At 61.6% G+C, this 47,753-nt stretch carries 46 protein-coding genes, 1 tRNA gene and 1 pseudogene; 18 read left to right on the top strand and 30 right to left on the bottom strand.

What is annotated here, in order from left to right; translation table 11 throughout:
• Positions 1-66 precede the first annotated feature (66 nt).
• Positions 67-786, top strand: coding sequence for a transposase (locus tag X756_RS158490; protein WP_280806607.1), 720 nt, complete (start codon positions 67-69; stop codon positions 784-786).
• A gap of 110 nt (positions 787-896) precedes the next feature.
• On the opposite strand, the gene X756_RS158495 is transcribed toward X756_RS158490, so the two are convergent.
• The 8 genes from X756_RS158495 to ureC form a co-directional block, all read right to left on the bottom strand.
• Complete coding sequence (locus X756_RS158495; protein WP_023729019.1) at positions 897-1,664, bottom strand: class II aldolase and adducin N-terminal domain-containing protein; 768 nt, start codon at positions 1,662-1,664, stop codon at positions 897-899.
• Between the two features lie 127 nt (positions 1,665-1,791).
• Positions 1,792-2,424 (bottom strand): urease accessory protein UreG, encoded by a 633-nt coding sequence (gene ureG, locus X756_RS158500; RefSeq protein WP_023671240.1) that lies wholly within the window; start codon positions 2,422-2,424, stop codon positions 1,792-1,794.
• 13 nt (positions 2,425-2,437) lie between these two features.
• On the bottom strand, positions 2,438-2,878 hold the full coding sequence (locus X756_RS158505; RefSeq protein WP_023729018.1) for a DUF3995 domain-containing protein: 441 nt from the start codon (positions 2,876-2,878) through the stop codon (positions 2,438-2,440).
• Positions 2,875-3,546 (bottom strand): urease accessory protein UreF, encoded by a 672-nt coding sequence (locus tag X756_RS158510; protein WP_023729017.1) that lies wholly within the window; start codon positions 3,544-3,546, stop codon positions 2,875-2,877. The genes X756_RS158505 and X756_RS158510 overlap by 4 nt, the downstream gene beginning before the upstream one ends.
• Positions 3,539-4,141, bottom strand: coding sequence for an urease accessory protein UreE (ureE, locus tag X756_RS158515; protein WP_023729016.1), 603 nt, complete (start codon positions 4,139-4,141; stop codon positions 3,539-3,541). The genes X756_RS158510 and ureE overlap by 8 nt, the downstream gene beginning before the upstream one ends.
• Positions 4,138-4,743 carry a glutathione S-transferase family protein gene (locus X756_RS158520; RefSeq protein WP_023729015.1) on the bottom strand — a complete coding sequence of 202 codons (606 nt, stop codon included), beginning with the start codon at positions 4,741-4,743 and terminating at the stop codon, positions 4,138-4,140. Before X756_RS158520 ends, ureE begins: the two co-directional genes overlap by 4 nt.
• 143 nt (positions 4,744-4,886) lie before the next feature.
• On the bottom strand, positions 4,887-5,480 hold the full coding sequence (locus tag X756_RS158525) for a hypothetical protein (RefSeq protein WP_023729014.1): 594 nt from the start codon (positions 5,478-5,480) through the stop codon (positions 4,887-4,889).
• A gap of 92 nt (positions 5,481-5,572) precedes the next feature.
• Complete coding sequence (gene ureC / locus X756_RS158530) at positions 5,573-7,288, bottom strand: urease subunit alpha (protein ID WP_023729013.1); 1,716 nt, start codon at positions 7,286-7,288, stop codon at positions 5,573-5,575.
• A 177-nt stretch (positions 7,289-7,465) separates the two neighbouring features.
• On the opposite strand from ureC, the gene X756_RS158535 reads away from it, so the two are divergent.
• Both X756_RS158535 and X756_RS158540 read left to right on the top strand, forming a co-directional pair.
• Positions 7,466-7,828, top strand: coding sequence for a hypothetical protein (locus tag X756_RS158535; RefSeq protein ID WP_023671233.1), 363 nt, complete (start codon positions 7,466-7,468; stop codon positions 7,826-7,828).
• Between the two features lie 123 nt (positions 7,829-7,951).
• Complete coding sequence (locus X756_RS158540) at positions 7,952-8,449, top strand: hypothetical protein (RefSeq protein ID WP_023689155.1); 498 nt, start codon at positions 7,952-7,954, stop codon at positions 8,447-8,449.
• Positions 8,450-8,475: 26 nt separating this feature from the next.
• Here the strand turns inward: X756_RS158540 and X756_RS158545 are convergent, their stop codons facing one another.
• Genes X756_RS158545 through X756_RS158565 form a run of 5 tightly spaced genes read right to left on the bottom strand, consistent with a single transcriptional unit; the run spans position 8,476 to position 10,832 of the window.
• Positions 8,476-8,781, bottom strand: coding sequence for an urease subunit beta (locus X756_RS158545; RefSeq protein WP_023729012.1), 306 nt, complete (start codon positions 8,779-8,781; stop codon positions 8,476-8,478).
• Positions 8,782-8,789: 8 nt separating this feature from the next.
• Positions 8,790-9,383, bottom strand: a complete 594-nt coding sequence (locus tag X756_RS158550; protein ID WP_023729011.1) for a HupE/UreJ family protein — start codon at positions 9,381-9,383, stop codon at positions 8,790-8,792.
• Between the two features lie 29 nt (positions 9,384-9,412).
• On the bottom strand, positions 9,413-9,667 hold the full coding sequence (locus X756_RS158555) for a DUF1272 domain-containing protein (RefSeq protein WP_023671229.1): 255 nt from the start codon (positions 9,665-9,667) through the stop codon (positions 9,413-9,415).
• A gap of 10 nt (positions 9,668-9,677) precedes the next feature.
• Positions 9,678-9,980 (bottom strand): urease subunit gamma, encoded by a 303-nt coding sequence (locus tag X756_RS158560; RefSeq protein WP_023671228.1) that lies wholly within the window; start codon positions 9,978-9,980, stop codon positions 9,678-9,680.
• Positions 9,981-10,010: 30 nt separating this feature from the next.
• Positions 10,011-10,832 (bottom strand): urease accessory protein UreD, encoded by an 822-nt coding sequence (locus tag X756_RS158565; protein ID WP_081726189.1) that lies wholly within the window; start codon positions 10,830-10,832, stop codon positions 10,011-10,013.
• Between the two features lie 235 nt (positions 10,833-11,067).
• Between X756_RS158565 and X756_RS158570 the strand changes: the two genes are divergently transcribed.
• The 3 genes from X756_RS158570 to X756_RS158580 all read left to right on the top strand — a co-directional run bounded on the left by X756_RS158570 (position 11,068) and on the right by X756_RS158580 (position 13,393).
• A complete protein-coding gene (locus tag X756_RS158570; protein ID WP_023671226.1) occupies positions 11,068-11,322 on the top strand; it encodes an acyl carrier protein in 255 nt (84 codons plus the stop codon).
• A gap of 5 nt (positions 11,323-11,327) precedes the next feature.
• On the top strand, positions 11,328-12,536 hold the full coding sequence (locus tag X756_RS158575; RefSeq protein WP_023671225.1) for a beta-ketoacyl-[acyl-carrier-protein] synthase family protein: 1,209 nt from the start codon (positions 11,328-11,330) through the stop codon (positions 12,534-12,536).
• 152 nt (positions 12,537-12,688) lie between these two features.
• Positions 12,689-13,393, top strand: coding sequence for a glutathione S-transferase N-terminal domain-containing protein (locus X756_RS158580; RefSeq protein WP_023729010.1), 705 nt, complete (start codon positions 12,689-12,691; stop codon positions 13,391-13,393).
• A gap of 25 nt (positions 13,394-13,418) precedes the next feature.
• On the opposite strand, the gene X756_RS158585 is transcribed toward X756_RS158580, so the two are convergent.
• From X756_RS158585 to X756_RS158600, 4 genes are all read right to left on the bottom strand, one after another.
• The gene (locus X756_RS158585; protein WP_023729009.1) at positions 13,419-13,790 is read right to left on the bottom strand and encodes a hypothetical protein; all 372 of its coding nucleotides are present in this window, start codon (positions 13,788-13,790) and stop codon (positions 13,419-13,421) included.
• 85 nt (positions 13,791-13,875) lie between these two features.
• On the bottom strand, positions 13,876-14,496 hold the full coding sequence (locus X756_RS158590; RefSeq protein ID WP_023729008.1) for a nucleoside triphosphate hydrolase: 621 nt from the start codon (positions 14,494-14,496) through the stop codon (positions 13,876-13,878).
• 269 nt (positions 14,497-14,765) lie between these two features.
• Positions 14,766-15,857, bottom strand: a complete 1,092-nt coding sequence (locus tag X756_RS158595) for a hypothetical protein (RefSeq protein ID WP_023729007.1) — start codon at positions 15,855-15,857, stop codon at positions 14,766-14,768.
• A gap of 236 nt (positions 15,858-16,093) precedes the next feature.
• Entirely contained in the window at positions 16,094-17,980 is a 1,887-nt protein-coding gene (locus tag X756_RS158600) for a peptidase C14 (protein WP_023729006.1), read from the bottom strand.
• Positions 17,981-18,246: 266 nt separating this feature from the next.
• On the opposite strand from X756_RS158600, the gene X756_RS158605 reads away from it, so the two are divergent.
• From X756_RS158605 to X756_RS158610, 3 genes and pseudogenes are all read left to right on the top strand, one after another.
• A complete protein-coding gene (locus tag X756_RS158605) occupies positions 18,247-19,215 on the top strand; it encodes a D-alanyl-D-alanine carboxypeptidase family protein (protein ID WP_023711381.1) in 969 nt (322 codons plus the stop codon).
• A 417-nt stretch (positions 19,216-19,632) separates the two neighbouring features.
• Positions 19,633-20,534, top strand: a pseudogene (locus X756_RS01000000165230) (DUF1003 domain-containing protein).
• 162 nt (positions 20,535-20,696) lie between these two features.
• Positions 20,697-20,773: transfer RNA gene (locus X756_RS158610), tRNA-Arg, on the top strand.
• Between the two features lie 740 nt (positions 20,774-21,513).
• Here the strand turns inward: X756_RS158610 and X756_RS158615 are convergent.
• Genes X756_RS158615 through X756_RS158635 form a run of 5 tightly spaced genes read right to left on the bottom strand, consistent with a single transcriptional unit; the run spans position 21,514 to position 25,571 of the window.
• Positions 21,514-22,062, bottom strand: a complete 549-nt coding sequence (locus tag X756_RS158615) for a 3'-5' exonuclease (RefSeq protein ID WP_023729005.1) — start codon at positions 22,060-22,062, stop codon at positions 21,514-21,516.
• Positions 22,059-23,225, bottom strand: coding sequence for a hypothetical protein (locus X756_RS158620; protein ID WP_023729004.1), 1,167 nt, complete (start codon positions 23,223-23,225; stop codon positions 22,059-22,061). The genes X756_RS158615 and X756_RS158620 overlap by 4 nt, the downstream gene beginning before the upstream one ends.
• Before the next feature lie 2 nt (positions 23,226-23,227).
• Positions 23,228-24,124 carry an ATP-binding protein gene (locus tag X756_RS158625; RefSeq protein WP_023729003.1) on the bottom strand — a complete coding sequence of 299 codons (897 nt, stop codon included), beginning with the start codon at positions 24,122-24,124 and terminating at the stop codon, positions 23,228-23,230.
• A complete protein-coding gene (locus X756_RS158630; RefSeq protein WP_023729002.1) occupies positions 24,121-24,621 on the bottom strand; it encodes a hypothetical protein in 501 nt (166 codons plus the stop codon). The genes X756_RS158625 and X756_RS158630 overlap by 4 nt, the downstream gene beginning before the upstream one ends.
• Positions 24,621-25,571 (bottom strand): CBASS oligonucleotide cyclase, encoded by a 951-nt coding sequence (locus X756_RS158635; protein ID WP_023729001.1) that lies wholly within the window; start codon positions 25,569-25,571, stop codon positions 24,621-24,623. Before X756_RS158635 ends, X756_RS158630 begins: the two co-directional genes overlap by 1 nt.
• A 193-nt stretch (positions 25,572-25,764) precedes the next feature.
• On the opposite strand from X756_RS158635, the gene X756_RS158640 reads away from it, so the two are divergent.
• The 6 genes from X756_RS158640 (at position 25,765) to X756_RS158660 (ending at position 31,935) form a co-directional block, all read left to right on the top strand.
• On the top strand, positions 25,765-26,826 hold the full coding sequence (locus X756_RS158640; RefSeq protein ID WP_023729000.1) for an XRE family transcriptional regulator: 1,062 nt from the start codon (positions 25,765-25,767) through the stop codon (positions 26,824-26,826).
• Positions 26,827-26,829: 3 nt separating this feature from the next.
• On the top strand, positions 26,830-27,315 hold the full coding sequence (locus X756_RS158645; protein WP_023728999.1) for a hypothetical protein: 486 nt from the start codon (positions 26,830-26,832) through the stop codon (positions 27,313-27,315).
• Positions 27,316-27,881: 566 nt separating this feature from the next.
• Positions 27,882-29,201: a hypothetical protein gene (locus X756_RS158650; RefSeq protein ID WP_023728998.1), complete on the top strand. Its 1,320-nt coding sequence runs from the start codon at positions 27,882-27,884 to the stop codon at positions 29,199-29,201.
• Between the two features lie 184 nt (positions 29,202-29,385).
• Entirely contained in the window at positions 29,386-30,702 is a 1,317-nt protein-coding gene (locus X756_RS1000000166580; protein WP_156941345.1) for a hypothetical protein, read from the top strand.
• Positions 30,703-31,018: 316 nt separating this feature from the next.
• Positions 31,019-31,294 (top strand): hypothetical protein, encoded by a 276-nt coding sequence (locus tag X756_RS158655; protein WP_031237885.1) that lies wholly within the window; start codon positions 31,019-31,021, stop codon positions 31,292-31,294.
• Positions 31,294-31,935: a Shedu anti-phage system protein SduA domain-containing protein gene (locus X756_RS158660; RefSeq protein ID WP_023728995.1), complete on the top strand. Its 642-nt coding sequence runs from the start codon at positions 31,294-31,296 to the stop codon at positions 31,933-31,935. Before X756_RS158655 ends, X756_RS158660 begins: the two co-directional genes overlap by 1 nt.
• A 393-nt stretch (positions 31,936-32,328) precedes the next feature.
• On the opposite strand, the gene X756_RS158665 is transcribed toward X756_RS158660, so the two are convergent.
• The 5 genes from X756_RS158665 to X756_RS158680 form a co-directional block, all read right to left on the bottom strand.
• Positions 32,329-32,568, bottom strand: a complete 240-nt coding sequence (locus tag X756_RS158665; protein ID WP_210164340.1) for a hypothetical protein — start codon at positions 32,566-32,568, stop codon at positions 32,329-32,331.
• Positions 32,569-32,625: 57 nt separating this feature from the next.
• The gene (locus X756_RS158670; RefSeq protein WP_023728993.1) at positions 32,626-33,237 is read right to left on the bottom strand and encodes a GIY-YIG nuclease family protein; all 612 of its coding nucleotides are present in this window, start codon (positions 33,235-33,237) and stop codon (positions 32,626-32,628) included.
• A gap of 476 nt (positions 33,238-33,713) precedes the next feature.
• Positions 33,714-35,537 carry a hypothetical protein gene (locus tag X756_RS158675; RefSeq protein WP_023728992.1) on the bottom strand — a complete coding sequence of 608 codons (1,824 nt, stop codon included), beginning with the start codon at positions 35,535-35,537 and terminating at the stop codon, positions 33,714-33,716.
• Between the two features lie 245 nt (positions 35,538-35,782).
• Positions 35,783-36,016 carry a hypothetical protein gene (locus tag X756_RS0133690; protein WP_031237882.1) on the bottom strand — a complete coding sequence of 78 codons (234 nt, stop codon included), beginning with the start codon at positions 36,014-36,016 and terminating at the stop codon, positions 35,783-35,785.
• A gap of 15 nt (positions 36,017-36,031) precedes the next feature.
• Positions 36,032-36,856: a hypothetical protein gene (locus tag X756_RS158680; protein ID WP_156941344.1), complete on the bottom strand. Its 825-nt coding sequence runs from the start codon at positions 36,854-36,856 to the stop codon at positions 36,032-36,034.
• A 940-nt stretch (positions 36,857-37,796) separates the two neighbouring features.
• Here X756_RS158680 and X756_RS158685 point away from each other — a divergent pair.
• From X756_RS158685 to X756_RS158695, 3 genes are all read left to right on the top strand, one after another.
• Positions 37,797-38,285: a hypothetical protein gene (locus tag X756_RS158685; RefSeq protein ID WP_245264452.1), complete on the top strand. Its 489-nt coding sequence runs from the start codon at positions 37,797-37,799 to the stop codon at positions 38,283-38,285.
• 627 nt (positions 38,286-38,912) lie between these two features.
• Entirely contained in the window at positions 38,913-39,311 is a 399-nt protein-coding gene (locus X756_RS1000000168630; RefSeq protein WP_156941343.1) for a hypothetical protein, read from the top strand.
• A 231-nt stretch (positions 39,312-39,542) separates the two neighbouring features.
• On the top strand, positions 39,543-39,836 hold the full coding sequence (locus X756_RS158695) for a hypothetical protein (RefSeq protein WP_023728988.1): 294 nt from the start codon (positions 39,543-39,545) through the stop codon (positions 39,834-39,836).
• Positions 39,837-39,932: 96 nt separating this feature from the next.
• Here the strand turns inward: X756_RS158695 and X756_RS158700 are convergent, their stop codons facing one another.
• Genes X756_RS158700 through dpdJ form a run of 3 tightly spaced genes read right to left on the bottom strand, consistent with a single transcriptional unit; the run spans position 39,933 to position 47,136 of the window.
• The gene (locus X756_RS158700; RefSeq protein ID WP_023728987.1) at positions 39,933-42,020 is read right to left on the bottom strand and encodes a hypothetical protein; all 2,088 of its coding nucleotides are present in this window, start codon (positions 42,018-42,020) and stop codon (positions 39,933-39,935) included.
• A complete protein-coding gene (locus X756_RS158705; RefSeq protein WP_023728986.1) occupies positions 42,017-42,562 on the bottom strand; it encodes a hypothetical protein in 546 nt (181 codons plus the stop codon). The genes X756_RS158700 and X756_RS158705 overlap by 4 nt, the downstream gene beginning before the upstream one ends.
• Positions 42,562-47,136, bottom strand: a complete 4,575-nt coding sequence (gene dpdJ / locus X756_RS158710; RefSeq protein ID WP_023728985.1) for a protein DpdJ — start codon at positions 47,134-47,136, stop codon at positions 42,562-42,564. The genes X756_RS158705 and dpdJ overlap by 1 nt, the downstream gene beginning before the upstream one ends.
• Between the last annotated feature and the right edge of the window lie 617 nt (positions 47,137-47,753).

Here is a 47,753-nt window from a genome sequence, read left to right as displayed (position 1 = left end):
CTTGAGCGCGAGCAGTTCGACTTCATCGAGATCACCGATCAGAGCGAGGCCGAGTTGATCGACCGCGTGCCGGTGGTGCCGGGCGAGATCCGCATCGGTGACCGCGCCTATCTGCAGGCCGAGCGGATCGCCAAGGTGATGGCGCAAGGCGGCGATGTTGTTGTGCGCGCGTCGTGGAAAAACGCGCGATGGCTCGACGCCAACGGCAGGGCGTTCGATCTCATCGGCTACCTGGAGAGCTGCCGGGAGGAAGTCTGCGAAACGCCTGCCCGGCTGGCACTCAAGAAGGGCGAGCCTGTGAANGCGGCACAAGAAGCGCGGCGCAAAATCAACAAGGAAGCCAGGGCCAAGGGCAACAAGGTTCAACCGCAGACGCTGATTGCGGCCGGCTTCGTCCTGCTTGTGACCTCGCTTGACCGGGAGGAGTTTCCCGCCGATACGGTCCTCAAGCTCTACCGCATGCGCTGGCGCATCGAACTCGCCTTCAAGCGCCTGAAGAGCCTGATCGGGCTGCGCTCTCCTCCCGCCAANGCCTTGGATCCTTGCACACTTCCTCATCGCGCTTGTGACCGAACCCCTCTCGCAGGAGTTGGGTGTCTCTCCCCCTTGAGCGACGGGCGCCCGCTGCTGTGGCGCGCCACCCGCCAGATCGTCGCCTCTCTGATCGCTACCATCTTTACTCAACCTTCCTTGGCGGCCCTGCGCCAAAATCTCCATGCCTTGCGATATCGCTGGCGCGAACCACCACGAAAGCGCAAATTTCAGTCCATGCCAAAGCTATCTTAGCGCCTATGCCCNGATATCGCTGGCGCGAACCACCACGAAAGCGCAAGTTTCAGTCCATGCCAAAGCTATCTTAGCGCCTATGCCGTGAACGGGGAGAAGGGTGAACTCATTCAGCTGCGGTACACCGGCTCCTCCTCGTCGAGGATCGCCTTCAGCTCGGCCAGGTGACGCTCCGCCTGGCCGGGATAGTCGTCCATTTCGCTGGCGGCCTTTTCGGCAATGGCGTCGGAGAGCGTGCGCAGCGGCCGGCCGGTCCACAGCGCCTTGATGTAGGTCTCGGCGGCGCGTTCGAAATAGAACATGCGGTTGAAGGCGTCGGCAACGGTGTCGCCGATGACCATGACGCCGTGATTGCCCATCACCATCACCTTGACCTTCGGGTCGGTGAGCAGTTGCGAGCAGCGCTCGCCTTCTTCCTCGAAGGCCAGCCCGCCATAATGGGCATCGACGACGTGGCGGTTGAAGAACATGGCCGAGTTCTGGTCGATCGGCGGCAGAGTCGAGTCGGCCAGCGATGCAAGCACGGTGGCATGAATGGAATGCACATGCATGGCGCAGCGCGCATGCGGCACGTTGCGGTGAATGGCGCCGTGCAGACCCCAGGCGGTCGGGTCGGGCGCATTCGGGCCGGACAATGTCTCGGGATCGTTGGCGTCGATCAGCAAAAGGTCGCTCGCCTTGATGCGCGAGAAATGCACATGGTTGGGGTTCATCAGGAATTTGCTGCCGTCCTCGTTGACCGACAGCGAGAAGTGGTTGGCCACGGCTTCATGCATGTTGAGCCGCGCCGTCCAGCGGAAGGCGGCGGCCAGATCGACGCGCTCCTCATAGTAGGGCAGGTTGGTCAGCATTTCCTTTTGCAGGCGGGCGATGCTCATCCGAAAAACCTCCGTTTTTAAGAGAATGCCGCGCTCGGCCGTGGCCAGCAACCGCAAACTGCTGGGTCAGGCTGTCTTCGCATTGTCCGTTGTCCCAAAACCGCTACGCACTTTTGGGCGACATGCATTACGCCGCCGAGCGGGCCGACTGCAGCCCGCCATGTTCGACGATGAAGTCGATGACTTCCTGCAGGCCCTTGCCGCGCGACAGGTCGGTGAAACCGAACGGGCGCTTGCCGCGCATGCGGGCGGCATCGCTCTCCATGACATCGAGGTTGACGTTCACATAGGGCGCCAGATCGCTCTTGTTGATGACCAGGAAATCGGAACGGGTGATCGCCGGCCCGCCCTTCCTGGGGATTTCCTCGCCCTGGCAGACCGAGATGACATAGAGGGTCAGGTCGGCGAGGTCGGGCGAGAAGGTGGCGGCAAGATTGTCGCCGCCGGATTCGATGAAGACGATGTCGAGGTCGGGGAATTTCCTGTTCAGTCCGGCGATCGCCTGCAAATTGATCGAGGCGTCCTCACGGATGGCGGTGTGCGGGCAGCCGCCGGTCTCCACGCCGACGATGCGGTCCTCGGGCAGCGCCTGGAGGCGAGCCAGCATCATGGCGTCTTCCTTGGTGTAGATGTCGTTGGTGACGACGGCGATGGAGAAATCGTCGCGCAGCGCCTTGCAGAGCTTTTCGGTTAGCGTCGTCTTGCCGGAGCCGACGGGACCGCCGATGCCGATACGCAGGGGACCGTTTGCCTGAGTCATACCGAAAACTCCGTCATGCCGAAAACTCCGTGATGGCGAGGATGGCGAAGCTGAGCCCGATCAACAGGCAGAGCGGCGAATAGAAGCTGACATCGAGCCGCGCAAAAGGCTGCTCCGGCGCCAGACGGCGCCACCACGGCGTGAAGCCGGCAACGCCGCGGCCGAGGAAGACCAGCCCTATGAGCAGCGCCGTGGCGGCAAGGCCTTCCCTTGGAAAGGGGGAGGCGAAGACCCCTGTCAGCGCCAGCGGCCACAGGGTCGCGAGGCACAGGCACGCGGCAACGGCGAAACAGGCAAAAGGCATCGGCATCTCGTCGACGCCGCGAAAGCCGACGACGGCGTGGGCGCAGGAGACGCCGTCCCTGCCCGGCCAGATGCCGCCAAGGCCCCAATAGACATGCAGCGCGGTGATCAGCAGCAGGACGGCCGAGAGGGCGAAGGCGAGGACGATCATGAGCGGAACAGCCTGGAATACTGCGTCTCGTGCTTCATCGCCATGATGTCGGAGATGAAGGCGCAGCCGCCGAGATCGTCCAATGTCGAGCCGGCGGCGCGCGCGGCCGTCGACAGCGCCAACGGCTCGAAGCCGGCGAGCAAGGCCATGGCGTCCGTCTGGCCGACGATGCCGAGTCGGATCGCCGCCTGGACGAGGTTGGAGAAGAAGGCCTGCAGGAAGGCCGACATCGCGTCCTGAAGCGCGATGCCGTTGCCGCCGGCAACGGCGCCGACGGCGACACAGTAGGCGCATTCGGCCGGCAGGCGGCCCAACACCGGATTCGCCCACGCCGCTGCCGCTTTCAGGAAGGCGGCGCCTTGCAGCATGGTTTCGGTGTGACGCTCACGCGAGCCGGCCAGCGCTTCGGCGAGATCGGCAATTTCATGGAGATCGCCGCAGTCGCGGGCGCGGCGCCAGGCTTCCGTGAAGAGCACGGCGTCGTTCCAGCCCGAGCCCATCTCGACCAGCGTCTCCAGCCAGAAGGCGAGGCTGGCGGTATCGGCAACCAGCCCGTCTTGCACGGCGCGTTCGAGACCATGGCTGTAGGCAAAGCCGCCGACCGGAAAGGCCGGCGACAGCCACGCCATCAGCCGCAGCAGAGCGATGCCGGATGGCTGGTCAGTCATGATCGTGATGATGCCCGTCATGGGGATGGCTGTGCGAATGCGACTCGCTGTGTGTGTGGGAACGTCCATCATGGGAATGCGCTTCGGCGTGCGCATGCGCATGGCCATGATCGTGGCCATGCGCACCTTGGGCGGAATAGGCGCCGCGCACCGGCTTGAACGGTTCGGAGACTTCGCGCACCGTGGCGCCCAGCCCTTCCAGCATAGCCTTGATGACATGGTCGCGCAGGATCAGGATGCGGCCGGGCTCGATCGCTGCCGCCAGATGGCGGTTGCCGATATGCCAGGCAAGCTCCGTCAAATGCACCGCGTCGCGGGCGCGGATATCATAGACCTCTTCGGGTGCCGCGGTGATCTCGACCTGGCCGCCATCCTCCAGCACCAGCCGGTCGCCATCGTTCAAGGTCACAGGTTCCGGCAGGTCGACCAGCACCTTGCTGCCGTCGGCAAGCTCGATGGCGCGGCGGCGCAAATGACGCTCGTCATGGGGCAGGACGACACGGCCGGATGGGGCCGTGGTTACGGCAGTGCCGGCAGGCACCACCGAGACGGCGCGCGGGAATTTGGTGAAGTCGGTGTTCAGGTTGAGTTTCATCGCATGGCTCCACCGTTAGCCTGGGCTCTCGCACGGGCAGGCCGCGCCAGGACGCGGTCGAAATACGCGTTGACGCGCTCGGATTCGATCGTGAATTTTCCGGCGCGGGCCCAGCCGCCCATGTCGCCCAACAGCACGTCGACGGCGGAAAACCGGTCGCCCAGCGCAAACTCCCGATCCCCCAGCCGGCCGTCGAGCGCCTTGGCCTCCGAGGCGAAATCGTAGGCGGCGGCGGGGCCGACATCGACCCGCACGTCCTTCGGCAGCAGGAAACGGTGGCGCAGCTTGTTCCACAGCGGCGCCTCGAACTCGCTCTGCGCGAAATGCATCCAGGAATCCATCTCGGCGCGTCCGGCAACACCTGGATTGGCGCCCATGCCTTTGTCGGCGTGCTTGTCGGCGAGATAGACGCAGATTGCCGCCGAATCGGTCACCGTCAGTTCGCCATCGATCAGGATCGGCACCTTGCCCGACGGGTTGAGCGCATAGGCTTCGGGCGAGCGCAATTTGACCTCGACGAATTCATAGGGCTGCCCGAGTTCCTCGAGCATCCACAGAACACGGCTGACCCGGGATCCGCGCGATCCTATGGCCTTATACATGGTTGAACCCTCTTTCCCGCGACCCTAAAGCGTTTCACCGCTTCAGGGAAACGGCGAACCGCTCTATCTCTTTGTTCTTGCGCAATTCCGGACGGAAAACCGATCACACTTTTCCTGGAATTGCTCTAGATGATTGCGCTCGCTCAGACGATGGTGTCGAAGAGCCGCAGGATGAACGATACCTGATAGATCAGCGTGCCGGCGACGAAGGCGATGTGGAAACGGCGGTCACGCACCAGTATGGCGGCAATGCACAACACCACGAAAACCGGCGTTCGGAACAGATATTCATTGCCGTAGCGGGCGAAATGCTCGGGACCTTTCAGCAGCGTGTCGACGACATCGAGCAGATAGGTGGCCGCCAGCAGGCCGAAGAACCAGCCACGGCGCGAATAGAAGAAATCCTCGTAGCTGGTGTAGTCGAGCATCGAATCCGGAAACAGCAGCGCGCACAGCAGGAACAGCGTGATGGCGTAGAAGATCAGGAACAGGTACTTGCCGAAAGTCCAGACCTCTATGGTGTAGAGGCCGAACTCCCACCACCAGAAATGCACCAGCAGCAACAGCATGGAGGCGACCCAGCCGAGGTGCACGGGATAGAGCTTGTACTGGCCGGGATGCTGGACGATGCGCGCCACCCCCGACAGCAGGCGAGCGACGCCAAGTCCGATCACCATGCCCATGACGATGCGGATATGCGGGAAGATGTCGTGGGCGGAGGCTATTTCGGTGACCATGACCTGCTACGCGGTTTCTTTGAGCCGCATATTGCGGTGGGACCGACCGGCTCGCAATGGAATTTGCCGGGTCGATCAAATCGCCCCTCGCCTCAAAACAGGAAATACCGCTGCGCCATCGGCAGCACGGTTGCCGGCTCGCAAGTCAAGAGTTCGCCATCGGCGCGAACCTCATAGGTTTCGGGATCGACCTCGATATGCGGCGTGGCGTCGTTGAGGATCATCGAGTGCTTGCCGATGCCGCCGCGGGTATTTTCCACCGCCACGAACTGCTTGTCGACGCCGAGCCTGCCATGCAGGCCGGACTCCAGCGCCGCCTTCGAAACGAAGGTCACCGACGAGTTGGTCCTGGCCTTGCCATAGGCGCCGAACATCGGGCGGTAGTGCATCGGCTGCGGTGTCGGGATAGAGGCGTTTGGGTCGCCCATCGGGGCTGCGGCTATCATGCCGCCGATCAGCACCATTTCCGGTTTGACGCCGAAGAAGGCTGGGTTCCACAGCACCAGATCGGCGCGCTTGCCGACCGCGATCGAACCGATGTCCCTGGACAGGCCATGCGCGATTGCCGGGTTGATGGTGTATTTGGCGATGTAGCGGCGGACGCGGAAATTGTCGTTGTTGCCGGTCTCCTGCGGCAATGACCCGCGCTGGCGCTTCATCTTGTCGGCGGTCTGCCAGGTGCGGATCGCCACCTCGCCGACGCGGCCCATTGCCTGCGAGTCCGACGAGATGATCGAGAAGGCGCCGATGTCATGCAGAATGTCTTCCGCCGCGATGGTCTCCTTGCGGATGCGGCTTTCGGCAAAGGCGATGTCTTCGGGGATCGACGGCGACAGATGATGGCAGACCATCAGCATGTCGAGATGCTCGGCCAGCGTGTTGACGGTGTAGGGCCGGGTCGGGTTGGTCGAGGACGGGATGACGTTGGGCAGGCCGCAAACCTTGATGATGTCAGGCGCATGGCCGCCGCCGGCACCCTCGGTGTGGAAGGCGTGGATGGTGCGGCCCTTGATGGCGGCGACGGTGTTCTCGACGAAGCCGGATTCGTTCAGCGTGTCGGTGTGGATCATCACCTGCACGTCGTAATCGTCGGCAACCGACAGGCAGCAGTCGATGGCCGCCGGCGTCGTGCCCCAGTCCTCGTGCAGCTTCAGCGAGCAGGCGCCGCCCAGCACCATTTCCTCGAGCGCCGCCGGCAGCGAGGCATTGCCCTTGCCGGACAGGCCGATGTTCATCGGGAAAGCGTCGAAGGACTGGATCATGCGCGCCATGTGCCAGGGTCCCGGCGTGCAGGTGGTGGCCAGCGTGCCATGCGCCGGGCCGGTGCCGCCGCCGAGCATGGTGGTGATGCCCGACATCAGCGCTTCGTCGATCTGCTGCGGGCAGATGAAGTGGATGTGCGCGTCGAAGCCGCCGGCGGTCAGGATCTTGCCCTCGCCGGCGATGATCTCGGTACCGGGGCCGATGATGATGGTGACACCGTCCTGCGTGTCGGGATTGCCGGCCTTGCCGATCGCCGCGATGCGGCCGTCCCTGAGACCTATATCGGCCTTGAAGATGCCGGCAGTGGCATCGACCACCAGCGCGTTGGTGATGACCGTGTCGACCGCGCCGCCGGCGCGCGACACCTGGCTCTGGCCCATGCCGTCGCGGATGACCTTGCCGCCGCCGAATTTCACCTCCTCGCCATGGACGGTGAGGTCCTTTTCGACCTCGATAAACAGCTCGGTATCGGCCAGGCGCACTCTGTCGCCGACCGTCGGGCCATACATCTGCGCGTAGGCGGCGCGGGTAATTCTAGCCATCAGTCAATGCTCCCCAAACGAGAGTCCGGCCGCAGCCGAACTCCACATCGTCGCCATCCAATGGTCATGCAATGACCCGCTCGGCGACACCTTCTGATCCCATTTGGCCGTTGAGGTGGCCGTGCCACCCCAAACCGCCCGTTTGCCAAACCCTTGGCCAAATCGATGAAAGGAAAATACATGCGCAAAATCATCGTTCTTGCAGCCGCCGCCACGCTGGCCTCCGCAACCGTAGCCGGCGCCCAGCAGCAGCCCACGCCGCAACCGAAGCCGGCGGCGCCCAGCGCTCAGCCGGCGGCGCCGGCGATCCAGAAGGTCAACATCGTCGATATCAGCGAATTGCCCAAGGCCACCCAGACGCAGGTCAATCAGGTGATCGCCCAGCGTGGCGATGCCGGGCTGCAGAAACTGCGCTCTTCGATCGACGCGACGCCGCAGATCAAGTCGGCGCTCGAAGCCAAGGGGCTCACCTCGGCACAGGTGGTCGCCGCCAGCATGACCACCGATGGCGCGCTGACCCTTGTCACCAAGAAGGCAAGCTGAAAGAAGCGCTTGGCGGGCCGGCACCCGGCCCGCCAGCCCACAGGGAACCTTCGCCCGACAGGAGGCGTTTCGTTCCTTTGGCGCCGAACGGCGTTGCACAGAAAAGTCCACCAGGAGCGAGCAATGCCTGTCTTTGCCGACACCAGATGGCTCCAGAGCCTTGCTGCCTGCACATTTCTCGCAGCTTTCGGCCCGCAAGCCGCGCAAGGTCTTGAAAGCGCTGACGCCGTCAACCGGGCCGACACCGTCAACAGGATCGTCGGCTCCGATGTCCGGCAGGAGGAGGCGCGGACGGAACCACAGACCAACAAGATCATCACCGCGATCGAGCGGACGCGTGAGAACATCGGCGCCGTGCGCAAGACGTCCAAGCTCGATACTGTGGATATCGTCTTCCTCACCGACGCGGCGCGCAGCGAAGGCGGCCCGCCGCCGGCGGTCGAGAGCAAGGTCGAACAGCATCAGGATGACATTGCGGAACTGCGCAAGGAGATCGACGCCAACGCCTTGCTGTTCAACGCCATCGATTCGCGGCGCGTGCTTACGGAAGACGTCCTTGCGGTGGAATTCGACGGCTCGGCAAGAATCGTCATCTACGCGGCGGCCAGGCCGTCGAACTGACCTCAGGGCGCCCGACCCCGTCGATCTCACAGCCTGCCCATGATCTTCTGCTGAAAACCGTAGACCTCGCGTTTTCCTCCGAACGGCACCAGCGTGACGTCCCGCTCTTGTCCCGGTTCGAAGCGCATCGCGGTGCCGGCGGCAATGTCCAGACGCCTGCCGCGCGCTTTGTCGCGATCGAATTTCAACCCCTCATTGGTCTCGAAGAAATGGTAGTGGCTGCCGACCTGGATCGGCCGGTCGCCGCTGTTGGCCACCTTCAGCGTCACCGTCGGCAGCCCCTTGTTGAGCTCGATGTCGCCGCTTGCCGTGATGATTTCGCCGGGAATCATCGTTAGGCTCACAAAACGCCGAAGACCAGGCCGACGGCGACTGCAGCACAAGCGGCGCCAGCGGCGCGGGCAAGCCCGCGAAAGCGCATGCCGAGGCCAAGGCCGGCAGCGATGCCCATGGCATGGAGAAGTGCGGTGGCAACGGCAAAGCCGGCCATATAGTCAAGTCCACCGGCATTTTCCGGCACTTGGGTGCCGTGGGCATGGCCATGGAACAGCGCGAACAGGCCGATGATGGCGACTCCGGCCGAGACCGGCAGATCGACCGCCAACGCCACCAGCAAGCCAAGCGCGACGACGGAGGCAAGGATGCCCGGTTCGACGAAAGGCACCGGCACGTGGAGCATGCCGAGCGCGCCGCCGACCAGCATGACCCCGACAAAGGCCAGCGGCCAGGCCCAGATTGCCTTGCCGCCCTTGAGCGCCGCCCACAGGCCGACGGCTACCATGACAGTCATATGGTCGAGGCCGGACAGCGGATGCGCGAAGCCCGCCGCGAAGGACGAGGTCGTGCCGATGCCGACATGGGCATAGGCGGGCATCGCCGCCGCCAGCAGCAGGATCGCTGCAAGCGTGGTGCGTTTGGTTGAAGCAGAGATCATCGGTCTTCCCTTCGAAGTCACGAAAACAATCACGCAGCCTTGCGCGGGCCGCAGCCCTCGGCCTTGAGCACGCGTTGGGTCGAGGCCGGATATTTCACCAGTTTCTCCACTGGGCGGATCGGGCGTGCGGAAAAATTGCCGCCGCAGTTCGGGCAGACGCCGCCCAGCACATGTTCAGCGCAGTCAGCGCAGAAGGTGCATTCAAAGGTGCAGATCAGCGCGTCCGCCGCTTCCGGCGGCAGGTCCTTGTCGCAGCATTCGCAATTCGGTCGCAGCTCCAGCATCGTTTTCTCCTCACCTGATCGGTTCGTGAACGGTCACCAGCTTGGTGCCGTCGGGAAAGGTCGCCTCGACCTGCACGTCGTGGATCATCTCGGCGATGCCTTCCATCACCTGCGCGCGGGTGATGACATGGGCGCCGGCCTCCATCAGTTCGGCGACCGGGCGGCCGTCGCGGGCGCCCTCGACGACGAAATCGGTGATCAGCGCGATCGCTTCGGGGTGATTGAGCTTGACGCCGCGTTCCAGCCGCTTGCGCGCCACGATCGCCGCCATGGCGATGAGCAGCTTGTCCTTTTCACGCGGCGTCAGGTTCATGCGCTTTCCTGGATTTGGCCTGTATTTGGCTCAGAGTGACCATAATTTGGGCAGACCCGCCCGCCCGTTGAGCAGTTCGACGAGCGGAACCAGCCGCTTGCGCAGCTGATAGCCGTCCTCGGCAAACAGCCTCGCAAGAAGCTTGCCAGATTTTTTGACGCTCCAGGCGCTGGCATCGCCGTCGGCGCCGACGATGTCGCGGGCCGGATCGAGCAAGGCTTCGGCCTGCGGCGAGACCATCAGCAGCGTCGCAGCGGCAATGGCGCCGCCGGCGACCGCCGGGCGGCCAAGTGCCGCCGCGATAGCCGGCCCGATGCGGAAATCCTCGGCATGAACGAGCGCACCATCCTGGCGGACACGCCAACGGTCGTGGAAATGGCCGTGCGCGGCCTCTTCGCCCATGGCGAGGCGGCCGAATATGGTGGCTTCAAGCAGCAATGCCTCGGCGCCTGCGGCAAGCTCGACCTCGAGCGTGCGGGCAAAGGCCGAGCGGTCGAAGACGATGGTTTCCTGGGGCAGCCAGGCGATACGCCCGCCCGCGCCGACGCTGAGCTTCACCCGAACTTCGGCGCGGTCGCTAGCGGCACGATAGATCTTTTCGCAGGCCTGGGTGGTTATCGAGGCGGAGGCACCTGGCCCGACATCGATTTCCCAGCCGAGCCGATCGCCGCCGGTCAGACCGCCGGCGGTGTTGATGAGCACGGCTTCGAGCGGATCGGCCGCAACGGCCGGCATGCGGATTTTGGCCGAGCCGTCCTGATAGAGGCGCAAAAGCCGGGTGCGTCCATCCCTGACGCCGCACGCAAGCCGGGCCGCCCCGGCCGCGCGCTGGGCCGGAAGAGCTGGGATCAAGACATGCTGCAACGTATCCACGGCGCTAACGTTAAGCACTCCCGGCGCTTTGTCGATATGGTGCTTGTTGATATAGCTTGTTGCTTGACAGCGTTTCCGTTTCTATAGAGGGAGCCTCTTTGGAACGGTCATGCTGCGCCTGGCGGGTTTTTGAAGGCGACGGCGATTTCAGTCCAGGCAACAGGGGCGCCAACCAATCGGCACCGCGACGTTATAAAATTGGGGAAGGAATCGAATGGCTGACGAGCTGGCAACGGAAATCATCGCCAAGATCAGGGCACATGCGGAGCCCGGTGGCGAAGAGATCACCACCAATACGGAATTGACCGCGCTTGGCATCCATTCCCTGGAACTGACCGAGATCATCTTCGATCTCGAGGAGCAGTACGGCATCGAGATCGAGATGAACACGGTCGATGCCTGGAGCAATCTCAAGAATGTCGGCGATATGGTTGAGGCTGTTCGCGCGCTGATTGCGAAAAAAGCCTGAGCTGAATGCAAAAGCGCGTCGTCATTACCGGCATCGGCGGCATATGCGGGCTCGGCGCCAATGCGCCTGCAATCTGGAACGAAATGCGGGCCGGCCGATCGGCCATCGGTCAAATCAGCAATCCCGGTTTGCATGATTTGAAGGTCAAGGTCGGCTGCGAAATCAAGACGCTGCCCGACCATGGCATCAGCCACAAGCAGACCGTGTCGATGGACCGCTTCAGCCTTTTGGCGACGATTGCCGCGCGCGAAGCCATGCAGCATGCCGGCCTGACATCGACTGAAGCAACCACCTACCGGATGGGCGCGGTTGTCGGCGTCGGCGTCTGCGGCTGGGAGGCGATCGAGGAGAACTATCGCGCCATCCTGGTCGACGGCAAGAACCGGGCCGGCATCTTCACCGTGCCGAAAGTGATGCCGAGTGCGGCATCCGGCCATGTCAGCATGAATCTCGGCCTGCGCGGGCCGGTGTTCGGCGTCACTTCGGCCTGCTCCTCGTCCAATCACGCCTTTGCCTCGGCGGTCGACCAGATCCGGCTCGGCCGCGCCGATGTCATGGTCGCCGGCGGCACCGACGCGCCGCTGCTTTGGGGCATCCTGAAGGGCTGGGAGGCCCTGCGGGTGCTGGCGCCCGATACCTGCCGGCCGTTCTCGGCCGATCGCCAAGGCCTGTCGCTCGGCGAAGGTGCTGGAATGGCGGTGCTGGAAACGTATGAACACGCCATGGCGCGCGGCGCGACCATTCTGGCCGAATTTGCCGGAGCCGGCCTTTCCGCCGACGCTTCCGATATCGTCGCGCCGACTGTCGAGGGACCGACGGCGGCGATGCGCGCCTGCCTGGCGGACGCCGGGCTCAATCCCGAGGACGTCGACTATCTCAACGCCCACGGCACCGGCACCAAGGCCAACGACCAGATCGAGACGGCGGCAATCAAGCGCGTCTTCGGCGACCATGCCTATAAGCTGTCGGTGTCGTCGACCAAGTCGATGCATGCCCATTGCCTCGGCGCCTCGGGCGGCCTGGAAATGATCGCCTGCGTGATGGCGATCCGCGAAGGCATCGTGCCGCCGACGGCCAATTTCCGGCAGGCCGACCCCGACTGCGATCTCGACATCACGCCGAATGTGGCGCGCGAGCGCAAGGTGCGCGCGGCGATCAGCAACGGTTTTGCCTTCGGCGGCACCAATGCCGTGGTGGCGTTCAAGGCGGTCTGACGGCAAGCGACTGGCCTGAGCGACTGGCCCTGAATGACTGCGAAGACGGTGTGTGAACCTTCGACCGGTTGATCGGCAAAGAAGCCGAGGATAATCCTTCGCAACTCGCCAGACGGCGCGATACCGCGCCAAATTCCCGACCGGAGCTTTCGATGACCGACCTGTCCGCCTTTCCGATCACCAAGCGCTGGCCGGCCAGCCACCCCGACCGCCTGCAGCTCTATTCCGCGACGACGCCGAATGGGGTGAAAGTCTCGATCGCGCTGGAAGAACTCGGCCTCCCCTACGAGGCGCATCTGGTGGATATCGGCAAGGACCAGAGCTGGACGCCGGAATTCCTGTCGCTGAACCCGAACGGCAAGATACCCGCGATCATCGACCCCGACGGGCCGGGCGGCAGGCCATTCGGCCTGTTCGAATCCGGCGCCATCCTGCTCTACCTCACCGACAAGACCGGCAAGCTGATCCCTGCCGATCCGGCGCGGCGCTACGAGACCATCCAATGGGTGTTCTTCCAGATGGCGGCGATCGGGCCGATTTTCGGACAGGTCGGGTTTTTCAACAAATTCGCCGGACGCGAGATCGCCGACAAGCGGCCGCTGGATCGCTACCGCAATGAATCGCGGCGGCTGATCGGGGTGCTGGAGACGCGGCTGAAGGGTCGAACCTGGATCATGGACGACGACTATACGATCGCCGACATTTCGATGCTGGGCTGGGTGCGCAATCTGATCGGCTTCTACGAGGCGCGCGAACTCGTCGGCTTCGACGACTTCCCCACCGTCGCGGGATGGCTGGAGCGCGGGCTGGCGCGGCCCGCGGTGCAACGCGGCCTGACCATCCCCGCCAGGAATTGACCTCGGCCGGCCGAAGCAACCAGGTCTATTTCGCCTTGGCCTTGCTTTTCGAGCCGCCCTTGCCGATGACGGACGCAGCGAGCGACGCGGCGCCCCTGGCTGTCGCCGCCACCGCACCAGCGGCGACATTGGCGGTCGCCTTGACCGTGCGCATGGCCCCGCCGGCCATCGAGCCGCGGCTTGCCGGCTTCTTGGGTTTGGCGGTTTTCGCCGCCACCTTCGCGGTCGCGACCGGTTCTACCTTCTTTGGCACCGCTTTGCCGAAAGCCGGCTTTGCGTCCTTGGACCGCTCGGCGATCGCCGGGCCGGCGCCTGCCTTGGCCTGCGTGGCCTTTGCCTGCCTGGCTTTGGGTTGAGCGGTCTTGCTCTTGGCGGGTGTTTTTGCCTTGGTTGCCATCTGACGGTTCCCTCACGGCGGCACGATTGCCGATGAGAGATAACGAGCTGAAAGTCTTAAGGTTCCCGTTCCGAAGTCCAGCGAACTATGCGGGATCGCCAACAACCAGGTCGGCGGACCTGCGACGGCCGAGCACGCGATCGATGTTGGGCATGTCGTTGGAAACGATCCAGGCGCGGGCGTCTTCGTCGGAGCGGCCATGCTCGTGCCAACGCACCAGAAGGCGGCGCTCGAGTTCGGCACGCGGCACATCGACAAAGATGGTGAAGTCGAACAGCGGCGCCAGCCGCGACCACGGCTGCTCGTCCAGCAGGAGGTAATTGCCTTCGACCAGGATGAACTTGGTCTCGGCGGCAACGATGGAGGCGGCGGCGCGCGACAATTCCATGCTGCGGTCGAACACCGGAATGGCGATGTCTGGCTCGCCCGAACGGATGCGCTTCAACAGCGTCTCGAAGCCGGCGAAGTCGAAAGTCTCCGGCGCGCCCTTTCTTGGCCGCAGGCCGCGCTGGTCGAGCACGATGTCGTCATAGTGGAAGCCGTCCATCGGCACGACTTCAGCCGCGCCCTCCGGCAGCAGATCATGCAGCCCGGCCGAGAGCGTCGACTTGCCGGCGCCGGGCGGGCCGGCAATGGCGACGATGAAGCGTTTCGCCTTGCCGGCGCGCTTGAAGATGGTGGCGGCGAGATGGGCGATTTCGGACATTGGGCGCTTCCAGCTATGCTTTGCATCTTGTCGGCAGTTTGAGGAAATTTCAAACCGCGATTTGGGCAATCTCACGACATCCGCCACGTCAGCGCCGCCCCTCGTCGCCCTGCCGGTGTCCAGCCGATAGATGGGTAACACTTCTCCCCCTATGCGTCCGCCGCAGCGCCAAGCAGATTGGTTGGCGCGGCGGTGCGGCGGACAAGCTCCATGTGCCGTGTGTCGAGGATGCCGGCAGGCAGGTGAGGGGCAGGGCCAGCGTTCGAAAATCAGCCGGGCTGGCCGATCCGCAGGAAATCGCTGTCGAACCTGACATCGCGGGTCGAACCATCGGCTCCGGTGAGACGCATGTGACCTGAGGCTGTCCCGATATCGCGCGGCGGCTCGCCGCTCGTGAGCGGCAGCGTGCCGATGACATGGCGGAAGGAGACTTCGCCGCCGAGGGTAAAAGCGGTCGCGACCCCTTCGCGCTTCAGCCAATTGTCGCCGATCGATGCGGCATGGCCGATGGCGGCGCGGCCGTCCTCGATGCCGAGCACGCCGCGATGGCGGCTGCTCCACGGCGCGTAGTCGCGGCCGCCATTGCTGAACCACAGCATGGTGACCGGCAGCTCCGCCGGGTTCTTCAGCACCAGCACCAGATCCTGTTCGGCCCGGCGCGCCAGCGCCGTCCAGCCCGGACCGTCATGATCGGCTTCGACCAGGGTGATGAAATCCTCGCGCTCATCCTCCATGCGGTAGTCGGTGAGATCGAGCGTGCCGCCGCCAGTGGCTGGAAAGCGCGTCAGATCGGTCGAGCGGGCGGGATAGGAAAGCTTGAAGCGACCGCGGGCCGGATCGGGCTCCAGCGGTGCGTCCAGTGTCCCGGCAAAGCGCTTCGGCGAGAAGGCGAGCCGGCCGCCATCGCGCATCGCCGCCATCGGATGGTGGGCGGCGGAGACCGCGCCGGAACCGCCGGAAAAGACATGCTCCTGATAGAGAAAGGGATGACTGTTGCGGAGCGTGAAGATCTTGTCGACCGTCGCGCCCATCACCGTGCGGCGCAACCGGAAGACGGCCCGCCAGCCGTCGGATGTCGCTTCGCTGGCGGTGACATCCCAGGCGCTGTTGGCCGGCCAGCCATGCAGCGGTGCGGCTTCGATGTCGCTGGCCGAAAACGGTGCGCATAGGAAATCGCCAGACAGCCGCACCGTGCCTTGAGGCAGATCCGGCGGCAGCGTCTCGCCGGCATCGATCCAGGGCGCGCGGTGCAGCGGCTTCAGCTGGCGGCCATCGCTGTCGACCGTCATGTCGGCGATATGGCCGACAGTGAGATCGAGCGTGACCGAAATGCCCTTTGCCTTGATCGTGACCGTATCCATCCGCGCACCTGCTGATTCTGATGGCAGCGAACAAACCCGCTCCGTGACGGATGCGCAAGCACAGCGACCGGCATTTTGCATCAGGGCGATTTTTACCCTCCCCCTTGTGGGGAGGGTCGGCGAGCGCTCGACGCGAAGCGGAGATTGTTCGACGGGGCGGGGGTAGCGCCCTACAAGGACCCCCACCCCGATCCGCTACGCGGATCGACCCTCCCCACAAGGGGAAGGGTGGACGCCTACTGCCGTTTGTACTCCCGGACCGGCGACTTGGTGCCGTCGGTGTAGGTGACCTGCACCGCCATCGATGTCACGTTGTCGGCGACCTTGAAGTAAGGCTGGTAGTCATAAGGAATGGCGTAGGGGTCCTTCTTGTCGCAAGGCGGCAGCTTGATCTCCTTGTCGAGCGCCGTGCCGTTCAGGCTGTAGCGCACCTCCTTGATGCCGCAGCGGAATGACAGCATCTGGGAGAAATAGACCAGGCCGTGATTGCCGCTGGCGTCGAAGGCGATCCACGACGTCCAGAACTGGTCGAGGATCTGTTTGTTGCCCTGTTGCAGCGCCGCGTCCGGATCGAAACTTATGTCGAACGGCCCGGTCTCGCGGCCCCTGAGATCGAGATATTTGACCCCGATGGTGGTGGCCGTGGTGCTGTCGGGCAATTCGAAGCTCGGATTGGGCATCGGCTTGCCGGTGCGCTGGTCGTTCATCGCCATCAGCCCGGTGTCGGTGAACGGACCTGACACACCCATGCGCCAGGAAATGCCGGTCGCGGCCTCGGGCAGCGAGATGGAGATCGTCCAGCCGGCATTGGAGCGCATCGGCGTCAGCGTCGGGGCAAAGCGTGCTGGGTCGAGCACGTCGCCAAGCGCCGTCAGGCGGGTACGGCTGCGGTCGAGCCAGTCGGCGAGCTGCGTCTGGTCGACGAAATATTTGAGCAGCCCGCCTTCCTTTTCATAGGAGACGAACCTGGTCAGCGCCTCGGCCTCGCTGCGCTTGTCGGACAGCGACTGGACGCCGAGGCGATCCTCGGAAAACTCCTGCGCGAGCAGGTAATAGGCCGGTGCGAAATCAGGATTGGCCGCGATGAAGGCGTTGAGCTTGTCGAGACGTTGGGCATCGTCGAACTGCAGGATATGGACCAGCTTGATCGACAGCGCCTTGGCCTTGTCGGCCAGGGCGCCGAACACTTCGCGGGCGCCGGCCTTGCCGTCCTGCACGCGCAGCAGGGTGGCGAACCGTGTGTAGGGATCGACGGCGTCGACGTCGAAACCGGCGAAAGCGAGATAGGAGCGCCGCGCATTCAGCATGTCGCCGGAAAGCTCGTAGACGCGGGCATTGTGATAGAATTCGTCCGGCCGCTTCGGCCCGGCGATCGTCCCGCCCTGCGCGGCCAATGCGGCAAAGCCCTTCGCGATGGTGTCGATCGAGGCGGCGATCTGCTCGGTGGTCGCCTGAAGCTTATCCGCCTGCTCGGCCTGTTTCTGCTGGCCGGCAGCGAGCGTTTCGGTCGTCTGCTTGACCGCCTCTACCGACTTTTGCGTCTGCGCGCCCTGCTCAGCCTGCTGCTGCTGGGTCGACGCAATTTCCTCGGTCTTCTTCGCCACCGCGTCGGTCGATTGCTTGACCTGGTCGACCGCCAGCTTCGTCTCGGTTACCGTTTGCTCGATCCTGGCCACCCTGGCCGAGACGATGCCCATCTGCTGCTGCAACTGGGCGATGGCCGGCACCAGGCCGGCGATCACACCGTTCTGCGAATTGGTCTGCTGCTGCAGGCCATAGACGCCGCCGGCGACGGCGGCAGCGCTGGTGGCAAAGATCAGCGCCGGCAGCGCCTTGGCGGCCAGCACCAGCCGCAGAACGATGGCAATGGCGATGATGGCGGCGGCAACCGAAGCGACCAGCGCGATATAGGCGGCGAACGGCGCCAGCGGATTGAGGNCAATGGCGATGATGGCGGCGGCAACCGAAGCGACCAGCGCGATATAGGCGGCGAACGGCGCCAGCGGATTGAGGATGTCGGAAGCAGCGCCGCCGATGAAAGCGACGCTGCCGGCCCATTTGCCGGTGCGGCTGAGCGAAGCCCTGATAAGAGTTGGCGCAGCCGCGCCGATGTCACCGGTCATTGTCAAATCCCCAAGCAATTGCCGCCTCTATAGCAGCACCGCGACCCCGCAGGCAAAACAGGACAGGAAGCAGGCGATTTCGGGGCGGGTGGGCGGATGTCGAGGTTGCCGTTTCAGCGCCGATGGTTGGCGAAGCCGAAGCGACATCTGATCTCCCCCCTTGCGGGGGAGATTGGCAGCGTCATCGGCAGCTCCGCCGTTAACCAAATGGACGAACACAATGGGTTAGGCTAGGTTCCGGCCCTCTCAGCAACGCCGGACTTGCCTTGCCAAACTTCCATTTCCCCTCCCTCATACAAAAATTCGTCGCGGCCTTGCTGCTGCTCGTCTTCGTTGCCGGCTGCAGCACCACCGCGCCGCCCGACAGCGTGCTGGCGGTGCCGGCGCCACAGGAGAAATATGCCGCCATCGTAATCGATGCCGGCAGTGGCAAGACGCTGTTCGAAGTCAGTTCGAGGGCGCAACGCTATCCGGCGTCGCTGACCAAGATGATGACGCTGTACCTGCTGTTCGAGGCGCTGGAGTCCGGCCGCGTCTCGAAGGAAACGCAGATCCCGGTCTCCGACAATGCCGCCCGGCAGCCGCCGACCAAATTGCGCTTCAAGCGCGGCGAGAGCATCGATGTCGATTCGGCGATCCGGGCGATCGTGGTCAAGTCGGCCAATGACGTGGCGGTGGCGGTGGGCGAATATCTCGGCGGCTCGGAGGACCAGTTCGCCGCCATGATGACGTCCAAGGCGCGCCAGATCGGCATGAGCAGCACCGTCTTCCGCAATGCCTCCGGCCTGCCCGACGATGGCCAGCACACATCGGCGCGCGACATGGCGACGCTCGGCATGGCGCTGCGCGCCCGCTTCCCGCAGCAGTTCCACTATTTCTCCGAAAGCGACTTCATGTTCCGCGGCCGGCTGGTGCGCGGCCACAACGACATGCTCGGCCGGGTGCGCGGCGTCGACGGCATCAAGACCGGCTATATCAGGGCATCCGGTTACAATATCGTCACGTCCTACAATGCCGACGGCCGGCATCTGATCGTGGTGGTGATGGGCGCCGACAGCGCTAGGCAGCGCAACGACCATGTCGAAGCGCTGATCCAGCGCAGTCTGTCGCCCGCCATGGCCGATACGAAGACGCGGCTGATGTTTGCGGGAGATCAGCCGGCCGCGTCGCCCAGCCTGCCGCCGCCTGGTTTGCCGGCGCAGGGGTCGCAGTTGCCTGGTTTACCGCCGCAATAGAACCCGTCGTTGGGTGGGGGAACTCTGAAACGCCGGCGGGACAGCGCCCCCCTCTGGCCTGCCGGCCATCTCCCCCTCAAGTGGGAGATTAGTAGCTTCGGCGTCTCGCCTCTTTTTCGTGTTTGGCAAAGCCATGGCGACATCTGATCTCCCCCCTTGAGGGGGAGATGTCCGGCAGGACAGGGGGGGGTCGTGAAGGATCGCTGCCTCATCTTAACTCTGCAGCAGGCGCAACAGCACTTCGGCGGTCTGGTTGCCGAGCAGCAGGCGAGCGAGGCCCCGGGGGGCTGCGCCGCCACAGGCAACTGCAGCAGGCATTCATCACAAGCGCTTGCACAAGCCCCCAATCTTCACCGCCACAGTGGCTATGGCGTGCCGGCTTGGCGTATCGTGGGCGCGACAGCAGGAGCCGGCATCATGAGCCCAAAACCATCCGAACAGGCCGCCAATGAAAACGACAGCGGCGGCGAGTATTTCGAGGCGCCGACCGACCACGACGCCGAGCTGGTGGCCGACGAGGCGCTGGAAGCGCCCGATGTGCCGGACTCCGAACCCCATGGCCGCCTGAAGCCGAAGCGGAAACCATCGGCGATATCGGGCCGCAAATTCCGCAAGCGCGACCTGGTGCGCATCGACGACCTCAGGCCGAGCCTGGGCGACCGCATCCGCTCCGATCATCCCGACCTGCCGCGCGGCGCCCGCATCAGCCGCGAGGAGCTCGGCCGCTACCGCATGCGCTACATGGAGGAGCTACTGCAGCAGGAGCATGGCGAATTCTCCGAACTCGACCGCCAGGTGGTCGAATCGATCGCCAGGCAGGACACGATCTCGGAAAACTCGGAAGAGGAGTNTCAGACGTGTGCTCTTCCGATCTCCGTGTCTCCGACAACATGGCGGCTTTCGGCGGCAGCTGGTGGTTCCTGATCTCGTTCGGCAGCGTGCTTGCGGTGTGGGTCGGCATCAATTTGATCGCGGGCGTGAGCAGCGCCTTCGACCCCTATCCCTTCATCCTGCTCAACCTGCTGCTCTCCTGCATCGCCGCCATCCAGGCGCCGATCATCATGATGAGCCAGAGACGGACGGAGGCCAAGGACCGCCTGCGCTCCTTCAACGACTACCGGGTGAACCTGAAAGCCGAGCTGGAAGTGCGCCATCTGCACGAAAAGCTCGACTATCTGATCTCGCGCCAATGGACGCGGCTGGCCGAAATGCAGCAGATGCAGCTGGACGCGATGCATGAACTGACCGGCGCGAAGAAGGCGAAGCGGGCGCCGCGCAGGGTGCGCAGGCGGGTGGCGAAGGTGGAGGTGGCGGGGTGAGTCCCGGGCTGAGGCTGCAGGGCGGACGCGAACTTGCCAGGCCGCGCAAGGCGGCTTCGAAAATATCGCCACGCCAATTGCCCGTTGAAGCCCGCGCCGGCTTCCGCTAAGAAGCCGTGGCTGGCCGGCCTATCGGCTGGTTCGTTTTCAGGTTCCCTGAAGGCACCCGTAGCTCAGCTGGATAGAGCGCTGCCCTCCGAAGGCAGAGGTCACAGGTTCGAATCCTGTCGGGTGCGCCATTTTTAACATAAATATCAGACAGTTAGCTGAGCACGATTTTGGCAAATACCCTCGCTCTTTTTGCGCGGAAGCACTGCGGAAGCACAAGAGATCGTACCAATTTCGCCGCAAACCTTCTTGTGGAAAAAATGCCATCGACGTCGGCTCGATGATGACGCGGTGACCGAAGGCCGCCCATTTCGGGGCGAATAGGATGCATCGGCTCATGAGATTGGTGTGGTTGATGATGGTAGCGCTAGAGCGCTACCGCCTTTCCCCACATTTCGGAAACCCTGCGATATTTTCTACGGTGTTGGCCGTGATGGACCTGGCTCGGTGCTGCAAAGACCGGTGGGGTACGGAAAGTCTAACTCGAAGCCGCCGTACGTTTTCCACGACGCGAACGACGGCTTTGCGCCGCATGTCGGACGTAAGGATCGGTCCTGTCACTTCCTGTTAGTCGACATCCCAGGCCCCCCGCCAACGGTCGTGTTTGCGCAGGAGCAGACAGTCATTGCGCGTGCGAGCAACCGATGGGCTCAGCTTCACTTCAGCGGGCCTGGCACCATTCGCCTCCGCCCGATATCGTTAGAGTATCGCGCGGCTCGCCTTTAGCGCATGCTTTTGACCGAGCGGGGATAGGCGTACGTAGGTTAACTGCCGGTGTGTACGAACAGGCGTTAACTTGCCGCAGGCAGCCACGCGGAACCTCACTCTATCTTTTCCGCGGGACTGGTTAGCTTCTGAAGGATTTCCAGAGTCAAGGCTGCCTAAGGCTGAGCACATGCCGAAATAGCCTTGCCTGATGACGGGCGTCGCCAAGCGCATTGTGTCTTTGTTCGGGCGCCTGATTTGCAACAGGAAACATGCTCGACCTAGTTTCGCTCCAGGCGCAACCGGTCGCTCCCATGTAGAGCGCCTTCACATCCAGTGCTCCGATGCCGAACGGGTTGGCCCCGAGGAAATGATGGAAATAGTAGTTCACGAAAGACCAATCAAAGGGAGCGTTGAAGCCCACGAACACGGGACGTCCTTCGGAACCTGTGATCTCGGATATCCAAGTCGAGAATTGCGCCATCGCCTGATCCGGCTCAACGCCCTCCCGTCGCAATATTTCCAGGTCGAAGCCGGTTACCTTCAAGGCATCCGGGTCGAAACGATCATTGATAGGCTTCAGTTCTCGGTAGAACCCACCCCCCTCTATGTCGTCCACCCGGCACGCGCCGATCGAGAGCATGCTGAAATCAGGGGGTATTGGACCTGCGGCCTCGATATCGACCGATATGAAGACCTCTTGCTTTTCGGTCATGAGATCAGCGGCTCCGTATCGACGATGGGCGGGCGCGACTCCACTGACCGCCAGTGCTCGAGCAATCCGCGTCGGCGCTCGTCGGCGCTCCCTGACGTCTTCCAATGATACCCGGAGAAGGTTGTGATGTCGAAAGGAAGCTGACTCCCCGCCTTAGCGGTAACGAGGGTGGGCAGAGTTCGCCCGAGCGCATAGCCGAGTTCGAGGAAGCAATTGGGGCGGGACCCCGTGATGTCGGCGATTACGACTTGGCTGCGATGGAGCTTGCCGAAAATGTCAGCATCAACCCGCGAGTGCTCGACCGCCTGCCTCCCGTCGACGACGACTAGCTTGAAGCCAAGTTCGTCCTCGAACACTGGCTTTACGACGACGTCGAAGAAATCCTGCACGGCGGCATAATCATCGTGGTCGGGATTCAGCAGTCGCACCGCAAAGGCACGCGGACTCTCGAGAGCTTCAAGCAGGTCCACGTAGTCAGCCACCATACTGGCAACGTCCTTTGAAGTGGTGAAGTTGATCCGGTTAATCCAGCCATGGGGATCCATGGTCCCGGTCGTGCGGAAGAGATGCTTGGTGTTGTGACGGCCCAGACCGAACGAAAACACCTTCCGAGCTCCGGTGGCTTCTGCTGAAACGGGCAGGTTCACCGGGACGATATGCTTGCCAACGTCGTGGTAGAGGTTGGTAAGGAACAAGACGCCCTCGGTTCCACCGATGGGAATAAGGATGTCGCCCCAGTGCGCCTGGGCTTCCATCCGCTTGCTCGCCATGTTCCAGAACGACGCGTTGTCCACCTTGACGATATCCGAGCTGCGCAGCCTCTCCCAGAGAGGTCGGTACATTTCCGGAATCTGGTTTTCAGTCTTGTGATGCTGGACGGCGACGACCATGTGCCCCGACACGCCGGCAGGCCGTGAGATGATGTTGGCCTCGATTGTCTCCCAAATCAGCCAGTCAAAACAGATCGGCTGACCGTCAACGTCCCGCACGGGTTGTGCATCGACCGGAACGACGAAGTTGGCCCCCCGCTTGATCAGTTCCTTGACCAGGCCCGCAACGAAGGCCTGTGCATGCTGGACATCCGCGCTCGAGGCCACATCGAGCTCCTTGGCAATGCTGCCCGAGATGTGGATTCGCCGGCCGAAGAGGTTAGATCGGGCCATCGTCACTTGTCCGCCATTACAGGCGACGGCGCCATGCTGCCGGCCACATCGAGTAGCACATCGATCGTCAAGCCTTGCTGCGGAAAGACCTTGGCCAAGGCCGACGGATAAAGGCGTGTCCGGATGTCAGAATAAGTCCAACCCGGCTTTCCCGGACGCTCGCCGGTCATCTCGACGAGGCGGTTGAGCAGGCTCGGCGTTGGATCAAGGCCAGCCAGATCCATGCTGAAAAGCTGGTGACGTGCTATAGGGTCCGGCCGCTTGAACTCTTCGATGATGGCAGCACGCCGCTGCAGCGCCGCATCAAGAACCGACAACCGATTTGTGCAGAGAATCGCGATGATGCGGCCCTGGTACTTGCGTAGGTCGTCGATGTGTTGGATGAGCGTGTTCACCCCGACCTTGTCTTCATGGTGGCTGTGATCCTGACTTCGGCTGGCGGCGAGGGAGTCACCTTCATCGATGATGAGGATGGCACGGCGCTGCTTGCCGACCGTCTTGATCACGTCTTGGAATGCTTGGGAGATGAGCGTACCCATCTCGCCCACCATGCCCGAGCCGCGGACGCGATTGCTGAGCTTGAAGAGGATCGAGTCTTCGGCCTTGGCCTCGCCAACAAGACGGTTGGCAATACACTCGGCGGTAGCGGTCTTGCCGGTTCCGACGTCGCCATAGAAGATGACGAACGGGTACTGTTCCTGGACGAGCGCGGCGAGGTCGAGGCGGCCGTGGTGAAACTTCTTGTTCCAGGCAGGCAGTTCTTGGGTCCTGAGCATCAGCTGAAGCTGGTCATGCACCGCAGCGTAGCGCTGCTCGAAGCCGAGCAGCGTCTTTGCCTTAGCTGTCAGCTCGGCGCTAGGAAGCGGCAGCTGCTGGTCGAAAATGGAGGGTGGGGTCACGACCAGTCTTTCCGATGAAGCCCATAGCCATTGCTTGCATAGTCACGGCTTCCGCTGGACTTGAGGTTGGCGTGGCTGGTGTCGACACTGGAATCGATCCAGTTGCGCTTGAGTTTTTTTTGCATGGCGGCCATCGCTTCGTCGGTAAGCGCCTTGGTGTGAGAAAGCACGATACGGATGCTCCCTCCCAATGTTCTCGGCCAAAGGACCCCGCCAGGCCGGCTGGAAGTGATCTTGCCGGTGTCCTCGTCCACGTCGTATCGCGCGGCGCGAACTTCCCGGCCAAATGCGTCGAGAAGGGTGACGTCGACAGCGGTTAGATACCCTTCCGTGGCGAGCATTTCGATGTCGTGTCCATACTCGGCGGCGGCTTGCTCTGAGAGTGTGCCGCTGCTGTTGGCCATCATCTTGAGGTCGGTCGTCAACTGGCGGACCACATCGCGGATGTCAGCGACGGTATAGCTGGAGGTGTTGGTAGCGGTCTGGGTCGCACTCATCAGGCCGCCTCCTCAGTGGAGAAGCGCGGCCCGAATACCTCTTTCCAGACGTCGTTGTCGTTTTCGGCAGAAGCATAGTGGGCCGCCTCCCATGCCGTATTGGCCGCAGCAACGATCTCTTCGCGCTCCGCCTCGGTGATCCGCGAGGTCACGTTGTTCTGGCTGTTGACCGGATCTAGGATGACGACGGGATCAGAAAACGTGACGTAAGGCCCGGTGTTTTCTGGAAAACGGATTTCCTCCTTCAGACCGGACTGAGCGATGTAGAGCAGGAAATCCCGGAACCGCTTCTCGATGCTGCCGGAGTTGCCATTCACCTCAAACACGTGGGCCATGATGAGCTCAATATGGAAACCCTTCAGCGCCTCGAGTTCCGCGTGCCGGCGCCAGCGCTTGCCGATACGCACAAGAGTGCGGAAATTCTTGTCGGCATCCTTGCGATCGCGGACGAATTTCAGTTGCCCGGGCGGATTGGTTTCCACCTTTGTCCCATCACGAATGTCGAATTGCCAGCCGTAGCCCGGCCGATCGGGGTCCTCGATGATGGGGACCACATCGACTGAAAGCCCGGTTCCTGCAAAGGTGACGGTCGCTGCCTTGCGCTGGATCTCGAAATCTTCGACCGACTTGGTCGGGTAGATGTCGATCAATGCCTTATGGATAGCGTCGACAAGCTGCTCTAGCGTGCTACCGTCGACATTGTCGCCCGACACGTAGATCACGAGGTCGACGTCGACCGGATCCTCATTGGTGCGGCGGAGGATGGTGAACTTGGCAAACGAACCGGCCTTGAGCACTCGGGTGATCTTAATGTCAGTACGGCCCTTGAGCGTCTTGTTCAGTTCGGTGACAAGACGATCGACCTGCGCATGATACTGAGTACGCTTATCGCTAGGCAGGCGAAGCACGTTGTGATCGTAGTTGAGCAGTGCGGTGTTCGTGAGCGGCACGACTGACCTCCATTACCTGACGCCGGTGCTTGGAGGAGGCGAATGGGATGCCGTTCCGAGCGGTTTCCAATTTGGTGACCGAATCGCCACGCTATGAGGAAAGATCGGACTCCTTTGCATTTAGTTCAAGTGTTCGGTTTACATTTTTTGCGAACAGGGCCAGTTTTGTAAACTGCGGCATCAGGAGGCAGGCATGATCGGCAAGAGATTGAAGACCGCTCGCGCAGCACTTTCGCTATCGTTAAGGGAGTTGTCGGCGGTCATGGAGGCGATGGTGAGCCCTCAGGCGATCGGCAAGTATGAACGCGACGAGGACATGCCGAGCTCGCGGGTGCTAGGAGCGCTGGCCGAGGCCCTCCAGACCAGCGTCGACTATTTGCTGAGCGGCGAAATGATGTCGCTGGAGGGCGTCGAGTTTCGCAGACGGACGAAATCGTCCAAGGAGGAGACTTCCATCGAGGCGCGCACCATCCACCTCCTCGAGCGGTACTTGGCGGTTGAGGAATTGCTGAAACTCCGCAGCCTCGATTGGGAAAAACCGCGTGGCGCGCCATTCCCGACCGCGGACGTCAGAGATGCCGAGGATGCGGCCCGATCGGTACGGGAGGATTGGGGACTGGGCATCGACCCCATTCCAAGGCTCGCCGAACTGCTGGAGGAACGTGGGATAAAAGTCCTGTCGCTACCTCTCACCGACATAGACGGCCTGGCAGCGAAGGTCATGCGCAAGGACCGCGAAGCGGCGCGTGTGATCGTCATTAGGCGGGACACCTGGTCTGAGCGTAAGCGGTTCAGCCTCGCACATGAACTCGGCCACATGGTCATGAACCCGACTGCGGGCGTTGATCCGGAAAAAGCAGCACATCGGTTCGCCGGAGCATTCCTCATTCCAGCCGACGCATTGCGTGCCGAAATGGGCAGTCAGCGTTCGTCCATAAGCATTGGCGAACTGGCCGCCTTGAAGCGGAGATATGGTGTGAGCATCCAGGCAATAGCCTATCGGTGCAGGGATTTGGCTATAATCAATGCAGCGACGCTTTCGTCGCTCTATACCGCCTTTACCGAGCGAGGCTGGCGTTCGGCTCCTTTCGAGGAGCCGGAGAGAATTCCATTTGACTACGAAGAGCCGCATCGCTTGGAACGGCTTTGCCTGAGAGCTTTGACCGAAGGCGTGGTCGGACAATCACGTGCCGCCGAGCTTCTGGGTATTTCACTAACCGAACTCGACAGCCGACTAAGCAGTTCGGAAGCATGAACCGTGCTAATTGTAATTGCCGATATCGAGCCAGTGCTCGAACTCAAGAAGGTCGGCTTGGCAGCCGACCTCTTTCGGCTGAAACATGAATTCTGCGCTGTAGACCTAAGCGTCGATCGGAGTTGCCACCCCTCTGAAGTGGCTATCTTGTCTGGATTAGGCCTGACGATCGAGGAACTTGATGGAGCGAAGGTCTCAGAAGCGGTGCGCGTCGTCAGAGAGCATCGCGAATTAGCTGTTCGCGACGCGATGGCGATCATCCTCGCGGAAAGCCGTGGCGCCTCGATACTCAGTGTGAACGAAAGAATTGCGAAAATCGAGCGCGTTGGGTGCCCAGCAATAGTCAGCATGGCCTGGATTTTCGACGCGCTCGAAGAGACTGTGCCACTGCAGAGGATGTTGCCCGCCCTCAAGTTGCTCGTTGGTAGGGGAAACTGCGGGCTGTCCGATGCAGATACTCGCCGGCGACTAAGCAAATTAGACCACTGACGGCTCGTCTTCCGTCGGGACCTACCGATGGCTGAATTGGCGCATTCGATCCAAGCCACGCTAGACGCGAAGGTCGGCTTTCGGGCCTCATAATCCCGAAAGCAGACCTCCGCCTTCGGCCCAACTGCGGTCTTTCGAGAACTGGCGGCGAATGACCGCTACAGCGCGGCTTCACTAGGAGCTAGGGCGCTCTCAGCGGACCAATTTTACAATCGCATACTTAGCTACAACCCCGCCGCCGTTTGCCGTCGACCGTGCCCGAGCTTCAGCCGAATGACTGCTCGTGACGGGTACAGGCATCCTGTTGGTGGCGTCAGTCGTGAAGCATTGAAATTATTGATGAATTTTGTCGGAGAGCGCTACCACAGATGCATGATTTTCTAGTTATTTCAAAACATTTGGTCGCGGAAGAACCCAGCAACGGCCCGAGACGGCGGTCTGGCATTTCGATGCGTCGAATTTGCCTCTGGACGGGCCGCGGCGGCGACAGCTATTTCGTGATGTCGCGGGTCGGCCGTGAGCCGCAGATATCTCGTCGCTGCAGCTGGAGGACAGCAGGAGTCCCAATGACAACCGACGACGTGGTTCCCAGAGCCCCAAGCCTGGAAGCAGTCGAGACTTCGCGAGAAGACCTGTACGAGCAGGTCTGGGCAACACCGATCAACCATCTGGCTGAAAAGTTCGGCGTGTCAGGCTCCTACCTTGCACGTGTTTGTGAGGCGCTCAATGTACCCCGCCCGCCAGTAGGATATTGGCAAAAAAAGGCGGTTGGGAAGGATAAGTCTCGTCCCGAATTGCCCACGGCGCTTCCGGGCGATCAACTGACTTGGTCGAAGGACAAGCCCCTCGCAGTACCTGTCAAGAACCGCGTCAGACGAAAGCCCGATGGCGCGGTCATGACCAAGACCATCAGCTCAGGTCGTCACCCGATGCTGATCGGCGTGGAGGGGCACTTCCGGAAATCGCGTAACGTCGAAGAGGGCGAGTTTCTGAGGCCTTACAAGTACCTTCTGCCCGACATTGTTGCCTCGGAAGACCTCTTGGTTCGTGCGCTCGATGTAGCAAATGAGGTCTACACTGCTTTTGACAAAAAGGGACATCGCGTTCTGTTTGCGCCACCCGGTCAAAGGATGGGTCGTGTCCACATAGAAGAGCGTGAGGTGCCCGAAAAAGACAGAAAGTATGGGCGCTACTCGTCGGGGAGTATCTGGTCGCCACATCGGCCGACCATCACCTACATTGAATCTGTGCCGATCGGCCTTGCCCTTACCGAGATGACCGAACGAACCGTCATGCGCTATGTCGGTGGGAAGTACATCCGCGAGGATAGCAAGGTGATAAAATCCGCCAAATCTTGGCAGCTCGCAAACTCCTGGACGACCGAGCAGGATCTGCCTTGTGGGCGGTTTCGCTTGGTCGCCTATTCCCCCCTTAACGGTGTCGATTGGGTTGAGAGCTGGCAGGAGACTGCGAAGAGTTCGATCAGCGCAATGATCCCGGCGATTGTCCGAAAGCTGGAAAGCGCGAAGGATGAACTTCAGACTTTGATGACCGCCGCTGAGGAGGCGGCAGCGCAGCGACAAAGGGAATGGGAAGAAGCGCACGAACGCTACCTTCGCGAGGAAGATCAACGGCGCGTCAAGCAGGCGATGTCAGAGAGCCAGAAGCAACTTTCAGACATTATGGACAGGTGGGCGGCTGCGATGTCCGTTGAACGCTTCTTCCAGGATGCGGAGCGGCGCATTGAGGATGTGGAGAGCCAGCGACGTGTCCAACTGATGGAACGTCTCGCTCTGGCGAGAACGATGCTTGGTACGATGGATCCCCTGGATTATCTTGAAGGCTGGCTAGCGCCGGAGGAGCGGTATAAGTCGAAATACAGCTAGAACTGAGCGAGGCGAGGTGTTCCAATTATCGCCATTCTCGACACACGGCAGTGAGAACCGTATCGTGGTTGGTATATGGATGAGTCCGGAGAACTGGCGTCCCACAATCTCGCGACATCATTTGGCGGCGGCGATGGAGGGGTTCTGTCGTCTAGCTGGCGATGCACTTGACCTATCGAGTCCAATGAAATTTCTCACTTGGAATGACAAGCACAAACTGCACCACGCCAGCCTCAACGTTCCAGAGAGGGTCGCCACTGGGTTTAGTGGGCAGGGCGCGCTGGCACTTCGCGAATTGGCCAGGGAACTGCGACGCGCCAATCCGACATGGGAAACGGCCGTGACCCTTCATCAGGTGGAGGCGAAACTCGCCTCGGTGCTCAGAACCATCCTCGAGGCTGCGCCGGAGACGGAAACTGGCGTGGCGGCCGCCGGAGTCGCGCAGCGCCTGCTGGATTGGACCGTAGATATTGGCTCAACCCGCCGACACGCTGTCCCTATTGCGTTCCTTCCTCAGCGGGCCACTCGATTTGCGATAGGCCCGGTAGAGTTCGTACATCGTGAGGATTTTGGCCAAGCCGACGTGAAAGTCGGAGCATCCGCCTCAAACGCCAACAGCGCCACCGAACGGCACCAATTTGCAATGGAGCGGATCGACAAGTCGTTAGCTACGCGCGGTGCGCATTGGATTGCGTTGGTAACGGTCAGTAACCGCGAAGCAGACGTTTCCGTCGCCACCGCAAACAACGCTGTCGATATTGCACTGGGGGCGCTGCAGGCGATGGTGGGCACCTCGGGCTTGAACACCATAGGCAGGGTTGGCGGCCGCCTGGCGAACTGGGATTGCTTCGACACCTGGTTTGAAATGGATGGCCAGACGGCGTTCCGAAGAAACGACGATCCGCCTGGCTTCGCGATTGACATCGGCGCCTTTGAGAAGTGGCTTGCCGAAGCCCATCCCGCGCGATCGGCGGCTGGGCAGTGCCTGCATGCCTTCTTGGCAGGTGGCCCATTCCCGCGGCTGAATGAGGCGTGGTGCGAGGCGGCCTATTGGTTTCACGAGGCCATGGCGGAGCATTTGGACACCATGCGAATCGCTCGACTGGAAACCAGCCTCGAAGTCCTCTTGCGGGCTGAGAAATCCTCGGGGAGCGCCAACCGTATCCTGGCGGGTCTCGAAGCCGTGCTCGGAATTGATCCATCCACCAACATTGGAGTCGTCCGGAGTGTGACCATGCGCGAACTCGTGGAGGAAATGGTTCGATCTCGATCGCGCGTCTTGCACGGAACCTGGCCCACGCTAACCTCCGATCTGCCGGGCACGATCCCTGTTAGTGATCTCGCCGCGGTTGTGCGGAGGCTGATTGTGATGTTCGCAATCAAGCTCGAGCAGTACGCCGCGAATGGCGATCACAAGGATGATCTCGCCCCATTCCTGACCTGGGTGCGCGGTCAGGCGACGAAGCGGGCGAGCACTGTCGTTTCTGCCGAAACGAAATAGGGCAACGCTGGCTACTCATGGGGATGGAGATGCTGCGGATCTAGGCGGCCACTCGATCCTCAGTCATGTCACCGTACCATGTCGCCGCTCAATGCCGTCCCGGCGAAGTACCATCCGACGGAAAGGGCGAGCAGCGTGGCGGGGTCATTCAGCTTCCCGATGCACAAACCTTGAAATGAGGTTACTGAAGCAGGCCACAACATTTTCATATCGGTCGGGGCCGCAGTTTGCTATGCGGAATCAGATAAGCGCGGTGGACCGTGTTCGCGGTAGCCACTACATTGCGGCGGTCGATCAAGGACATGGGAGTCGACGGATGACCACGGCACAGCGACAGGAGAACCGCTCTAGCCATAGGCGCGTGCTCGTCAGCAAAACGGCAGCGAACATGATTTCGTCGCTGCACCCGTTCAACAAGACCAAGGCCAACGCCGCTCTAGCGACGATTAAGTCGAGCGTGCTTGACCAGGCAAAGGTCAAGAAAATCGTCGGCGTCGATAATGCCTTCGTCGCGCGTGCCGACGATCTGCGCGTGGTTTTCAAGTACGAGGGCGATTCGGTCGTCATCACCTCGGTCGTCGCGAAGGCCTGATGGCGAAGCCCTATTTCGACGACCACGTCTTCAGTCTGACAGATGCAGAAGCTGAACTCGCCGAATTCAAGACCCTCCTCGACACCAACACTGATCTCGCCGAGCGCGATCAGGTGCTCTCCAATTTCAAGACATGGCCCAATCTCTGCGCGATGATGGGGCAATACAACATCCGCTTGGGAATCGGCGATCTGATTAGGCGTGAGTTTCGGATCCTCCCACACTTCCGGACCGATCTCACTGTCCGCCGCGCCGGCACCGACAATATCTGCCTGATCGAGTTTGAGGGCGCATCTGATCGCCACATTTTCGAAGATAGCGAGCGCGGTATCGACACATGGGCGCGCGCGTTCGAGAGGGGGTTCAGCCAGGTGGTCGATTGGACTTGGGCGCTGGATCACTACCGCAAGACCGGCGATTATGTGGACGCGTTCGGCGGCGAGCGGCCCAATATCGTGGGCGTGCTCGTCGTCGGACGCTCCACCTCACTGTCGACAACAGTCCGCAAGGATCGGTGGGAGTGGCGGCGAAACAAGGTTAAGGCCGACAGCTTCACGCTCACCCTCGTGACATTCGATGAACTCTATAGCGACTTCGAGATGTGGCTCGGCTTGAGAAAGATGGATCGCGCGGCCTCCTGACGGGCCGCAGATGCACGAAAGCCGCTCCCCCTTCGGCAGCGGCTCTTAAATGATTGTCAGCCACATATGTTCGAAAGCGACGTCTTCGACGGTGAATATGGTCTGCTTTCTAGGGGCCAACTCACCATCAGGCCTTTCGCCCCTCGCCTTCCCTGCCATATCTACATGACACGCAACCGCATACAGGTGTCATCGATGCTGCAGCGGGTATTCGAGCGGGAATTCCGCACAGCACTCGAGGACAACCGAAGTGGCAATGTGAGAACTGTTCTAGCTGAAGCGGGAGCGTCGCCTGCACGATAGCTTGCGAGGCTCCTGGCTGCCCACTTACCCCTCGAAGGCTCGTGTCAAAGTCAGTTGGCCTTGGCCAGGACCTCGACGATCTTGTTCACCTTAGCCACCCTCGCTGCTCAATTCTCCCCAGCCCGGGTCCCAGAGATCCTCGCTCTCGACCGCAACCACAGCAGACGTCTTTCGATATTCGGCAAGCACCTCTCCGGCGGGTCGTCGCCGGTCGGTCACGGCATCGGCGTAGCCGGTGTATTCGTGGCCGTCTGGTTCGAACCAATGCATGCGTTCGACGCTCGCCATGGGGTCGCCCTTTGTCCCACGCGTGATCCTGATAATCGTCATGCCACCGAGATCCATGGTGTCAGCATCCATAGCGACCCGTCGCCACCGCTTTGCCATCTAGTTCTCCACGCCCATCTTATTCCACGGCGGCTGGATCATCTTGATCAGCCCAGCTTCGAGCCCGGCGGCGGTGATCACTGGCAAGCCGTTCCACTCGAGCGCGGGGGGCATCGCTATGTAGATCTCGACCACCGTGCCCGCCGTTACGTGTTCGTTGATGACCTGGTTCACTCGGGCGCTGGTCTTTTGTCCCATTTGGCCGAGCCGGTAGTTCGACATGCGGCTACGGATGCCGGCTCGGCTCACGCCGATGTACTTGATGAGGCCGTCGACCACGAAGGCGTAGACGCCGGCATCACGCGGCGCCGAGGTGTCGAGCGCGATGCCACCAGCGCCGTCGGTGACCCACGTACCCAGACGCTCGAATCCCGCGTCGGTGAGCACGTCGATGGCGACGTCCTCGCGAACCACCTTCGGAATCGGCTTGGACTTGGGTACGACGACGATGCCGCGTTGGAGGCCGTCCTCGATGCCGGCGTCGACGGCCACCTTTCGAACGTGTTGGTATCGGATGTCGAGGAAGTCCGCGACCTCCGTCCGCAGGTACCCCTCGCGCAACAGCGCGCGGATTTTGTCGCTCTTGGTCTCCAGCCCTTCAACGATGGACATGGCGGGCTTCATCTTTGACCGAACTCCGAGATCAGCCCATCGATGTCGACTACGTCGACAGTCCGCGCGGGTGTCGGCGGAAGCCCGGAACCCGGTGCGCTGAACTCTCCGAGCGAGCGCCGGCGCTCGCTCTCCTGCGGACTCGTGCTCGGTACTCGGTCCATGGACAGCAACCTGTTCAAGCTAGCGACCATCAGCTGCCTATTTGTCGCACATGTGTGCGGCCGTTGAAATGCTAGCCCTGGTATCGCGGACCGTGCATGGCATTTGCCTCCGGCTCATCGTCGATCCCGATTTCGTCGGGGCTCTCGTGAGGTCTTTGCCGCGACAAAACCACTTCGGCCATCCACGCAGGCAGGACCTATTTGAAATAAGCGAAGCGATTGCGGCTTGTTGCGATCCCCAAAGTGTCCGCTCTTGGATCCGAAACGGGTTCTTTCCTGACCATCTCGCTATCGTCAGAACAACGCCAAGCGTCAACCGCGCCGTACTAATCGGAGCAGTCGAACCAGTTGGTGAGCATCCACCAACTCAATGGGTGAGCTGTTCAGGCCGACCAAACCAGCGATACCATCCTGATCAGTTACGAGGGTGATTGTCTCGTGGGTCGCCAGAAGTTCGACAATGGGAGCGAACAGGGACGTTGACTGCCCCAGCTTTTCCACTGCGATCCACTCCCGCAAATGCCCTCGCTTGACTCTTCCCCTGACAACATTGTCGATGAGGAAGAAGTCTAGGTCGTCATACTCAGGAGCATCGAGCAGGCCCCAGAACCAGGCACTCTCGAGAATTGATGACATAGATGCCGAGACATCGAGTGCGACTGCGCGACTGGTTGCTAGTGCCGTGCTGGCGGCAGCGTAGCTTACCGGTTCGCCCACGACACTGCGTACCACTTGGCGAAACGTCGCCTTCGCTGCCGGCACATCTGGGTTGAAGTGCCCCAAGACGATGCAGCGGTCTTTGTCTCCGCGCCAAAGCCCGGCATAATCGCCCGTGGCCGGACCATAGTTGACCAGCACGATCTTGGCCTGGGGGTGTGCTTTGGCGTAGTCGGCGAGCGCCGCTCCAAAGTTCGTGGTCGACTCTTTCTTGTAGTGCTTTACCTCAACCACCAGCACACACGTGGCGTCCCTCGTATCACGCGTCCAGATGCCGAAGTCCGGTTGCGCAGCGTTCTTCCGAGACTTGCCGACCGGGTTACTGAGCGGGCTCCTACGTTCCGCGTAGACACTGAGTAACGGGCGTGAGCTTGCAATATCTGCTAACCGCGTCTCGGTGAAGGCAAAGCGAAGCGCTCCATCGTCATGATTGATCGTGACGTCGTGGTCTTCGAGGGCGTCCATGACCTGCGTCGCTACCCAGACACCGTAAAACTCGTACCGACGTTTCCATGCGGGAAGAGAAAGGATCCGCTCGAGGAATTTGACGTCAATCGTCGAGCTGAAACGTCTGCGCCCAAACAAGGCATAGGTCCGTGTGAGCTCGGCACCGAAGGCCGCTTTTGTGTCATCTGGCTCAGCGAGCAGATGGGCCAGATACAGAACTTCGGAACGAAGCCAGTAGTCAGTTTCAGACTGAGCGATGGTCCAAGGATGAAAAGCGTCGGATGGGTCCGAGCGATGCGACCGCGAACGATGCTCTTCCAATATTGCGTTCCGGGACAGGCCACGCTCGTGTATAACGTGCAAGGCCGCCATGATCACTTTGGCCGCCTCGTCCAATCCAGGCGGTTGGATTTCTGGCGATAAGCTCCGCGGGAGCGGCAGATAATACTCGGCGTCGTAAGCAGCGAGCCATTCATCCACATCTGGCACGCCAATCACGTTGGGACGACCAGCTTCCGTTTTCCTCGTGCGCCAGTAGTCATAGTCGCCCAGCTTCAGCCGCGCGTTGTTTAGCGCGAAGGCGTCTACCTCGCTGAGAGCGGGAACATCAATATCGAAGTCGATCGAATTCCACGCTTCCAGAAACTCCTCAAAATGCTTGAATTCGGCTAGCTCGTCGCCGACGCTGACTCTCCATTGCGCCTGGCCATAGCGTGCGCCCGCCTTCTCAAAGAAAGCGAGGATGTCACGAAACATTTGGGCGAACGGTTGGATCGTTGCCAGAAGGGCCGTCACGAACTGAGCAACTGGCGTCTTGGTCAATGCCTGTTCCAGACTCTCGGCGCCCGGATCGATCCGCTGCTTGAGTTGTGCAAGCAGGTCTTCGTCGCGACCGGTCGGTTCTAGGCCGCCGATTGACGACAATGCCCGCCAAGCGCTCAGGCTATCGCGGTAGATCTCCGCGTCACTCATTTCGCATAACTCTTGAGAACCGTTGCGTCAGCGTCACGACTGCGAGTCCATCCGGGTGACCTCCGGCGCGTGATTGTCACCATCATCTATTGTCCGTCGTCTTGGCCAGGACATAGAATTCGGCCCTAAGACCGCTCGTGCCAAGGGAGGCCATCGTGCGCCTCCCGTTAGATCCCTCTCGCCCGCAAACTGAGAACCTTGTTCCCTTCGGACGCCCGAAGCGCTTTTGGTCCAAGCGCCAGATCCTACTTAACGCTAAACCCCTTCTGCTCCAGCTGAAATAGGGTGTAATAGCACTGCCCCGCACGGCAGACGCATCCTGTTCCGCAAGACGTTCCATCTATCTTTCCGGCGCATGGATTTAGGTTGGCGACCAGAGTATCGAGCGGAAAATAAGCCCTCCCGTTTATCTTTACGCCCAGTTTTTTGTCCAGGGAAAGCCCTGCCTCGTCGACGCCATTCTTTTCATCTTCGCCCATCTACAAATCCCCTTTCTACCTTGCCTGGCTGCTGATCGACGCAGCCGTTGCTCCAGCGATGAGGGCTGCGTCGTGTTGAACTCGCGCTTGCAACGTAAGTTCGGCCGGCCCCGCACGACTCGCCGCCTTTGCAAGAGGGCCCAACGTAACAATAATGGTGCTCGTCCTCACGCGGCTCGCGCCCAGGAATGGGCCGCTAGGATTTGCGGTGAACTTAGTGAGCTTCCATGTGGGCGTAACATTTCCAGTGCGAGTGGCAACAAATGTAAGCGTCTCCTGGAATACGCTGAACTGCGGATAGTCGATGGTCTTGGTCGTGGCTACGCCACCGCCCGCAATCGTTGCCTTGTCGTAGATAAACTCGTCGATCTTCAAATCGCTCTCGACCCTCGCACCCGGCGCGAGAACCGAACAATCGAGACTGCCACGCGCTTTGCGTGTGGCCAGCGCATCCTCCAGAAGAACTGCATTCTCAAGGGTGAACGTTATCGCTTCATTTCTAGTTGCCTTCTCTGACGAACTCAAACCGGCCCCAAGAGTGAACAGCTTGGATGCCCCAATCGGATCCGAGTATGTCAATCCTGGGCTTAGATTGGATGACTCCTCCCAGATCAAATTGAGGGAGACCGTGGTACCATAGCCAGCAATCCAAGGAATATGGCCGGTATTGACCGCATCGTAGATTCCCTTCGTGATCTCACAGCGAATATTGGCAATCACGTTGCTTTCGAACTTGCCGCTTCGGGAACGGCCCTGCGCATCCACCGCGTTCGCGTAAAACAGCTCTTTCTGAGGCACGTTCAGGCCGCACCCCGCCATCAAAATCGGCATCACAGCCAAGCATGTGGCCGCTGAAATCCTACTGCGCAAAACTGTCCCTCCAGTGCCATCAATTTAAAAAACTGTCTTCGTCGTCAGAACCGAGGTCAGCATTGACCTCCGGTCACTTTGGCCGCCAACCGTAGAGTGCATGAAGAAGTCTTTGCGGGTCGAATCCCGGCCGGGTTCGCCAAGTTAGGAACCCGACGATCTGATCCGGAAATACGAGTCGGAAGTTCAGGGTGCTTGGACTGAACGCTCAATAGCGCCGAATCCATAAAAGCAGAGAAGCTGCCCGGCACCTCTGTTCTGTGAGAAGATCGATTCCCGGCGTCCATTTTGGACATTGTCAACCCAACCTCCTGCCACAATACAGTCAAAACTCGACCTTGAACACTCGTACATTGTCTGAGCCCTGTTTAATGGTCGATCCTGTTCGACAGTTCAACAAAGCCTGAGGCTGAGTTGCTGCAGCCGCTTCAGGCGGGATCCCTAGCGGTCGCCAGTTCGCCCCTAAAGCTTGTGACTTAGCTGCGCAGAATCTCTGGTACGCTGGGTGGGCCGAGATCGAGCACCGGGGTGTATTCGCCCGCGCCGCGCCAGACGCCCCGCACCTTTCCATTCTGCCGGACCCGCCTCGGATTGAACCTTAGGCCCTCGAAGTGATCAAGGAACGCCTCTGCCGATGCGGCGTCGCTGAAGCAATGGAGCCGATAGGTTTCATACTTGCCATTCGACCATATTGCTTTGCACGTGCCGCGTCTGGTGGTGCTTAAGCCCTCGTTCCTGGCAGAACTTCGCGACCATGGTGACGTTCTGGTCGGTGCGGAGGTCATCCGGTGGCGCCTGCTTAGTCTGTCAATGTGAACAAAATGCGAACAAGAGTCGAACGCGCACTTGACGACAGAGGAATATGTTCCTTATTTCAGCGTGATCTTGAGCAGCAGAGGACCATGGCTCGGTGTCAATCGCACTGGCCGGCGAAGCTATGGCAAAAACAGCGGAAGACAATTTTCGGATCGAGGTCTGGGATCGCGAGGAGCGGGCTTTGTCAGAAACCATTTCGCGTTCTCCCGATTCAACGGTGAGCCAGGCAGCCTGGCAGGCCGCCATCCGGCGCCGCCCAGGCATGCTGCTGATCCACTACAACAGTCGGCATGTGATGGAAAAAATCCTGACACCAGGCGAGGTGAAGATCCCGCCACAGACCATCATCGACGGCAGCGTTCACGCCGGCCTCGATGTTGCCCTCGGAGACCTTCGGGAATGGCATGTGTTGCGGGCCTGGTGCCGATCCTGCTCACACCATGCGACGGTGAAGCCTGCCGGGCTCATCAAGCGCTATGGCAAAGGCGCTCTGTTCAGTTCAGTCGAGCGCGCGCTTTTTTGCACGAGTTGTGACAGGGGCGGGCCGGTCAGGCTGGAAATTCACAAGCTGCCACGCAATTGAGGGAGCCGAAAGTGCAACACCTGATCGACTTCTTCAGGGTAAACTCGGCGCTGGAACTAGCCTATCCTATCGCATCGTCGCCGATCGGCGGCCGGACTGTCGAGACCCGGAACTGCGCGCAAAGTCAGCCGGTCGGCTTCCATCGTGCCGCAAAAAGGCATGCGGACCGCCGTGGACGGGGACAGTCGGTCCCGCGTCCCGTCCTGCGGCCGGCGCGATGCTGGCGCTCCTACGGCTGTCCCGTTAACCGCCCGCGGCGGGGGCGAATTTCCTCCGTCCTGCATCCGACGATCGTCGCCGTTGCGGACGTCCGCAGGACTGCGGTGTATACGCCGTTCTTCCTTGGAGCGCCGATGCGCGGAGATCAACGAGACAAGCATGGCATGCCGCATCCGGATATTGGCTTGTCTGGACCTCGCACATCCCATTGTTATTCTTGCATAATGATTGCGATGGCCCTAGCGAACTTCCCCATCCGCCGGCACACTTTCCAGTGCCCTTCGTTCAACCCGGTTGAGAAAAAGCGGTGATTGCGCGCGAAATCGCGCAGCCCGGTTAAAAGGGGTCCGGCACGGTGGATTTGAGCACCCCTATACGTACACTGGCTCTATCGACAAGGAGCCAAAAGTGACCAACGAAATAAGCCTCAACCACCTCGACCGTCAGTTGCAAATGCTGTTGTCCGAAGTCCGCGCGCTTGGCCAGCTGATCGCAGCGTCACGGCCAGCGCCGCCTGCTCCAACGCCGCACGCCGGCGGAAGATGGGTAACCATTGGCCATTTCATGAAGATGCTCGGCTATAAGTCGAGGGTCAGCTACTACAATCACCTCGATGACGAGGGTTGGCCGCAACAGCGATATCCGAGCGGAGCCAAGCCGATGCTCGTGTACGAGGAGTGCGTCGCCTATATGGAGGCGATTGAGGGGAAACGGTCGAAACCGACACTGCAACAAACACCGGGGAAGCCCTCGCCTCCCGGAGGCAAGAAACGCCACGTCGGCAGGCCAGCCAAGCCGCTGAGATAGACTGTCGATTGTCAGCCACTATCTTCGCCCGATATGTTGTCGAGTTCATGTAAAGTGGTTCCATTGCCGACATGGTGGCGGAGGTCTCCTTCGCTGGCACTTGCGAGGTCGACCGGGTCTCCAACCCAGTTTCCGCTCTGGAATGGCGCGTCCCGACTGACCTATCCAACCATCGTTGTCGACGAGTTGGTGCGTGGTTCGACAATCAACACACAATGGCGAGAGCAAAACATGACGGTGTTCAAGAATTGCACAATGACAATGTTCACCGCCGAGGGTGAATGGGACTGGGGTGATTCTTGCGAGGTCAGGATCAGCGATGGATCCATCGCCGTCTCATACAGGGATGACGGGCAATTGGTTGTTTACGAAGGACCAGAACTGGAGCCAGGCCATTTCAAACTCCAATTTTCAGCTATGAATGGCCGTGCGACGCTGCATCGATTTGCTGGCGCAGACATCCTCGAGGGTCATTGGATAGAGGGTGGCAATCAGGGGATGTGGCGTATTCAGCTTGACGATTAACAGCCTGGACGCCTACCCGTGGCGGCCTTGCGAACAGTGATCTTCGATTGCGCACCACCGCTGTCGCTATGTGAGATCGATGATCGTGGAAGACCGCTACATCTCGGTTCCCGTCACGCGAACTCTGCGTTCGAGCGCCCGGACGATACTCGCGCTACCTGTCCCTTGCACATATTCGAGACGATCTCTTACCTTATCGAAAGCACGATAAACTGCGTGTTTGGCGGCACCCCACACGAATAAGATGACATCTGCCGTTGCTGCTGACGTGGTACCTTCCCCTGCAGCATGATCCGTCACTATGACGACATGGGCTTGCGTGCGATGTTCGATTTGCGCGGCCGCTTCTCGCGCCGCACGTTCATGCAACGAGACTATTGCGATCTTCTTGAACCCCGCCGCAAGCAGCGGGTCGTCCGCAGCTTCGAGGGGTTGCCAATCTCCACCGAGCGCTTTGTCTGTCGTGGCCACGTCCAGGCCGAGGCGGCGACCAAGCCGGTACCAAAGATGCCGGTCGGCGACAGAAAACCCTTCATGGTCGATGTTTATGAGCCCGGCACCCGCGTACCATACGGCAAGATAGTCTTGAGCGGTGCTCTGCTCGGTGAGAAGCTCTAGAGCTTCTCCAAGCCAGGCAAGGCGCGAGCGGACCGGCCGAGCTTCCCACCAGCGCGTGACCGCAGTTGCGACCACGCCCTCCAAGCGGCCGTCGAGACGCAGTAGTGCGTCCGCCATGGTGAGCAGCAACTGTCCGTCTATCAGATCGGTGGACAGTGCGCGGCTCGACGACCAGATGTCGAGCACTGCCTGATAGAGTGTAAGGCGTTCTCGTCGCGGAAACCGCTCCTCGCAGACATAGGCGTCGATGACTGTTGTCAGGACCTGATCAGCCTGGGCGCGCTTCTTCGTATCCGCTGTGATGCCCGAGTCCGTGAAGAGCTCGATGACGAAGTCGCCATCACCCGGATCGCAGGCGTCGGGCATCAGAGCAGCGTGCTGGAGGAAAGCCGCCAAGGGTTCGTGTGCGCTGGTCGCAACGAGCGTAGGAACGTCCGACCAGCCGAGCGGCAGCGTGGGTTCGGCCGTGACCGGTGCCCGCTCTACTCTGTCCGTTTCACCCTCGGCAACAGGAGGCTCGACGAGCTCTACAATTGGCGACGCGACCGACTGGGCTGTGGTCTTTGCAACGGGTTGCGGCGCGAGTTCTGAAGCTGGCTGCGGCGCGATCGCCGTCAGACTCGCAGCGATCGTCGCAACAACCGTATCGCCCGAAAAACGGTTTGCCAGTTCACGGAGCCGGAGCGCGTCTTCCATGACCGCCGCCTCATAGGCCGCCATGCGCACGACTCCGGTATCGGCATCATCCGCAGGATGATCGGCAAGCCCGGCAAGCCGGTCGGATAAGGGCAGATACGCCGCGAGGGCAGTCTTGATGTCCCCCGTAGCCTCGTGATCGGCCAAAAAGACCGCATGGTGGGCCATGAGCACGCTTTCGACGACGCGCTGGGGCACCTGCATCGACAGCAGGATGTCTAATTGCGGATTTTCGACGATCGCCCGATCGTCGCCAAAAGCTGCCGCAAGGCGAATGCGCATCGAGAGCGCATTGGACGCCGTATCGAGTTGGCGCTGGTCGATTTGGTCGATCGCCTGGAGCGCCGTGTTCCGGTCGCCAGTAGCGAGCCCCAGCGTGAACTGGCGGCGCAGCATTTCAAGGGTCGGGCGCAGCTGCGACTGGCGGGCGGGTGCTTGCGCGATGACCGCGCGCATCGTGGCCAGGCGCGCAATAAGATGATTCGTGTCCGCCGGACGACTGTGCCAGCGGAAATAACCGTGGGGCGACTGCGCAAGCAACAGCAACCCCATTTGTCCGCTCGCGCCGCCCTCCGTGACGATCGATGGCGCGGACTCCCAGCCGAAGCTCGGAAGGACCCAGCACCGCAGATCCTCGATCACGCGCCGAAGCTGCTCCGCCGTCGGACCGAGGGTCACCCACATGACATCCTGCTTGCGAGGATAGGGGAGAGACGCGGCCTTGCCGCCGAGCGCTGCGGCGATCTCGCCGGCGAGCGGATGGTCGGCGGAAACGTTACCGTTTTGGGATAGCGAAAAAGCCAAATCGCCAGGAAGTCGCGCACCAAACATGTCGAGCATCGACATGATCGTGTTGTTGTTATCGCTCATGCAAGCGTCTTCCAATGACGGTCGAACTCGAGATAGGCCGCCGCAATCTTTGCGGGCACGCCATTGCCGACGACGCTGTGATAGACGACCTTTTCGCCGCGCACGCGAACTCCGAAATGGGTGAGGTTCATCGATCCCTCAATGTAGAAGGTTGGTGCGAGAATGCCCTTTTCGTGGAACTTGTTGTCGCCGAGGCGACACGCCACGCGCGATGCACTCCTAAGCGCCGGGGTGCTCATGAAGGCGCCCGAGCGGTCATTATCGGTGGTGAGCAGTCGCACTTCGAGCTTGGTCGAGAGCACGCTCAAATAATCCGAGAAACGGATCCATGGCTGTTCGGCGAGGCGCGGAAATAGCGCGGCAAAGTCCCTAAAGCGGTTATCGAACAGGTCGAAATCGGTGATCCAGGGGCTTGCAAAATAGGCCGGCCGGTCATGCACGCCCAAGAGCAGGAGCGACGCCAGCGCCGAGCGCAGCAGGTCGGGAAGCGGCCAGCCGCCGCCGTGGGTCCAGATGTCGCGGCTTTGCAGCACGGGTCGCATCACCGCACTCCCATGTTGCGGATTTCGACGCCCACGCGCCAGCCGTCAGGATTGCGCGACACGCCGCTCAGGATAGGCCAGACGAGCAGATAATCGCGCTCAAACGGCTCCGTGAGGAGCGTCTGCAGCGCCCGCGCGATTTCCCCTAGGTCGTCCACGGCGCCGATGATCTCAACCCTGTCCTCGTTCGCCAGCAGAGCCTGGAGGCGCTCTACCCAACCCGGCGATACCGAGAGCGACGGCGTCTTAGGCCCCGAAGCGCTTAGCCACTGGGCGGTCAGTTCGCGCGAAGGACGAAAGTCGCCGGCGAAGCGATTGGAGTTAGCAAGGCATTGGGGACAGCTGTCATGGCAGCCGGGCAGCAGAAAATCCTGGATCCGCGCGAACAGCTGTACCTCAGTTGGCTGCTGCCCGGTCTTGCGCCCGATCATCGCCGAGAAGCGCCGCCGGACACTGGGGGAATCGACCAACAGATAGGCGAAAACGCGCGCATCGATGGGCGCACCAAGCCGCCCTTCCCTGTTCGCCCACAAGCGGTTAAGAGCGTCGAACCAAGCGTCGGTGGTCGAGTCGCTGCTCTGTTGGAGCAGGTGGCCGGTCACTGCAACGACATTTTGGCGTGACGCACCAAGGCCCGCCTCTTCCAAAGTCCTGGTGAGGCCCGCTTGCGCGGAGAGAGTTTGCTGATAGCCCCGCGCACGCCTGACCGTGTCGAAGGCGTCTGCGAGCGCCTCCGGCGTGCGGGCGCGAGCTGCGACGGCGACCAGGCTCTTGCTAATGTGCGCGCGGGTGCAGAAGCCAAGCGCGTGCGCCAGCGCCCGCTCGAACGCACCGTCACCGTCACCGTCGAGCGACGTCTGCACGAAAGCTTCGATCTGCCCGATGCCGCCGGGCGCGCTTTCCGAAATGACGATCCGCGGATTCCCGTCATCGCTGAGGACATCCACCATGAGATCACCCTCGCCGACGTCGGTCGCAATGGCATGGACGGCGCTGAGGCAGGCCTCGGCGAGCGTTCGTAAATGGCGCTGGCGCAGCCAGGCCTCGAAATCCTCGCCGAGATCTGACCACAGCGCGGTCTCGGCGCGCGAGATTTCTACGCCGCAAGCGGGGTCGGACCAGAGCGCCTCGAGCCGCTGACGCGTCTTGCCGCCGGCATCATGATCGTCAGCATCGTGATCGTCGAGCGCGGAAACGCTGAACATACGCGAAAGCACTCGCCCGATCGACGCTACCCGCTTGCTGGAGAGTCGCTCCTGCGCCACCTTCAGGCTGCACTTGCCCTTGAACGCCGTCGCGGTGAGCATCGCAAGGCTGGTTTGCCACAGCCATTCGAGCGTAAAGCTGCTCGCCGCTTCACGCAGCAGCGACGAGTCCATGAGCAGATGCTTGAAATAGTCCTGGCGCAGCCGGCCCATGGTCGCCTCATCGAGCGACGGGCGGGAGCGCAGATGCTCTTCGCGAATCTGGAATACAAGGGCGTCTACCGTCTGCTCAAAGCCGACGAACTCGCGCACCTTCTCGCCATCGTCCGAAGTTGACGTGAGCAGGACGGTACCGCGGCGTTCAACGCCGCGGTTCATTAGGATGTCGAAGCGGCCTTCACTGGTGCGACGGCGAATCAGCACTGCATTAAGGTCGCCGTGAAGATAGGCGCGCGTGTCGTCGAAGACGTCTTGCCAATGTTGCCGGTTGAACAAGGGAAGCGAGCGCCCTTCGCCGACACGCTCGGCGCTATTCACCCAGAGCCAGGCGGCATTGCTACTGTCCTTGACGTCGCGCGGCCGCTCAACCAGCGCCACGCGCAGCGGCTGGAGTGCTGCCGAGGCCCGGTCAGTGCCGATGGCGAGACTGTCGGGGAAGAACTGGCGCGCCGGCACCATGACTGGACTGGGCGCGGTGAGAAGTTGCTCGGACCCGGCGAGCCAATAGCCGCGCTCCTGGCGGCTTACCGAAAAGCGCTTGGAGACGCGCCCCGGACAAGATTCAATGAGTTGCGCCGCGATCCCGCGGGCTTCAGTGTCCTTGTTCGTCCCCGGAAAGTCGACCGTCACATCCGACGCCGCGAGATCGGCAAAGGATGCGGCGGGGATGAAGCTTGGAAGCGGCTGGCGCGCGGCGCTGTCCTCGCGATCATTGCTCCGGCGTAGATCGGCGAAACGCCATTCCGCCTCGAGCTTGCGCAGCAGCGACGGCACGGCGTGGCGAAGCACTGGCCGTGGCGCTTCCCAGAGCATCGTGTCGACGACCCGATCGATGTCCTCGTCGCTCGCGGAACTGAACCGCTGGGTATGGCGCACCACCCAGCCTAGATCGCGGCGGAAGGCGGCATAGTCGTCGCCGAGATCGAGCAGGCGGCGCAGCAAGGCGACCGCGCGTCCGCGCGCGCCGGCGTCATACTTGCCGGGGCGCCGCAAATAACGCACCGGATCCGCTGCGCCCACCCGCCGGCCGAGCCAGTCGAGCAGGAAGCTCGTCGCCTGGACATGCTGCACATAGGGATTGAGCAATGGCACCTTGATTGGTTCGACATCCGGCTGGAACAGGCGCTCGCTGTTCTGAAACAGCCAGCGGTCGCGGCCCCAGTCCGACAAGATCACCAGCGTCGACGGTCGCGAACCGCGCGTGCGCCCCGCCCGACCCTTGCGCTGCAGGAAGGATGCAATGCTGCGCGGCGCCTTGTGGTGAATAATGGCGCCGACATCGGGGTCATCGTAGCCGACCTCGAGGCTCGCGGTGGCGACGATGATGTCGGAGGAGGTATCGGCGCCTGGGTCTTGAGAGCTGCAGCGGCTCACTCGAGCGCCCTGGCGGAGGTCATAGCCGAGCGTATCTGGCAGCGACCAAATCTGGCCGTCCGCAAGCATTGCGCGTTCGGTCGACTGGCTTACCGTCTGGCCGGATTTGTCCGGCGGCAGCCGATACTGGGCCAAGCGGTTCCATTCAGCGTCATCCAGATCGGGGAGCCAGCGGTTGAGGCTGTCAAGTTGATCCGTAAAGCCGAAGACCTTGCGCAGATAGAGCGACCGACCGGCAAGGCTCGTCCCCAGCGGATAGCTGACATGGGCGGGTGTCAGCAGCCGCGATTGCAACATGGCCGCCTGGATCGACGTGGCGAGCAGCGAGGCGCCGGACGCAGCGTCGCCCTTGACGATGACGGTGTAATCGCGGCCTTCAGCTTCGAGTTCGTCATCCATCGGGGTGCATTCGACCACGCGTTCGGGATTGACGCAGCCAATCGTTGCGAGATGTTTGGGCGCGTCACGCAGCGTTGCCGACAAACCGACGACATGTAGTCCCTTAAGCCGCGCCGCCTGACGCCAGCGCGCGATGATCCAGGGCGCTTGGGCGCCGCTCAGCCCGCTGTAGTTGTGGACCTCGTCGAACAGGAACAGCCGCGGCTTTTCGTCGACGCCGATGCCAAATGTCTTGGCCCAAGCCGGATTGCCGAGCTCTCGATGCATCATCTCGAGCGACAGGAACAGGATATCGGGCGGATTGGCCTGCAGACCTTCGCGGGTCAACTGGATGACACCATCGGAGATCTCCGGCGGCTCGTCGAGCGCGTCGACGCGATAAAGGGTGGTCCGTCCGGCCCTGCGATCGGCATCCAGCCAGACGAGTTCGCCACGGCTGACATGAAAGGGCGCGCGAAGGAAGGGCACCACCCATCCGCGATTATGTACGCGCTTCCATTGTTTGAGGAACCGGCTCTTGTCCCCAAGATCAAACTGGTCGGCGGGCGGAAGATCCCCCAGCAAAGCCCCGACCGTGATCGGCCGAATGCCATTGGCCTTTAGGACTGTGCTGAGCTTGCCCGCCTCGGAAATCGCTTCACGGAGCTGATCGGCGAGTAGGACATTTCGCGGATAGACCGCAATGACCTTGGTGAAGCGATTGGCCGATCTGCCGAGGTCGCCAGCGATCGCGGTGAAGGCGGGAATGTAGAACGCTTTGGTCTTTCCCGCACCGGTGCTTGCGCAAACCACCGTCCCGCTTTGCTCCTCGGCGCCATAGGATCGGAAGATCCGCTCGAAGGAGCGCACCTGGAATCCGGCGAAGGAGAAGGCGCCTCCTCGATCTGGCCGGGACGCAAGAGCTTCAAACACTGCGCGCTGGAAGGTCGGCTGTGACGCATACGCCGCCATGCTGGCCCATGCGGTGTCGGCGGTGATGCCAGTCGCTGGATAGCGTCGCGGTGCAAGATGGAGCTTGATGTCGGCGACAAGGCGGCGGCCGCTCGCCCAGTCCTGATAGCCGAAGCGCTGGCGCAGATGCGCAAGCAATCGAAGCCCTTCGGCAAAGCGGCTGCGGACCCGTCCCGAGCCATCGGGCACCAGATGCAGGAGGTCGGCGCGCCGCATCTGGGTCAGCAGGGTGCCAAGATCGAGGCCGTCGGTGGCAAGCGCGTCCCATGCCTCGCGCAACTGATCGGGTGCGTCGTTTTCGATGAGGGCCGAAAGGTCGGCTTCGTCGAAGGCGACATCGTAGAAGCCCCAATTCTGGAGCCGCTGCTCGCATTCTTCGATGAAATTGAGGAAGTTCGAGACGAATGCCGGTGATGCCATGTTCATTTAGAGCCCGACTTTCAACATTGACCAGATCGCTGGATTGGCACCGAGGAATGCCAGTACCTCGGCATTCTGGAGATCCTTCGCCTTCGCGCGGCCGTTGGCCGCATCGACCATGAACTTGCCNATGCCAGTACCTCGGCATTCTGGAGATCCTTCGCCTTCGCGCGGCCGTTGGCCGCATCGACCATGAACTTGCCGGCACGCCCTTCAAGACCCAGGTTGGCTATCGCGGCGGGAATGAGTGCGGCATTCGTGACATAGATTTCTGCCGTATGCGGCGTTTTGGGCGGAGCGTCGCGCCAATCTTCGAGCTGAGCGATCGCGGCATTAAGAGCGGATGCACCAGGAAGCGAGGCGCGCTCGGCGGCTTCGGCCAGCGGCTGGTAGCGTTTTCCCTGCTCGTCGACCAACATCCGCCAACCCCTGGTGACCGCGGTCGACGCATTTTCGAGGCGCTCATTGATCGCGGTCAGGGTTTCGTCTGCGCGCTTGCGCTCGAACCCCGATCCGGCTTCGAGGCGTGCCTTCAATCGGAACGCGTTGGAGGTTGCTTGCGCCAGTCCCTGTTCGGATTTGTCGACGAAGTCTGTGCCTTCAATAGCCTTAAGGGCGGAAGT

The organism is Mesorhizobium sp. LNJC405B00 (genome assembly GCF_000502615.1).
GTDB lineage: Bacteria > Pseudomonadota > Alphaproteobacteria > Rhizobiales > Rhizobiaceae > Mesorhizobium.
Note: the sequence above shows the minus strand (reverse complement) of the source record. Positions and strands in the feature narration are given on the sequence as shown.

What these genes read in the sequence shown, in the direction of transcription:
- X756_RS158700 (WP_023728987.1), bottom strand. Translation starts at nt 42,020, where the DNA reads ATGAGCGATAACAACAACACGATCATGTCGATGCTCGACATGTTTGGT.
- X756_RS158535 (WP_023671233.1), top strand. Translation starts at nt 7,466, where the DNA reads ATGCGCAAAATCATCGTTCTTGCAGCCGCCGCCACGCTGGCCTCCGCA.
- X756_RS158570 (WP_023671226.1), top strand. Translation starts at nt 11,068, where the DNA reads ATGGCTGACGAGCTGGCAACGGAAATCATCGCCAAGATCAGGGCACAT.
- X756_RS158545 (WP_023729012.1), bottom strand. Translation starts at nt 8,781, where the DNA reads ATGATTCCCGGCGAAATCATCACGGCAAGCGGCGACATCGAGCTCAAC.
- X756_RS158620 (WP_023729004.1), bottom strand. Translation starts at nt 23,225, where the DNA reads ATGGCCCGATCTAACCTCTTCGGCCGGCGAATCCACATCTCGGGCAGC.
- ureG (WP_023671240.1), bottom strand. Translation starts at nt 2,424, where the DNA reads ATGACTCAGGCAAACGGTCCCCTGCGTATCGGCATCGGCGGTCCCGTC.
- X756_RS158520 (WP_023729015.1), bottom strand. Translation starts at nt 4,743, where the DNA reads ATGTATAAGGCCATAGGATCGCGCGGATCCCGGGTCAGCCGTGTTCTG.
- X756_RS158525 (WP_023729014.1), bottom strand. Translation starts at nt 5,480, where the DNA reads ATGGTCACCGAAATAGCCTCCGCCCACGACATCTTCCCGCATATCCGC.
- X756_RS0133690 (WP_031237882.1), bottom strand. Translation starts at nt 36,016, where the DNA reads ATGGGCGAAGATGAAAAGAATGGCGTCGACGAGGCAGGGCTTTCCCTG.
- X756_RS158560 (WP_023671228.1), bottom strand. Translation starts at nt 9,980, where the DNA reads ATGAACCTGACGCCGCGTGAAAAGGACAAGCTGCTCATCGCCATGGCG.
- X756_RS158640 (WP_023729000.1), top strand. Translation starts at nt 25,765, where the DNA reads ATGATCGGCAAGAGATTGAAGACCGCTCGCGCAGCACTTTCGCTATCG.
- X756_RS158495 (WP_023729019.1), bottom strand. Translation starts at nt 1,664, where the DNA reads ATGAGCATCGCCCGCCTGCAAAAGGAAATGCTGACCAACCTGCCCTAC.
- X756_RS158585 (WP_023729009.1), bottom strand. Translation starts at nt 13,790, where the DNA reads ATGGCAACCAAGGCAAAAACACCCGCCAAGAGCAAGACCGCTCAACCC.
- X756_RS1000000166580 (WP_156941345.1), top strand. Translation starts at nt 29,386, where the DNA reads ATGAAATTTCTCACTTGGAATGACAAGCACAAACTGCACCACGCCAGC.
- X756_RS158670 (WP_023728993.1), bottom strand. Translation starts at nt 33,237, where the DNA reads ATGTCCATCGTTGAAGGGCTGGAGACCAAGAGCGACAAAATCCGCGCG.
- X756_RS158665 (WP_210164340.1), bottom strand. Translation starts at nt 32,568, where the DNA reads ATGACGATTATCAGGATCACGCGTGGGACAAAGGGCGACCCCATGGCG.
- X756_RS158580 (WP_023729010.1), top strand. Translation starts at nt 12,689, where the DNA reads ATGACCGACCTGTCCGCCTTTCCGATCACCAAGCGCTGGCCGGCCAGC.
- X756_RS158550 (WP_023729011.1), bottom strand. Translation starts at nt 9,383, where the DNA reads ATGATCTCTGCTTCAACCAAACGCACCACGCTTGCAGCGATCCTGCTG.
- X756_RS158540 (WP_023689155.1), top strand. Translation starts at nt 7,952, where the DNA reads ATGCCTGTCTTTGCCGACACCAGATGGCTCCAGAGCCTTGCTGCCTGC.
- dpdJ (WP_023728985.1), bottom strand. Translation starts at nt 47,136, where the DNA reads ATGAACATGGCATCACCGGCATTCGTCTCGAACTTCCTCAATTTCATC.
- X756_RS158575 (WP_023671225.1), top strand. Translation starts at nt 11,328, where the DNA reads ATGCAAAAGCGCGTCGTCATTACCGGCATCGGCGGCATATGCGGGCTC.
- X756_RS158595 (WP_023729007.1), bottom strand. Translation starts at nt 15,857, where the DNA reads ATGGATACGGTCACGATCAAGGCAAAGGGCATTTCGGTCACGCTCGAT.
- X756_RS158655 (WP_031237885.1), top strand. Translation starts at nt 31,019, where the DNA reads ATGACCACGGCACAGCGACAGGAGAACCGCTCTAGCCATAGGCGCGTG.
- X756_RS158505 (WP_023729018.1), bottom strand. Translation starts at nt 2,878, where the DNA reads ATGATCGTCCTCGCCTTCGCCCTCTCGGCCGTCCTGCTGCTGATCACC.
- ureE (WP_023729016.1), bottom strand. Translation starts at nt 4,141, where the DNA reads ATGAAACTCAACCTGAACACCGACTTCACCAAATTCCCGCGCGCCGTC.
- X756_RS158510 (WP_023729017.1), bottom strand. Translation starts at nt 3,546, where the DNA reads ATGACTGACCAGCCATCCGGCATCGCTCTGCTGCGGCTGATGGCGTGG.
- X756_RS158705 (WP_023728986.1), bottom strand. Translation starts at nt 42,562, where the DNA reads ATGCGACCCGTGCTGCAAAGCCGCGACATCTGGACCCACGGCGGCGGC.
- X756_RS158695 (WP_023728988.1), top strand. Translation starts at nt 39,543, where the DNA reads ATGACGGTGTTCAAGAATTGCACAATGACAATGTTCACCGCCGAGGGT.
- X756_RS158650 (WP_023728998.1), top strand. Translation starts at nt 27,882, where the DNA reads ATGACAACCGACGACGTGGTTCCCAGAGCCCCAAGCCTGGAAGCAGTC.
- X756_RS158555 (WP_023671229.1), bottom strand. Translation starts at nt 9,667, where the DNA reads ATGCTGGAGCTGCGACCGAATTGCGAATGCTGCGACAAGGACCTGCCG.
- X756_RS158660 (WP_023728995.1), top strand. Translation starts at nt 31,294, where the DNA reads ATGGCGAAGCCCTATTTCGACGACCACGTCTTCAGTCTGACAGATGCA.
- X756_RS158675 (WP_023728992.1), bottom strand. Translation starts at nt 35,537, where the DNA reads ATGAGTGACGCGGAGATCTACCGCGATAGCCTGAGCGCTTGGCGGGCA.
- X756_RS158615 (WP_023729005.1), bottom strand. Translation starts at nt 22,062, where the DNA reads ATGACCGAAAAGCAAGAGGTCTTCATATCGGTCGATATCGAGGCCGCA.
- X756_RS158630 (WP_023729002.1), bottom strand. Translation starts at nt 24,621, where the DNA reads ATGAGTGCGACCCAGACCGCTACCAACACCTCCAGCTATACCGTCGCT.
- X756_RS158590 (WP_023729008.1), bottom strand. Translation starts at nt 14,496, where the DNA reads ATGTCCGAAATCGCCCATCTCGCCGCCACCATCTTCAAGCGCGCCGGC.